The sequence below is a fragment of the Rhizobium cerradonense genome, from assembly GCF_030182455.1.
In the GTDB taxonomy this organism is placed as follows: domain Bacteria; phylum Pseudomonadota; class Alphaproteobacteria; order Rhizobiales; family Rhizobiaceae; genus Rhizobium.
The window spans coordinates 113047-169315 of sequence record NZ_JAQJCK010000003.1 but is presented as its reverse complement, the minus strand read 5'-3'; the positions used below and the strand labels follow the sequence as shown (position 1 = coordinate 169315).

The 56269-nt window shown below is 60.1% G+C and carries 54 protein-coding genes and 2 tRNA genes (1 of these 56 cut by a window edge); 25 read left to right on the top strand and 31 right to left on the bottom strand.

Translation table 11 applies throughout. The features are described from left to right. From PH547_RS08405 to PH547_RS08395, 3 genes are all read right to left on the bottom strand, one after another. Nucleotides 1-123: the 5' end (the start) of a carbon-nitrogen hydrolase family protein gene (locus PH547_RS08405; protein ID WP_245463936.1), read on the bottom strand. The gene continues 618 nt to the left of window position 1, outside the view; the window shows 123 of its 741 coding nt (coding positions 1-123); the start codon lies at nt 121-123; its stop codon lies beyond the left edge, outside the window. 81 nt (nt 124-204) lie between these two features. Next, nucleotides 205-777 carry a TMEM175 family protein gene (locus PH547_RS08400; RefSeq protein ID WP_104822372.1) on the bottom strand — a complete coding sequence of 191 codons (573 nt, stop codon included), beginning with the start codon at nt 775-777 and terminating at the stop codon, nt 205-207. A gap of 92 nt (nt 778-869) precedes the next feature. Further along, a complete protein-coding gene (locus PH547_RS08395; RefSeq protein ID WP_104822371.1) occupies nt 870-3188 on the bottom strand; it encodes a sensor domain-containing protein in 2319 nt (772 codons plus the stop codon). 245 nt (nt 3189-3433) lie between these two features. Between PH547_RS08395 and PH547_RS08390 the strand changes: the two genes are divergently transcribed. Next, the gene (locus PH547_RS08390; protein ID WP_104822370.1) at nt 3434-4807 is read left to right on the top strand and encodes a TIGR03808 family TAT-translocated repetitive protein; all 1374 of its coding nucleotides are present in this window, start codon (nt 3434-3436) and stop codon (nt 4805-4807) included. 5 nt (nt 4808-4812) lie between these two features. Here PH547_RS08390 and PH547_RS08385 read toward each other — a convergent pair whose 3' ends face one another. The 7 genes from PH547_RS08385 to PH547_RS08355 form a co-directional block, all read right to left on the bottom strand. Next, the gene (locus PH547_RS08385; protein WP_104822369.1) at nt 4813-5595 is read right to left on the bottom strand and encodes a crotonase/enoyl-CoA hydratase family protein; all 783 of its coding nucleotides are present in this window, start codon (nt 5593-5595) and stop codon (nt 4813-4815) included. Next, complete coding sequence (locus tag PH547_RS08380) at nt 5592-6461, bottom strand: hydroxymethylglutaryl-CoA lyase (RefSeq protein WP_104822368.1); 870 nt, start codon at nt 6459-6461, stop codon at nt 5592-5594. Before PH547_RS08380 ends, PH547_RS08385 begins: the two co-directional genes overlap by 4 nt. Further along, entirely contained in the window at nt 6458-8446 is a 1989-nt protein-coding gene (locus PH547_RS08375) for an acetyl/propionyl/methylcrotonyl-CoA carboxylase subunit alpha (RefSeq protein ID WP_104822367.1), read from the bottom strand. Before PH547_RS08375 ends, PH547_RS08380 begins: the two co-directional genes overlap by 4 nt. Nucleotides 8447-8455: 9 nt before the next feature. After that, entirely contained in the window at nt 8456-8839 is a 384-nt protein-coding gene (locus PH547_RS08370; protein ID WP_104822366.1) for a RidA family protein, read from the bottom strand. 10 nt (nt 8840-8849) lie between these two features. After that, nucleotides 8850-10457, bottom strand: a complete 1608-nt coding sequence (locus PH547_RS08365) for a carboxyl transferase domain-containing protein (protein ID WP_104822365.1) — start codon at nt 10455-10457, stop codon at nt 8850-8852. A 35-nt stretch (nt 10458-10492) separates the two neighbouring features. Next, the gene (locus PH547_RS08360) at nt 10493-11656 is read right to left on the bottom strand and encodes an isovaleryl-CoA dehydrogenase (RefSeq protein ID WP_104825019.1); all 1164 of its coding nucleotides are present in this window, start codon (nt 11654-11656) and stop codon (nt 10493-10495) included. Nucleotides 11657-11748: 92 nt separating this feature from the next. Then, the gene (locus PH547_RS08355; protein WP_285167984.1) at nt 11749-15222 is read right to left on the bottom strand and encodes an indolepyruvate ferredoxin oxidoreductase family protein; all 3474 of its coding nucleotides are present in this window, start codon (nt 15220-15222) and stop codon (nt 11749-11751) included. A 292-nt stretch (nt 15223-15514) separates the two neighbouring features. On the opposite strand from PH547_RS08355, the gene PH547_RS08350 reads away from it, so the two are divergent. After that, nucleotides 15515-16174, top strand: a complete 660-nt coding sequence (locus tag PH547_RS08350; protein ID WP_104822363.1) for a glutathione S-transferase family protein — start codon at nt 15515-15517, stop codon at nt 16172-16174. Between the two features lie 6 nt (nt 16175-16180). Here PH547_RS08350 and PH547_RS08345 read toward each other — a convergent pair whose 3' ends face one another. Further along, a complete protein-coding gene (locus PH547_RS08345; protein WP_104822362.1) occupies nt 16181-17077 on the bottom strand; it encodes a LysR substrate-binding domain-containing protein in 897 nt (298 codons plus the stop codon). A 147-nt stretch (nt 17078-17224) separates the two neighbouring features. On the opposite strand from PH547_RS08345, the gene PH547_RS08340 reads away from it, so the two are divergent. Continuing rightward, entirely contained in the window at nt 17225-17410 is a 186-nt protein-coding gene (locus tag PH547_RS08340; RefSeq protein WP_104822361.1) for a hypothetical protein, read from the top strand. Nucleotides 17411-17522: 112 nt separating this feature from the next. Continuing rightward, on the top strand, nt 17523-17885 hold the full coding sequence (locus tag PH547_RS08335; RefSeq protein WP_445944981.1) for an MmcQ/YjbR family DNA-binding protein: 363 nt from the start codon (nt 17523-17525) through the stop codon (nt 17883-17885). On the opposite strand, the gene PH547_RS08330 is transcribed toward PH547_RS08335, so the two are convergent. Together PH547_RS08330 and PH547_RS08325 are read right to left on the bottom strand one after the other, a co-directional pair. Continuing rightward, the gene (locus tag PH547_RS08330) at nt 17886-18506 is read right to left on the bottom strand and encodes a glutathione S-transferase family protein (RefSeq protein ID WP_104822360.1); all 621 of its coding nucleotides are present in this window, start codon (nt 18504-18506) and stop codon (nt 17886-17888) included. 139 nt (nt 18507-18645) lie between these two features. After that, nucleotides 18646-19002 carry a DUF4406 domain-containing protein gene (locus PH547_RS08325; RefSeq protein WP_104822359.1) on the bottom strand — a complete coding sequence of 119 codons (357 nt, stop codon included), beginning with the start codon at nt 19000-19002 and terminating at the stop codon, nt 18646-18648. A 122-nt stretch (nt 19003-19124) separates the two neighbouring features. Here PH547_RS08325 and PH547_RS08320 point away from each other — a divergent pair, with 122 nt between their 5' ends. Continuing rightward, a complete protein-coding gene (locus tag PH547_RS08320) occupies nt 19125-19886 on the top strand; it encodes a DeoR/GlpR family DNA-binding transcription regulator (RefSeq protein WP_104825017.1) in 762 nt (253 codons plus the stop codon). Nucleotides 19887-19932: 46 nt separating this feature from the next. Here the strand turns inward: PH547_RS08320 and PH547_RS08315 are convergent, their stop codons facing one another. Next, nucleotides 19933-20940, bottom strand: a complete 1008-nt coding sequence (locus PH547_RS08315; protein WP_285167981.1) for an asparaginase — start codon at nt 20938-20940, stop codon at nt 19933-19935. Between the two features lie 179 nt (nt 20941-21119). Between PH547_RS08315 and PH547_RS08310 the strand changes: the two genes are divergently transcribed. Beyond that, complete coding sequence (locus PH547_RS08310) at nt 21120-21410, top strand: type II toxin-antitoxin system RelE/ParE family toxin (RefSeq protein ID WP_104822357.1); 291 nt, start codon at nt 21120-21122, stop codon at nt 21408-21410. 2 nt (nt 21411-21412) lie between these two features. After that, on the top strand, nt 21413-21697 hold the full coding sequence (locus PH547_RS08305; protein ID WP_104822356.1) for an addiction module antidote protein: 285 nt from the start codon (nt 21413-21415) through the stop codon (nt 21695-21697). A 10-nt stretch (nt 21698-21707) separates the two neighbouring features. Here PH547_RS08305 and PH547_RS08300 read toward each other — a convergent pair whose 3' ends face one another. After that, nucleotides 21708-22331 (bottom strand): helix-turn-helix transcriptional regulator, encoded by a 624-nt coding sequence (locus PH547_RS08300; protein ID WP_104822355.1) that lies wholly within the window; start codon nt 22329-22331, stop codon nt 21708-21710. Nucleotides 22332-22432: 101 nt separating this feature from the next. Between PH547_RS08300 and PH547_RS08295 the strand changes: the two genes are divergently transcribed. Next, nucleotides 22433-23860: an MFS transporter gene (locus PH547_RS08295; protein ID WP_104822354.1), complete on the top strand. Its 1428-nt coding sequence runs from the start codon at nt 22433-22435 to the stop codon at nt 23858-23860. Here the strand turns inward: PH547_RS08295 and PH547_RS08290 are convergent. The 4 genes from PH547_RS08290 to PH547_RS08275 all read right to left on the bottom strand — a co-directional run bounded on the left by PH547_RS08290 (nt 23841) and on the right by PH547_RS08275 (nt 27965). Beyond that, nucleotides 23841-24839: an NAD(P)H-quinone oxidoreductase gene (locus PH547_RS08290; protein WP_104822353.1), complete on the bottom strand. Its 999-nt coding sequence runs from the start codon at nt 24837-24839 to the stop codon at nt 23841-23843. The two genes, PH547_RS08295 and PH547_RS08290, sit on opposite strands and share 20 nt — an antisense overlap. Before the next feature lie 79 nt (nt 24840-24918). Beyond that, nucleotides 24919-26724 (bottom strand): GGDEF domain-containing protein, encoded by a 1806-nt coding sequence (locus PH547_RS08285; protein WP_104822352.1) that lies wholly within the window; start codon nt 26722-26724, stop codon nt 24919-24921. Between the two features lie 209 nt (nt 26725-26933). After that, the gene (locus tag PH547_RS08280) at nt 26934-27185 is read right to left on the bottom strand and encodes a ribbon-helix-helix domain-containing protein (protein WP_104822351.1); all 252 of its coding nucleotides are present in this window, start codon (nt 27183-27185) and stop codon (nt 26934-26936) included. A 231-nt stretch (nt 27186-27416) separates the two neighbouring features. After that, complete coding sequence (locus tag PH547_RS08275; protein ID WP_104822350.1) at nt 27417-27965, bottom strand: HdeD family acid-resistance protein; 549 nt, start codon at nt 27963-27965, stop codon at nt 27417-27419. A gap of 144 nt (nt 27966-28109) precedes the next feature. Between PH547_RS08275 and betI the strand changes: the two genes are divergently transcribed. The 4 genes from betI (at nt 28110) to PH547_RS08255 (ending at nt 33562) form a co-directional block, all read left to right on the top strand. Next, nucleotides 28110-28721, top strand: coding sequence for a transcriptional regulator BetI (gene betI / locus PH547_RS08270; protein WP_104822349.1), 612 nt, complete (start codon nt 28110-28112; stop codon nt 28719-28721). Nucleotide 28722: 1 nt separating this feature from the next. After that, complete coding sequence (gene betB / locus PH547_RS08265; protein WP_104822348.1) at nt 28723-30192, top strand: betaine-aldehyde dehydrogenase; 1470 nt, start codon at nt 28723-28725, stop codon at nt 30190-30192. A gap of 163 nt (nt 30193-30355) precedes the next feature. Next, nucleotides 30356-32005: a choline dehydrogenase gene (gene betA / locus PH547_RS08260; RefSeq protein WP_104822347.1), complete on the top strand. Its 1650-nt coding sequence runs from the start codon at nt 30356-30358 to the stop codon at nt 32003-32005. 195 nt (nt 32006-32200) lie between these two features. Next, the gene (locus PH547_RS08255; RefSeq protein WP_104822346.1) at nt 32201-33562 is read left to right on the top strand and encodes a chloride channel protein; all 1362 of its coding nucleotides are present in this window, start codon (nt 32201-32203) and stop codon (nt 33560-33562) included. A 10-nt stretch (nt 33563-33572) separates the two neighbouring features. Here PH547_RS08255 and PH547_RS08250 read toward each other — a convergent pair whose 3' ends face one another. Then, nucleotides 33573-34019 (bottom strand): RrF2 family transcriptional regulator, encoded by a 447-nt coding sequence (locus PH547_RS08250; RefSeq protein WP_104822345.1) that lies wholly within the window; start codon nt 34017-34019, stop codon nt 33573-33575. 489 nt (nt 34020-34508) lie between these two features. On the opposite strand from PH547_RS08250, the gene PH547_RS08245 reads away from it, so the two are divergent. The 5 genes from PH547_RS08245 (at nt 34509) to PH547_RS08225 (ending at nt 39932) form a co-directional block, all read left to right on the top strand. Continuing rightward, nucleotides 34509-35246 (top strand): phosphoadenylyl-sulfate reductase, encoded by a 738-nt coding sequence (locus PH547_RS08245; RefSeq protein ID WP_104822344.1) that lies wholly within the window; start codon nt 34509-34511, stop codon nt 35244-35246. A gap of 130 nt (nt 35247-35376) precedes the next feature. Then, entirely contained in the window at nt 35377-36330 is a 954-nt protein-coding gene (gene cysD, locus PH547_RS08240; RefSeq protein WP_104822343.1) for a sulfate adenylyltransferase subunit CysD, read from the top strand. 1 nt (nt 36331) lies between these two features. Continuing rightward, nucleotides 36332-37816 (top strand): sulfate adenylyltransferase subunit CysN, encoded by a 1485-nt coding sequence (gene cysN, locus PH547_RS08235; RefSeq protein WP_104822342.1) that lies wholly within the window; start codon nt 36332-36334, stop codon nt 37814-37816. A 267-nt stretch (nt 37817-38083) separates the two neighbouring features. Further along, nucleotides 38084-38431 carry a hypothetical protein gene (locus tag PH547_RS08230; RefSeq protein ID WP_104825016.1) on the top strand — a complete coding sequence of 116 codons (348 nt, stop codon included), beginning with the start codon at nt 38084-38086 and terminating at the stop codon, nt 38429-38431. A 439-nt stretch (nt 38432-38870) separates the two neighbouring features. After that, on the top strand, nt 38871-39932 hold the full coding sequence (locus PH547_RS08225) for a porin (protein WP_104822340.1): 1062 nt from the start codon (nt 38871-38873) through the stop codon (nt 39930-39932). A 193-nt stretch (nt 39933-40125) separates the two neighbouring features. Here PH547_RS08225 and PH547_RS08220 read toward each other — a convergent pair whose 3' ends face one another. Further along, nucleotides 40126-40323 (bottom strand): hypothetical protein, encoded by a 198-nt coding sequence (locus tag PH547_RS08220; protein ID WP_104822339.1) that lies wholly within the window; start codon nt 40321-40323, stop codon nt 40126-40128. A 144-nt stretch (nt 40324-40467) separates the two neighbouring features. On the opposite strand from PH547_RS08220, the gene PH547_RS08215 reads away from it, so the two are divergent. Further along, a complete protein-coding gene (locus tag PH547_RS08215; protein WP_199773527.1) occupies nt 40468-41556 on the top strand; it encodes a 3-deoxy-7-phosphoheptulonate synthase in 1089 nt (362 codons plus the stop codon). Between the two features lie 107 nt (nt 41557-41663). On the opposite strand, the gene PH547_RS08210 is transcribed toward PH547_RS08215, so the two are convergent. Continuing rightward, nucleotides 41664-42455: a class I SAM-dependent methyltransferase gene (locus PH547_RS08210; protein WP_104825015.1), complete on the bottom strand. Its 792-nt coding sequence runs from the start codon at nt 42453-42455 to the stop codon at nt 41664-41666. Nucleotides 42456-42646: 191 nt separating this feature from the next. On the opposite strand from PH547_RS08210, the gene PH547_RS08205 reads away from it, so the two are divergent. Then, nucleotides 42647-43537 carry a LysR family transcriptional regulator gene (locus PH547_RS08205; RefSeq protein WP_104822337.1) on the top strand — a complete coding sequence of 297 codons (891 nt, stop codon included), beginning with the start codon at nt 42647-42649 and terminating at the stop codon, nt 43535-43537. On the opposite strand, the gene PH547_RS08200 is transcribed toward PH547_RS08205, so the two are convergent. The 6 genes from PH547_RS08200 to PH547_RS08175 form a co-directional block, all read right to left on the bottom strand. After that, nucleotides 43534-43932: a DUF6314 family protein gene (locus PH547_RS08200; RefSeq protein ID WP_283049511.1), complete on the bottom strand. Its 399-nt coding sequence runs from the start codon at nt 43930-43932 to the stop codon at nt 43534-43536. The two genes, PH547_RS08205 and PH547_RS08200, sit on opposite strands and share 4 nt — an antisense overlap. 31 nt (nt 43933-43963) lie before the next feature. Next, the gene (gene msrA, locus PH547_RS08195) at nt 43964-44497 is read right to left on the bottom strand and encodes a peptide-methionine (S)-S-oxide reductase MsrA (RefSeq protein WP_104822335.1); all 534 of its coding nucleotides are present in this window, start codon (nt 44495-44497) and stop codon (nt 43964-43966) included. Next, complete coding sequence (gene msrB / locus PH547_RS08190; RefSeq protein WP_104822334.1) at nt 44494-44943, bottom strand: peptide-methionine (R)-S-oxide reductase MsrB; 450 nt, start codon at nt 44941-44943, stop codon at nt 44494-44496. Before msrB ends, msrA begins: the two co-directional genes overlap by 4 nt. A gap of 188 nt (nt 44944-45131) precedes the next feature. Then, nucleotides 45132-45629: a GAF domain-containing protein gene (locus PH547_RS08185; RefSeq protein ID WP_104822333.1), complete on the bottom strand. Its 498-nt coding sequence runs from the start codon at nt 45627-45629 to the stop codon at nt 45132-45134. Nucleotides 45630-45673: 44 nt separating this feature from the next. Further along, nucleotides 45674-46393 carry a pentapeptide repeat-containing protein gene (locus PH547_RS08180; protein ID WP_445945001.1) on the bottom strand — a complete coding sequence of 240 codons (720 nt, stop codon included), beginning with the start codon at nt 46391-46393 and terminating at the stop codon, nt 45674-45676. A gap of 1236 nt (nt 46394-47629) precedes the next feature. Beyond that, nucleotides 47630-47706, bottom strand: a tRNA-Pro gene (locus tag PH547_RS08175). Nucleotides 47707-48009: 303 nt separating this feature from the next. Here PH547_RS08175 and PH547_RS08170 point away from each other — a divergent pair. Together PH547_RS08170 and PH547_RS08165 are read left to right on the top strand one after the other, a co-directional pair. Then, the gene (locus PH547_RS08170) at nt 48010-48408 is read left to right on the top strand and encodes a hypothetical protein (RefSeq protein ID WP_104822281.1); all 399 of its coding nucleotides are present in this window, start codon (nt 48010-48012) and stop codon (nt 48406-48408) included. 337 nt (nt 48409-48745) lie between these two features. Further along, nucleotides 48746-49840 carry a hypothetical protein gene (locus PH547_RS08165; RefSeq protein ID WP_285167975.1) on the top strand — a complete coding sequence of 365 codons (1095 nt, stop codon included), beginning with the start codon at nt 48746-48748 and terminating at the stop codon, nt 49838-49840. Nucleotides 49841-49966: 126 nt separating this feature from the next. Here the strand turns inward: PH547_RS08165 and PH547_RS08160 are convergent. Then, a tRNA-Gln gene (locus tag PH547_RS08160) sits at nt 49967-50041 on the bottom strand. A 159-nt stretch (nt 50042-50200) separates the two neighbouring features. Between PH547_RS08160 and PH547_RS08155 the strand changes: the two genes are divergently transcribed. Continuing rightward, nucleotides 50201-50500 (top strand): cupin domain-containing protein, encoded by a 300-nt coding sequence (locus tag PH547_RS08155; RefSeq protein ID WP_104822279.1) that lies wholly within the window; start codon nt 50201-50203, stop codon nt 50498-50500. Further along, nucleotides 50497-51405, top strand: coding sequence for an MBL fold metallo-hydrolase (locus PH547_RS08150; RefSeq protein WP_104822278.1), 909 nt, complete (start codon nt 50497-50499; stop codon nt 51403-51405). The genes PH547_RS08155 and PH547_RS08150 overlap by 4 nt, the downstream gene beginning before the upstream one ends. 6 nt (nt 51406-51411) lie before the next feature. Here PH547_RS08150 and PH547_RS08145 read toward each other — a convergent pair whose 3' ends face one another. Then, nucleotides 51412-52344: a DUF1499 domain-containing protein gene (locus tag PH547_RS08145; RefSeq protein WP_104825012.1), complete on the bottom strand. Its 933-nt coding sequence runs from the start codon at nt 52342-52344 to the stop codon at nt 51412-51414. 242 nt (nt 52345-52586) lie between these two features. On the opposite strand from PH547_RS08145, the gene PH547_RS08140 reads away from it, so the two are divergent. Further along, nucleotides 52587-53003 (top strand): hypothetical protein, encoded by a 417-nt coding sequence (locus tag PH547_RS08140; protein ID WP_199773523.1) that lies wholly within the window; start codon nt 52587-52589, stop codon nt 53001-53003. Between the two features lie 122 nt (nt 53004-53125). Continuing rightward, the gene (locus PH547_RS08135; protein WP_104822276.1) at nt 53126-53392 is read left to right on the top strand and encodes a hypothetical protein; all 267 of its coding nucleotides are present in this window, start codon (nt 53126-53128) and stop codon (nt 53390-53392) included. A 27-nt stretch (nt 53393-53419) separates the two neighbouring features. On the opposite strand, the gene ppdK is transcribed toward PH547_RS08135, so the two are convergent. Then, nucleotides 53420-56086, bottom strand: coding sequence for a pyruvate, phosphate dikinase (ppdK, locus tag PH547_RS08130; protein WP_285167973.1), 2667 nt, complete (start codon nt 56084-56086; stop codon nt 53420-53422). Nucleotides 56087-56269 lie beyond the last annotated feature (183 nt).

Genomic DNA, 56269 nt, shown 5'->3' with positions numbered 1-56269 from the left:
CTTGTCGTAGCTGTGTCCCTGAAGATAGCACTCCGGGAAAAGCGCGAGGTCGATGCCTTGCTCCTCCGCCCATGCCAGATCGCGTGCAAGCACATCGCCTGTCTTGTCGACGGCATCAAACATTGCCAAGCGTTGAAAGGCTGCGACACGCATAGCGAAGGACTAACACGCTTCCTGAGTCGCCCACAGCGCGAAGCTGCTCGTCTACTTCATCATCCGCTCGAACCGTCGATCCGGCACCAGCCATATGCAGGCGACGATGAAATAGATGCCGAGGGAGATAAACGGGTTGATGGCGGCAAGTATGATCGCGACGATGTAAAGGCTAACGGAAATTCCGGCTTTACGATCCGAACCGAGCGTGTGGGCAAAATCGGAATCCCTGCCATGCACACGGATCAGCATCTGGCCGAGGATGTAATAGGCAAAACCGCACATTAGCAAGACGAAGCCATAGACCATCACGGGCGTCATGGCGAAGTCGTTTTCGTCCATCCAGCCGGTGGCAAAGGGCATCAATGACAGCCAGAACAGCAGATGCAGATTGGCCCAAAGCACGCCGCCCCCGACGTGTTTCACCGCCTGGAACATATGATGGTGATTGTTCCAGTAGATGCCGACGTAGACGAAGCTCAGAACATAGGAAAGCAGCGTCGGGATCAGCGGTACGAGCGCCTGCACCCCCTCGCCATGCGGCACTTTCAATTCCAGCACCATGATGGTGATGATGATGGCGATCACGCCATCGGAAAAGGCTTCGATACGCCCCTTGCCCATAAATCCACTTCCCCTCTTCGCGCAAAGCCCAATACAGAATCAATTCAAGGGCCGGCTAATAGGAGGCAGAATTACAGCGGACAGGGATGGGTTCAAGCGAGGCGATCGTAGGCGTTCGTCAGAATCCTCGGGATTTCCGCCGCTCCGACCGGCCGCGAGAAATAGAAGCCCTGGGCGTCATGGCACTGACTCTGACGCAGGAACTCGAGTTGCTCGTCCGTTTCCACTCCTTCGGCGACGACCGCCAGACGCAGCAGCCGTGCAAGCGAGATGACGGTGGAGGCGATGGCGACGGTCGTCTCGTCGCGCGGCAACGCCTCAACGAAGGAGCGATCCATTTTGAGACGGTCGAAGGGAAAAGTCTTCAGCGCCGCCAAGCTGGAATAGCCGGTGCCGAAATCGTCGATGGAAAGACGCACGCCAAGCGCCTTCAGTGCCTGCATCACATGCAGGGCGCGCGGCACGTCATGCATCAGCGTGCTCTCCGTCAACTCAAGCTCCAGCCATTGCGCGCCGAGGCCGCTTGCTTCCAGAGCTTCGGTGACGTGCACGGCAAGCGCCGGATCGCTGAATTGCCGAGCCGAAACATTGACGGCGACCGTAACCGGCGGCAGGCCCATTTCCTGCCATTCCTTGGCCTGTCGACAGGCCTCGTTCAGCACGAACAAGCCGAGCGGGATGATCAGCCCGGATTCTTCCGCCAGCGGGATGAACTGACCGGGCGGCAGCATGCCGTGGCGCGGATGACGCCAGCGCACCAACGCCTCCAGGCCGACCACCCGGCCGCTCGCGACATCGACCTGCGGCTGGTATTCCAGAAAGAACTGCTTGGCGCCGATCGCCTTGCGTAATTCTTCCTGCTCGCTCAGCGGCATGACGCCCGCCGCGTCCGATCTCTGAATATGATATTGCAGCCGGTTACGGCCATGCTCCTTGGCCTTGTACATGGCCGCGTCGGCGCAGGCGATCAGCTCCTCCGGCGTCTCCCCATCGGCTGGAAAGGCTGCGACGCCGATACTGCTCGTCACGGCAACCTCGATCTCCCCGATCAGCACCGGCTGCGTGATCGCCTTCTGCAGTTCACGCAGCCGCCGCGTGATGCCAGTGTCGTGGCGCGACTGATGGACGATGACCAGCAGGAATTCGTCGCCGCCGAGGCGCACCACCATATCGGAAGCCCTGAGGCTATCGACCATGCGCGCCGTCAACTCCTTCAACAGCTCATCGCCGGCGCTGTGGCCGCGGCTGTCATTGACCTGCTTGAAATTGTCGAGATCGACATAAGCGACCGTCACCTTGCGGCCGTTTCGGCGCGCCTTGAACAGGATTTTCGCCATGTTCTCCTTGAGAAAGGCGCGGTTCGGCAGACCCGTCAGGTCGTCATGATGGGCCATGAAATAGATGCGGTCTTCGGCGCGCTTGCGCTCGATGGCGATGCCAGCGATGTGGGTCGCCATGGCAACCAGCTCCAGCTCGCGTTCGGTCGGCTCGCGCACGGTGCCGGAATAAAGCGCGAAAGTGCCAAGCACATTGCCCTGCGAGGTCATGATCGGCGTCGACCAGCATGAGCGTAGGCCGAATTGCGCGGCCAGAACACAAAAGTCCTCCCAGAGCGGATCCGTCTGGGTGTCGTTGACGAAGACTGGCTTGCCGCGCCAGGCGGCCGTGCCGCAGGAGCCGACTTTCGGGCCGATGGCGACGCCATCGATCAGACGGCTATAGGCAGCGGGCAGATTGGGTGCCGCTCCATGGGAGAGATGGATGCCTTCCGGATCCAGCAGCAGCACCGATCCTTTGATATCGGTAAGTTGATCCTCGACCATCAACACCACCGCCTCGAGGATCATCTCCAGCGGCTCGCTCTTGGCGATCATCTCCAATAGCTCGGCCTGGCTGCGGCGCAGATGCTCCTGGCGCTTGCGCTCGGTGATATCGCGTGAAATGCAGATCAGGCCGATCACCTCGCCGCGGTCATTGCGCAGCGGTAACTTCGAGGTCAACCGATAGACCGGCTTGCCGCCGGTCGCAGAGGGAATGACGTCCTCCATATCGAGCCGCGGCTTGCCGGTAGCGATGATTTCCTGCTCGATACGGAAATATTTCGTCGCCCGCTCCAGCGGCACCAGATCGAAATCAGTCTTTCCGGTGATCGCGCTCGCTCTTTCCAAGCCGAGACTTTTTGCCGTGGCGGCATTCGCGAAGACAAAGCGGCTTTCCCGATCCTTGACGAAGAGAAAGTCCGGCAGCTCATGCACGATCGCCTTGAGGCGCAATTGCTCGATGCCATCGGCGACGTGGTGCGCGTTCGCCGCCATCAGCGCCTGCGTAGCTGCCAACAGGCGCTCCGTCTCGACATCAAGCGAACGACCACGCTCGCCTGTCCGCGCATGCTGAAAAGCCGGCTTATTCATGAGGCGCATTCTCCCAACCCGGCCGCAACCACGGCCTCCTCAAATGTCACAACCGAAACGCGATCATTATAGTTCGCGCTTCCTTCAAGCCTCTTAAGCAGATGGGTGAACGAAAGAATAAAAGGGCGAAATGGCCGAAAAATAAGGGGCCCATCTTGGCAAGATCAGGCTTCTTTCCGTGCCAAATCGAGACAGATGCGCGTGGCACGCTTTCTGCTTCCGGAAGGCTCAATCCAGGAGTTCACATGGTCCAGCGTCGCGCGTTCCTCGCCTATATCGCCGCCTCGGCTGCAACCGACCTATTTGCTTCGCACGCCTTTGCTGCGCCGCTCGCCAAGATCGCGGGTGCCGAGATGCGTGGACCGATCGATGCCATCGCCTATAGGGCGACGCCGGGCACCAGCGATATCAGAAGCGGCAAGCTCCAGGCGATGATTGATAACGCCGCGCGCAACAACGCGCCGGTCTTCCTGCCGCCAGGCAACTACGATGTCTCGAACCTTTCGCTGCCCGACAATACCCGCATCACCGGCATTCCCGGCGCTTCGCGGCTCGTCTATGGCGGCGAAGGCCATCTGATGAGCGCCGACAAGGCCAGGCGCATCGAACTTTCCGGTCTCGTTGTTGATGGCGGCAATCGCTGGCTTGCCGACTATGCCGGCGGATTGCTGCAATTTACCGGCGTTGATCAGGTGCTGATCGACAATTGCGAAATCGCCGGCAGCCGCAAACATGCGCTGCAACTGGAGCGCTGCGGCGGGCGGATCGAACGCAGCCGCATATCGGGCGCCGCAGAAGCCGGCCTCTATTCCGTCCAGTCGACCGGACTGACGGTCACCGGCAATACTGTCGAGGATTGCGGTAATGGCGGCATTCTCATCCATCGTTGGGACAAGGGCGCAGACGGCAGCATCGTCACCGGCAATCGCATCGCCCGCATCGGCGCCAATGATGGCGGCACCGGCCAGAACGGCAACGGCATCAATATCTTTCGCGCCGACGATGTCCTGGTCTCCGGAAACCACATCGCCGATTGCGCCTTCACTGCTGTCCGCGCCAATTCGGCATCGAACGTGCAAATCACAGGCAATCAATGCCTGCGCTCCGGCGAAACGGCGATCTTCTGCGAATTCGAGTTCGAAGGCGCCGTGGTCAGCAACAATCTCGTCGACGGCGCGGCAAACGGTATCGCGATTGCCAATTTCGACAAGGGCGGGCGGCTCGCTAGTGTCACCGGCAATATCATCCGCAACCTGTCGCTGACCGGACCCTACCCTCAGGAAAGCGGCTTCGGCATCGGAATCTCGGCCGAAGCCGATACGCTAATTGCCTCGAACCTCATCGAAAGCGCCCCGCTCTGGGGCCTGAAACTCGGCTGGGGTCCCTATCTCCGCAACATCGTCGCTAATGGCAATATCATCCGCCAAGCACCCATCGGCTGCGCCGTCTCCGTTGCCGACGGCGCGGGTGCGGCTGTCATTTCCGACAATCTGTTCCAACAAGTGGAAAAAGGCGCTGTCATCGGCTTTCGCTGGGACAAACCGGCTTCCGGTGACTTGACGGTAACAGGGCGCGAAGATTTTCCACAACTGACAATAGAGAAAAACAGGTTGACGTAGACGTCCTATCTCCAGCTTGGCTCCCGCCGCTCGAAGAATGCCGCTACCCCTTCCCTTGCTTCCTCCGTCTCCCACGTGTCGGCCAGTTGCGTGATGACATGGTCGATGAGCTCGTCGGTGATCGGCATGCCGAGGGAACGGGCCAATGCCTTGGCGCGCGCAGCCGCCTGTGGCGAGGCGGCGAGGAGATGACGGATTTCAGATTCGATGGCTTCGTCGAGTGCATCCTCTGGGACGACGCGGGACAAGAGGCCGGCGGCGTGGGCTTGCCAGGCGTCGATGACTTTGCCGGAAAGAAAAAGCGGACGGGCCTTGGCCTCGCCAATGCGGGCAACGACATAGGGGCTGATGGTGGCGGGGATGATGCCGAGGCGAACTTCCGTCAGGCCGAAGCGGGCAGTCGCGGCCGCAACGACCAGATCGCAGATGCTGAGGATGCCGACGCCGCCGCCGAAGGCATTGCCGTGCACACGGGCGATCAGCGGCTTCGGCAATTCGTTCAGGGCCTTGAACATCATCGCGAGCCGCCGGGCTTCAACGATGCGGCCGGCACGAGTGGCTTCGAACTGCGCCCGCATCCAACCGAGATCGCCACCGGCGCAGAAGCTCGCGCCCTCGCCCGTAAGCACCACGACGCGCACGCTCGCATCCCTGCCAAGATCGTAAGCAGCCTCGGTCAGGGCATCGATCATTTCAACCGACAGGGCGTTGTGTTTTTCCGGGCGCGCCAAAGTCAGGCGGGCGACGCCACGTTCCTCGATGGCGATATGGATGGTTTGCGATGTCATGCGGCGCTCCTGAGGCTACGGGCAAAGGCGGCGGCGTTGGCAAGTTTCTCGTCATCGAGGCCAGTCTCGAAGCCATGCAATGCCAGATAGTGGTGAACTGACACGGTATCGACATTCCCTTTGGCGCCGGGCGCGAAAGGACAGCCGCCGAGACCGCCGGCGGCGGCATCGAACACACGCAGGCCCCGATCCAGGGCTACGCCGATATTGTCCAGCGCCCGGCCCGATGTATCGTGAAAATGGCCGGCCAGCATCGCGGCGGGAAGATCGGCAAGCACGGCTTCCAGCATTCTGTCCACTGCCTCCGGTTCGCCCCTGCCGATCGTATCGCCGAGGCTGATCTCGTAGCAGCCGAGCTCCCGCAATTGCCGAGCGACGCTTGCTGCATTCGCCGGCGGCACCGCGCCCTCATAAGGGCATTCAACGACGCAACTGACGTAGCCGCGCAGCGGAATACCGCGGTCGCGGCTTGCGGCCGCCACCGGCCGGAAACGCTCTATGCTTTCGGCGATGGAGCAATTGATATTGCGCATCGAAAAGCTTTCGGAGGCCGATGCGAAGATCGCCACCTCATCGGCGCCGGCGGCAAGCGCCGCCTCGAACCCCTGCATATTCGGCGTCAACACCGCATAGCGGACACCAGGCTTCCGTTTGATGCCTGCCATGACCCCGGCAGCATCGGCGAGCTGCGGCACCCATTTCGGACTGACGAAGCTGGTGACCTCGATACGCTCGAAACCGCAGTCGGAAAGCAGATCCACCAATTCGATCTTGGTGTCCGTGTCGATCAGCCGTTTCTCGTTCTGCAGGCCGTCTCGTGGTGCCATTTCGACGATGGTGACATGGTTGGAAGGACGCTCGGTCATTGCGCATCCTCCGGCCGGAGCGACAGCAGGACGGCGCTTTCGCTGGTCTGATCGCCTTCGCCGACATGCAGGCTTTCCACCACACCGTCGCGCGTCGCCGTCAGCGTCAGCTCCATCTTCATGGCCTCCATGACGATCAGCGCCTCACCCTTCGCCACCATATCGCCTTCCTGAACCCGAACAATCTTGATGAGGCCGGGCATAGGCGCAACCAGCCGGTCGCCACCGGCGGCCTCTTCCTCGGCGCCATCCAAGGGGTCAGGCCGATGGAAATGATGGGTGCGGCCATCGAGGAACAGCGTCATGTCATGCGGCGTTTGGAAAAAGTCGGCACGCAATTGCTGCCCGTCGATCTCCACACGGCAGCCGTCATCATTGCGGTTGATGATGCGAACGGCGACAGCGTTATCATCGAAATGCACCGAGAAGAGATCTTGTCCTTTCGCAATCACGCGGCAGTTCGTATGGCCGCCACTGTGATGCAGCGTAACAGGCCGGCTCACCTCGCCCCAAAGCTGCCAGGCGCCAAGCGCTTGCCAGGGGTCGCGCGCAAAGGACCGCGCCAAGGCTCCCGCCTCGAAGATGGCAGCGATGGCAAGCGCGATATCGTCTGGTATCGGTGCTGCGGTCAGCGTCTCTGCCTCGCGGTCGATCAGGCCCGTATCCGGATGGCCCGCAACGAAATCCGGCTGTTGGCTCAAGCGGACCAAGAAATCGAGATTGCTTGTTGTTCCGGCGATCTGCGTATCCTGCAGCGCTCGCGCCAGCTTGGCGAGGGCGGCTTGGCGAGTTGGGGCGTGGACAGTGAGCTTGGCGATCAAAGGATCGTAATGCGGGGTGATGCTATCGCCCTGGCGCACGCCGGTGTCGATGCGGACATCGCCGTCGGGAAATCTGAGATGGGAGAGCGTGCCGGTCGCCGGCAGAAAACCCCGCAACGGGTCTTCGGCATAAAGCCGCGCCTCGAAAGCCCAGCCCTCGATGGCAAGCTCGGCTTGGCTCTTCGGCAAGGGTTCGCCGCCGGCAATCCGCAATTGCCATTCGACCAGATCGACCCCGGCGATCGCCTCGGTGACGGGATGCTCGACCTGCAGGCGGGTGTTCATTTCCATGAAGAAGAAACGATCCGGCGACAGGCCTTCGGAGACATCGGCAATGAACTCGACCGTGCCGGCGCCGCGATAGTCGATGGCCCGCGCCGCGCGGACGGCAGCTTCGCCCATGGCGCTGCGCATCTCTTCCGTCATGCCGGGCGCAGGCGCCTCCTCGATCACCTTCTGGTGCCGCCGCTGCAGAGAGCAATCGCGCTCGAAGAGATGGACGACGTTGCCATGGCTGTCGCCGAAGACCTGCATCTCGATGTGACGGGGCTGGGTCAGATATTTTTCGATCAGCACCGCATCATCACCGAAGGCCGATTTCGCCTCGCGTCTCGCCGCTTCCAACGCAGACGCGAAATCCTCCGGCCGATCGACACGCCGCATACCCTTGCCGCCGCCGCCGGCCCGTGCCTTGATCAGCACGGGAAAGCCGATCTCCGCTGCCCGCTCCGCGAGGAACACCGCGTCCTGCTTATCACCGTGATAGCCGGGAACGACAGGCACGCCGGCGCGCTCCATCAACGCCTTGGCCGCATCCTTCAGGCCCATGGCGCGGATTGAGGCTGGGAATGGGCCAATGAAAACCAGTCCGGCCGCTTCGACGGCCTCTGCGAAATCGGCATTTTCCGAGAGAAAGCCGTAGCCGGGGTGAACGGCCTCGGCGCCGAATCGCCGTGCGGCAGCGATGATCCGCTCCTTCGAAAGATAGCTTTCGCTCGCCGTTGCCGGGCCGATATGGACCACCTCATCGGCCAGTGCCACATGCAGTGCGGCGATATCGGCGTCGGAATAAACGGCGACCGTGCGAATGCCCATCCGCCTTGCCGTACGGACGATCCGGCAGGCGATTTCTCCGCGATTGGCGATCAATATCTTCGAAAACATCGGCAAACCCTATTGCGCGGCGACGACCTCGACTTCGAGCAGCCATGCGGTGTCGAAAATGCCCGATATCACCACCGTCATCGCCGGGGTGAGCGGGCCCAAATACTCACTGCGGATCTCGCGGTTCTCGATCGTATGGTGGCGGTCGGCGAGATAGGTGGTGACCTTGACGATATCGGCCTTGCTCATGCCGGCCGCCTTGAGCTGAGCGTCAACATTGAGCCAGACCTGACGCGCCTGCGCCGGAAAGCCGTCGGGAAGCGCATCGTCCGCGGTTGTCGGAATCTGGCCGCTGACAAACAGCAATCTCTCGAAATTTTCGAGTTTCACGGCCTGGGCATAGCCGCCACGTGGCTGAGGTGCATTCTTGGCATTGATGATGTCGCGTTTCATCTCAATCTCCTCACATCCTGAACAGGCCGAAGCGAGTGTCTTCGATGGGCGCATTGAGCGCGGCCGAGAGCGACAGCGCCAGCACATCGCGGCTCTTGCGTGGGTCGATGATGCCGTCGTCCCAGAGACGCGCCGAGGCATAGAGCGGGTGGCTCTGGGTCTCGAACATCTTGAGCGTCGGCTGTTTGAAGGCTGCCTCTTCCTCCTTCGTCCAAGGCTTGCCGGCGCGCGCCAGGGCCTCGCCACGTACCGTCGCCAGCACGCCGGCCGCCTGCTCTCCGCCCATGACGGAGATACGGCTGTTGGGCCAGGTCCAGAGAAAGCGCGGAGAATAGGCACGGCCGGCCATGCCGTAGTTGCCGGCGCCGAAAGAACCGCCGATTAGCATGGTGATCTTCGGCACCCTCGTCGTCGCCACAGCCGTCACCAGCTTGGCTCCGTGCTTGGCGATGCCTTCCGTCTCGTATTTCCGGCCGACCATGAAGCCGGTGATATTCTGCAGGAAGACCAGCGGGATTTTCCGCTGCGAGCAAAGTTCAACGAAATGCGCACCCTTCAGCGCCGATTCCGAAAACAGCACGCCGTTGTTGGCGATGATGCCGACGGGAATGCCGTGGATATGGGCAAAGCCGCAGACCAGTGTCGCGCCATAGCGCGCCTTGAATTCGTCAAAGCGCGAGCCGTCGACGATGCGCGCGATGACTTCGCGAACATCGTAGGGCGTGCGCAGATCGGAGGGCACGATGCCGAGCATGTCTTCCGGATCGTAGAGCGGCGGCTCCGGCTCCCGCAGCTCCACAGTTGTCGGTTTGTGGCGATTGAGATTGGCAACGGCCTGCCGCGCCAAGGCCAGCGCATGGGCATCGTCGCGCGCCAGATGATCGGCGACGCCGGAAAGACGCGTATGCACATCGCCGCCGCCAAGATCTTCGGCCGAAACCACCTCACCGGTCGCGGCTTTGACCAGCGGCGGCCCGGCAAGAAAGATCGTCCCCTGCCCCTCGACGATGATGGTCTCGTCGGACATGGCCGGCACATAGGCGCCGCCGGCGGTGCATGAACCCATGACCACAGCGATCTGCGGAATGCCGGCCGCCGACATATTAGCTTGATTGTAGAAGATGCGGCCGAAGTGATCGCGATCGGGAAAGACTTCGTCCTGATTCGGCAGGTTGGCTCCGCCGGAATCGACCAGATAGAGGCAGGGCAGATTATTTTCCGCCGCAATCTCCTGCGCCCGCAAATGCTTCTTCACCGTGATCGGATAGTAGGTGCCGCCCTTTACGGTGGCGTCGTTGCAGACGATCATGCAATCGCGGCCCACCACGCGGCCGATGCCGGCGATCAACCCCGCACCCGGCGCTTCATCGCCATACATGCCATGCGCAGCCGTCGTACCGATTTCGAGAAAGGGCGTCGCCGGATCGATCAATCCTGCCACCCGGTCACGCGGCAGCATCTTGCCGCGGCTGACATGGCGCTCGCGCGCCTGCGCACCGCCGCCCTCCGCCGCCCGCAAGACCGCCGCCTTTGCCACGCCGATCGCCTCCAGCATCGCGGCGCGATTGTCCCTGAAACGGTCCGAATGGGCGGTTATTTCTGACTTCAGGACGGTCATGCTGCATCACCAAAATTGGGGGCGAAATTTCAAAATCAGAGGGTCTCGGCAAAGAGTTCCCGCCCGATCAGCATACGGCGGATTTCGGAGGTGCCGGCGCCGATTTCGTAGAGCTTGGCATCGCGCAGAAGCCGGCCGGCGGGATAGTCGTTGGTATAGCCATTGCCGCCGAGGGCCTGAATGCATTCGAGCGCCATAGCGGTCGCCTTTTCAGCAGCATAGAGAATGCAGCCCGCAGCGTCCTTGCGGTTCGTTTCGCCGCGATCGCAGGCGGCGGCGACCGCATAAACATAGGCGCGGGCGGCATTCATGGTCACATACATGTCGGCAAGCTTGCCCTGCATGAGCTGGAATTCGCCGATCGGCTGGCCGAATTGCCTGCGTTCATGCAGATAGGGCAGCACCACGTCCATGCAGGCGGCCATGATGCCGAGCGGGCCACCCGACAGGACGACGCGCTCGTAGTCGAGGCCGGACATCAGTACCCGGACGCCGCCATCGATCTGACCTAGCACATTTTCCGCCGGCACCTGGCAATCGATAAAAACCAGCTCCGAGGTGCTGGAGCCGCGCATGCCGAGCTTGTCGAGTTTCTGGCCCACGGAGAACCCCTCGAAACCCTTCTCGACCAGGAAAGCGGTGATGCCGCGCGGGCCGGCGTCCGGCGCGGTCTTGGCATAGACGACCAGCACGTCGGCATCCGGACCGTTGGTGATCCACATCTTGCTGCCGTTCAGCACATAGCGGTCGCCGCGCTTTTCGGCGTGAAGCTTCATCGAAACGACATCGGAACCCGAGCCGGGCTCCGACATGGCAAGCGCGCCGATATGTTCGCCGGAGATCAATTTAGGCAAGTAACGCGCCTTCTGCTCGTCGGTGCCGTTGCGGTTGATTTGGTTGACGCAGAGATTGGAATGGGCTCCGTAGCTCAGACCGACGGAGGCCGAGGCGCGGCTGATTTCTTCCATGGCGACCGCATGCGCTACATAGCCGAGGCCGGCGCCGCCATAGGCTTCGTCGGCGGTGATGCCGAGCAGCCCGAGATCCCCCATTTCCCGCCACAGCTCCATCGGAAAACCATTGTTGCGGTCGAACTCGTCAGCGAGCGGTGCGATGCGCTGACCGGCAAAGCGGCGCACGCTATCACGCAGCGCCTCGATCTCCTCCCCGAGCGCAAAGTTCAATCCTCCAGCATACATTGCCTTCTCCTCCCGCTTTTCCCGATGCATGATCCCGGAATGGCTATGCGCCATTGAGGATCATACTCTCCTCGCGCCCCTCTTTGAGACCATCATGCCGCATCGGCAGGAACCTGATGCTTCTCCTCCGCTATTTCATAGGTCTTCAGCTTCTCGGCGATCCGCGCCATGACCTTGCGGGCCGCCGCCTCCTTGACCGGTCCGAAGCCTCTGATTTCATCAAACAACGACAGGATGGCAAGGGCCTCCGTTTCATTACCCGCGCGCAGGCCGTTGAGAACGCGGCCGGCAATCGCCTCGTATTCGCCGATCAACCGACGTTCCAGCCGGCGCTCCCGCATATAGCCGAAGGGATCGAAGACCGTACCGCGCAACCGCTTCATCGGCGCGAGCCTGCGTAGCAGCGGCAATATCCAGGGGCCGAATTCCCGCTTCTTCGGTCGGCCGTTCGGATCCTTGCCGGCCAGCATCGGCGGCGCGAGATTGAAGGCCAGCTTGAAATCGCCTTCCATCTCGTCGCGTAAATGCGCCTCGAAGGCCGGATCGGTCAGCAGCCGCGCCACCTCATATTCGTCCTTATAGGCCAGCACCCGCGCATAGGTCGTGGCGACGGCGAAGGGCACCTTGTCCGAAAGCCGTTCCCTGGCAGCCGCGGCGATTGCACGCTGGACGAACGCGCCATAGCGATCGGCAAGTGCGGCGTTCTGATAGGCAGTCAGATGCCCCTTGCGGTGGGCAATCAACTCGTCGAGGCTCATCTCTGCAAGTGTCTTGTCGGCATCCGGCTCCGTCATCATCTCCTTTACGGCCTGCGGATCATGCGCCAGCAGACGGCCCCAGTGGAAGGCCGAGAGGCTGGCTTTCACGGCGACGCCGTTGAGCTCGATCGCCTTCTCGATGGCTTCCAGCGACAGCGGCAGCAAGCCGCGCTGCCAGGCAAAGCCAGTGAGAAGAATATTGGTCGACATGGCATCACCGGTGACCTCGCTTGCCACATGACCAAAATCGAGGAAGACGGATTTGTCACTGACGGTCTTGGCGATGGTGTGCTGAATCGAGCCGATCTTGAAATCGAAATCGCGGTTGCGAACGAAATCAGCGACCGGCATGAGGCCGGTATTGACGATGGCCGTCGTGCGGTTCGAGGCACACAGCGTAATCGCATCCTTGGACGCGCCGACCACTTCGTCGGCAGCGAGCAGCAGGTCGGCGCCGCCGTTGACGATGCGCGACGAGGTGACGTCGGCTTCGCTATAACCAATGCGCAGATGGCTCATCACCGCGCCGCCCTTCTGCGCGAGACCGGCCATGTCGAGGATCATCGGCACCTTGCCGTCGAGATGAGCCGCCATGCCGAGGATGGCACCGATCGTCAGGATACCGGTACCGCCGACGCCGGCGATCGCGATGTTCCAGGGATGCTCGCCGATCACCGGGACCTCCGGCATCGGCACCTTGGCATTCGCGTATTCCAACGCCTTGCGTTTGCGGCGCTTGCCGCCATGGACGGTCACAAAAGACGGGCAGAAGCCTTTGACACAGGAGAAGTCCTTGTTGCAGCTCGATTGGTTGATCTGCCGTTTGCGGCCGAACTCCGTCTCCAGCGGCTCGACCGAGATGCAGTTGGATTGCACCGAGCAATCGCCGCAGCCTTCGCAGACAGCCGGATTGATGAAGACCCGCTTGGCCGGGTCCTCCATCAGGCCACGGCTCCGGCGGCGGCGTTTTTCCGCCGCGCAGGTCTGGACATAGACGATCGCCGAGCAGCCTTCGGTTTCGCGCAGCGTCAGCATCACCTGATCGATATTATCGCGATGCAGCACCTTGACGCCGGGAGCCAGATCCGATGCCGCATAGGCCGAAGGATTTTCCGCGAGCAGATAGATCGGCGAAACGCCCTCGCCATGCAACTGACGGGTCAGGAGTTGAGGCGTCAGATAACCGTCGATCGGCTGACCGCCGGTCATGGCAACGGCGTCGTTGTAGAGCAGCTTGTAGGTAACATTGACCTTGGCGGCGACCGATTGGCGGATGGCGAGAATGCCGGAATGGAAATAGGTGCCGTCACCGAGATTGACGAACATGTGCTTCTCGTCGGTGTAACGGGCAATCGCCGTCCAGGGCACGCCCTCGCCGCCCATCTGCGTGAAGGTCTGGGTGTTTCGGTCCATCCAGGTGACCATGTAGTGGCAGCCGATGCCCGCCATGGCGCGACTGCCTTCCGGCACGCGGGTGGATGTGTTGTGCGGGCAGCCGGAACAGAAGAACGGCGTACGCTGCAAGGGCGCGACATGCGTGCGGCTGATCTGGCCGCGTTCGGCAAGATAGGCGAGCTTGGCGGCGATCTGGTCGTGCAGCGAAGGATCGAGATCCAGCTTGACGATGCGCCCGGCAATAGCCCGTGCCACCGCACCAACCGTCAGCGCCGCCGACAGGCTGAGATAGGGCTTGTCGTGCTCATCGAACTTGCCGACGATGCGCGGACGGACATCGGCGCGCCAATTGAAGAGCTGCTGCTTGATCTGATTTTCGATGATCTCGCGCCGCTCCTCGACAACCAGCACCTCGTCCAACCCTTCGGAAAAATGCCGGACCGCTTCCGGCTCCAACGGCCACGGCATACGGACTTTCAAAATACGCAGGCCGATTGCGGCCATTTCCTTCGGGCCGATTTCGAGTTCGCGCAGTGCCTGCAGCACGTCCTCATAGGCCTTGCCGGAGGAGATGATGCCGAAGCGGGCGTTGGGCACGTCATGGGTGATTTCATCGACGCGATTGGCGCGGGCAAAGGCGATAGCGGCATAGGCCTTGTAGGTCTGCAGACGATCGTCCTGCATCAGCGGCGTATCGGGCCAACGCAGGTTCAGGCCGCCGGGCGGCAGATCGAAATCGGTCGGCAGCACGAATTGCCGCTTCTCGCCTGAGAGATCGACCGCGGCTGTCGTCTCAATCGTGTCGGCAATGAATTTCATGCCCACCCAGCAGCCGGAATAGCGCGACATGGCGATGCCGAGCAGGCCATATTCGAGGAATTCGTGGATCGAGGATGGATAGATGACCGGGATGACCGCCGACATGAAATCATGGTCGGTCTGGTGCGGGATCGTGGAGGATTTGGCGGAATGATCGTCGCCCGCGAAACAGAGGACGCCGCCATGTTTCGACGTGCCGGCGGCATTGCCATGTTTCAGCACATCACCGGAGCGGTCGACGCCAGGACCCTTGCCGTACCATATGCCGAGCACGCCATCCTTGCGCACGCCGGGGGACAGACCGACTTGTTGCGTGCCCCAGATGGCGGTGGCCGCAAGGTCTTCGTTGATGCCGGGCTGGAAGGTGACGTCATGCGCGTCGAGATAGGTCTTGGCTTTCAGAAGCTGCTGATCGTAGCCGCCGAGCGGCGACCCGCGATAGCCGGATATGAAGGCTGCGGTGTTGAGGCCGGCGGCGCGGTCGCGGCGCATCTGGGTCATCGGTAGACGCACGAGGGTCTGCAGTCCGGTCATGAAGACGCGGCCTTCATCTGCTGTATATTTGTCGTCAAGCGATACGCTCGTCGCTAGCATCTGCTCTCCTCCCGAGATCGCAGTCACCGATTGCGTAAAATATCCTCGCCGAATGCCTCCTACCGCACTGGCGAAAATCCAGTCTAACAGTAGCATGCGCCATTGCTAATTTCCGAACGAAGGCAGTGCGCGGCCGGCATGATTCGCAAAGATTGAAGGGCTTTACGGATATTTTCGTGCTTGATCCCTGCGCACTCATCAAAAGCTTTCATTGCAGATATAAACCCGCGCCTCTTCCGTTTACCGAACGCCGCCAATAACCTCGCTTCGACTCGATTTTCGGAGACCGACTATGCTGACAATTTACGGCGTCTATCGCTCACGCGCATCGCGCAACTACTGGATGGCGGAGGAGCTTGGCATTCCCTTTCAATCCGTGCCCGTGATCCAGGCCAGCCGGCTCGGTAATCCCTTAAACCCAGAAGCGCCGGTCAATACGATGTCGGCGGAATTCTTGGCCGTCAATCCGATGGGCATGATCCCCGCCATCAAGGACGGCGATCTCGTCATGCATGAATCGCTCGCCATCAATCTCTATCTCGCCCGCAAGTATGGCGGACCGCTGTCGGGGCAGACGGTGGAGGAAGAGGGTCTGCTCGGCATGTGGACCATGTGGGCGGCAACGGAGGTAGAGCCTCATTCCGTGGCCCTCGTGCGCATATATGACCGCGCACAGGAGAACACCGATGCAGGCAAGGCTGGAATCGCGGTTGCCTGCCGGTCGCTGAAGCGGCCACTCGGCGTGCTGGAAAAGCACCTGACGAACCGGGAATACCTCCTGGGCGATCGCTTCACCGTCGCCGATCTCAATCTCGCAGAGGTGCTGCGCTATGCGCAGACCGAACAGGCTTTGTTCGATAGCCATCCGAACGTAAAGATTTGGATCGAGCGCTGCCAGTCGCGAGCCGCCTATAAGGCAATGCAGGCAACACGCGGCAAGGAGCCGATCTGAGGCCGCTCAACGGAAGAGCTGCATGCTCTCATCCATCTCTTCTCTGATCCAGCTCTTGAAGGCGGTGACTTTTTTCGCCTCGCGCACGCCTTCCGCCGTGATGAAATAGTGGCCGATACCGGTTTTGGCGCGGATACCGAAGGGATCCACGAGGCACTTCTGTTGCAACGCATAGGCGGCCAGCGTTTGCCAGGCAAGCATTACGCCCTGGCCCGACATGGCGGCATCGAGGCAGAGCGACGCATCGTTGAAGATATGTCGCTCTTCCATGCATTTGCCGGAGAGGCCTGCCTCCTTGAGCCAGACATCCCAGGTGAACATGGCATGCCCGTCAATGACGGCGGGCACATTTAACAGATCCGCAGGCTGCTTGAGTTTGGCGGCGATCTGCGGTGTGACGACCGGAAAGATTTCCTGCGCCAATAGCAGTTCGGATTTCACGCCCGGCCAGTGCCCATTGCCGACCCGGATGCCGATATCGACATCCGATGTTGCCGGATTGACGAGTTGCGTGGTGGCGTCGATGCGGAGCCTGATATCCGGATGGCGCTTGGCGAAGCGATCAAGCCGATGCACCAGCCAGCGGGCGGCGAGGACCGGCGCAACCGAGATGGTGAGGATATTGTCGTCGCGATGCTGTGCGGCGGTGACCGCCGCCGAGAGCGCCTGAAAGCCTTCGCCGAGCCGCGCCAGAACCGAGATACCCGCCTCCGTCACCGTCATCCCTTTCGGCGTGCGCTCGAAAACCGGTCGCCCCAATTGCGCCTCGGCCTTGATCACCTGCTGGCTGACGGCGCCGATGGTCACGCCAAGCTCATCGGCGGCCGCCTGCAACGACCCGAGCCGTCCCACGGCCTCTAGCGCCCGGAGACCATTCAGATGAACGCTGTTGAGATTCTTCATATAGAATATCTATATCAGCATGCCGGCATTCTCAATTGAAAAGCTGCCCGATGCGCGCGATCATCGCGGCATAAAACCCGAACCGCCACCGTCCCGCCGACTAACCGCCTCAGGGCGCATCATCGCGGAAGAACGAGGAGGCATGGCATGTCGATACTGAAGCTTTTCTTGAATCATCTGCTGCACGACGACAGCGAGCGGCAGGACGACCCGTTGCAGCATCCGGCTCTGGCGGCCATGTCGCTGGAGGAACTGGCCGATCTGCCGTTGACGCCGGAGAATTTGGGGCGGAAGGCGGAGGGGCAAGATCTGAGATTGAAAGAATGCGTATAATGCAGGAACAAGTCATCTCACGGCGCTGAACGATCCCAACCAGCTCTTCGGCGCCCGCCTCCGATCATGTATGTTTCCTCAACGATATCCGATCGGAACGGGATAGCGCAGTATGGCTATAGGCATCGATATTGACGCGATCTTCCAGCGCCTCCAACGCGCTGTAGCGGAAGCCCGCCTACCCGAGGTCGAGATCAGCACCCACTATGGTATGCCGGCGCTGAAGGTGGGCGGCAAGGCTTTCGTTTCCATCAAGAATGACGAGACGATCGTGCTGGCGGTGCCGATCGACCGCAAGGAGCAGCTAATCGAGATGGCGCCGGAGATCTATTTCCAGACGGATCACTATGTCGGCTGGCCGTCGCTGCCATTGCGCATCGCCGCCATCGGCGACGACGAACTGCAACTGCGGCTGATCGAGGCCTGGCGGTTTCGGGCACCAAAGAAATTGCGGGCTGCTTTCGTCGCCGAGTGATCAAACCCGCTCGGCGGCGATGGCCCTTTGCACGGCCGGGCGCTCCAGCATACGCGCGTGATGGGCGCTGACCTTCTCAAAGCTGGCCCGATCGACGCCATCGCCCGGCAACCAACTTGCCAGCGTGAAGAGATAGCCGTCGGCGACGGTGTACTGCTCGCCCATCACCCACGGCCCTTCCAGCATCTTCTCCTCGATCAGCGCGAAACACTCGCCCATGTTTTGCGGCACCTTGGCCTTCATCGCTTCGATTGCCGCGGCATCGTCGGTCCAGCGATAGCCGCGCCCTTTGTGAGCGTGGTTTACATGGACGGTCGAGGCGAGATAGCTGTTGAAGGCCTGCATGCGGGCAAAATCGAAGGGATCGTCGAGTGGCGCCAACCGGGCAGCCGGCGCGATCTGGGCAACATAGGCAAGGATCGCCACGTTTTCCGTGACGACGCCCTTGTCGGTCACCAGAGCCGGAACACGTCCCTTGGGATTGATTGCCAGATAATCCGGCGAACGCTGCTCTCCAACGGCAAAATTGAGGCGCCGCGCCTCGTAGGCGAGGCCCGACTCCTCGAGTGCTATAAGGCTGGCGAGCGCACAACTACCCGGTGAGAAATACAAATTCAGCATATCCGTTTCCTCCTCGATTTCACTCGACGTTAGCTGCGACCGTGGCAATACGGAAGTGGCCAGCACTGATATCGATCATGAAAGCTTTTGATGGATGCCGTCTGCGCATCGCCCTTGTGGGAGGCACGCCGCCAGTCCGTTAGCCGCAGCCCGGCACATCCTCCAGCCGATACCAGACCGGGATACCGCGTTCGCCGGCGATGCGCACGTCATTGTCGGCTCCCTTGGACTCGCCTGGGAGCCTGAGAACGCCCTCGCACAATTGCAGCAGCCGACCAGCGGTCGGGTGGAATATTTCTTCATAGAGATCGTCGCCGATACTTTTGCCGCCCGCAGCGTGCCAGACCGGCAAGGCGACCCATTCGCCGATCATAGGCACATGCCCCGCCTTGAACAGTGCATAGGACGGCTCCTCCAGCCGCTTGAGATTCTCGGCCATCTTCCGTGGATCGTCTCCGGTTCCCGAACGATATGGCCCAGCAATCAAGATCAACATGTCATATCTCCTCTTTTCCCGCACCATGCAGGAATTTGCACGAATATGCGCTAAATTTCTTGATTGTCGACTCATTTCTGATAAATTCACGTCATTCCATGAATTATCGTGCGGAATCAGGCATGCTTACAGTCCAGCGAAAGACTCTCATTCTCGATATCCTGCGCCGCGACGGCCAGGTAATTGCCAAGACAATTGCCGATGATTTGGGTCTGTCCGAAGACACGATCCGCAGGGACCTGAGGGAAATGGCGGCGGAAAAGCTGCTGAAGCGCGTGCATGGCGGCGCGTTGCCGCTCACACCGGAATTGCCGGATTTCTCAACGCGACGGGGCGTGTCGCCGGATGCGAAGCGGCAGCTCGGCGCCTATGCGGCGAGGATGGTCCGACCAGGACGGACGGTGTTTCTCGATGGTGGAACGACGACGGCGGAAATCGCCCGCCATCTTCCCCGGAATTTTGCCTTCACCGTCGTCACGCATAGCCCGACGATCGCGGGCGAGCTGGAACATCATCCGACAGCCGACGTGATCCTGATCGGCGGCAAACTCTACAAACACTCAATGGTGGCGACGGGCGCGGCGGCGATTGCGGCAATCTCACTGGTGCGCCCGGACATTTTCTTCCTCGGTGTCACCGCTATTCACCCCGTTCACGGCCTTTCTACCGGCGATTTCGAGGAGGCCGCCATCAAACGGCATATCGCGCAATGCTCGGCGGAAACCTATGTGATGGTGACCCAGGAGAAATTGGATGCCGCCTCTCCCTGCCATATCCTGCCCATCACGGCGGTTTCGGGCATGGTCGTGCCGTCAGATATCAGTGAGGCGAGCCTGGCGCCCTATCGCAGCGCACAGGTTCCGATTTTCACCGTCGGCGACTGACGCAGATGCGCTATGCACATCCAAGTTGGAGTCTTCTACCGGCGTTTTATGCCGCCAGTGCGGCCGCGGCTCTGATGTCGCCGACTTGGATGCCGTTCCAGTTGCTGAGCGCCCTATTGGCCATTCCCATCAGACCGGCATGGACGTCACTGTCTTTTTCAAAGAAGCGGGCGAGCGCGGCTGCAACCATGGTTTCTGCTGCGCGGGCACTGCCATCATCGCATTTGACCGCAATCGCGACGCCCTGTTCAGGAATTGCTGCACAGAATACGCCTTCGGCGCCGGTCTTGGCGAAGATGCGGCTGGGGGCGACCTGCATCAGCTTGGTGCAGGCGCGGCCGGTGCCGGCAACATAGAAGGGTTCAGCCATGCAGGCTTCGAACAGGCGGCGCGAGGCCTTGGCGCGCAGCGGCTCCAGGCCGTTGCCCGTCGCCATCTTGGCGAAGCCATGCGCCAAGCTTCTGAGCGGCACGGCGTAGTTCGGGATCGAGCAGCCGTCGGTGCCGCAATTGTCGTAACCAAGCGGCGTTCCCGTCAGGCTTTGCATCGTCTCGCGGATCTGCCGCTGCAGCGGATGGTCGTAGCCGACATAGCCTTTGGGATCGATATGTTGATGGCAGCAGGCGCAGATGAAGCCGGAGTGTTTACCCGAGCAGTTGTTGTGCAGCGCCGACGGCTTTCCGACCGTGCGCGCCTGGTGGATGATCGCCTTCTGCTCGAAAGACCAATGTGCGCCGCATTCCAGCGCGCTGACGTCCCGCCCGGCGCGGGCGAGCATGGAGGCAGCCAGCGCCACATGCGCGTCTTCGCCGCTATGCGAGGAGCAGGCCAGCGCCAATTCCGTGTTGCCAAAGCCATAGGCATCCGCCGCACCGCTTTCTACCAGTGGCAAAGCCTGCATCGCCTTGCAGGCAGAACGCGGAAACACACCACTCTCAATGTCGCCGAGCGACAGCACCAACGTCCCATCGCCATCGACGACGGCAACCGAACCGCGATGACGGCTCTCGACGAGATTTCCACGGGTGATTTCGACGCAGACGGGATTGGACATGATCGGAAGCGCTCTTTGATTTGCGGTATACGCTACTGATAGCCGCTGCGCAGAGGATTGCCAACCGGCTCAGGAATCGATGACCGTTGGCCGCCACCTCCTTCATATCATCTGGGTTCAATACCGATAGCTTTGTGTATTATAATTGACAGTGAAATTCTGTGTATTATAGTACACAAATGATCGAAATCCGTCAGACCGCTGAGTTCGCTGAGTGGCTTGGCAAAATCAAAGATATCAACGCGGTTGCTCGTATCCAGGTGAGGATTCGTCGCCTCTCGCTTGGAAATCCCGGCGATGTAAAGCCTGTCGGCGAAGGCATCAGCGAACTTCGCATCGATTACGGCCCGGGATACCGGCTTTACTATCATAAACGCGGCCAGGAACTCGTTCTGCTCCTATGCGGTGGCGACAAGAGCACTCAGAACGCCGATATTGCAAAGGCTAAAGCACTCGCGAAGGAGGCTTGATCATGGCACTCGAAACCAAACCTTGGGATCCGACGGAACATCTGGACAGTCCTGAAGCCATTGCAGCCTATGTCGAAGCGGCATTCGAGGACGGCGACCCTGCACTTATTGCCGCAGTCATCGGTGACGTCGCCCGTGCCCGCGGCATGACGCAGCTCGCAAAGGAAGCCGGGGTCAGCCGCGAAACGATCTACAAGGCCTTCAGCGAAGGCGGTAATCCGACACTGGAAACGCTATCAGGCGTCATTCGCGCTCTCGGTTTGAAATTGACTGTACGGGCAGCATAGCCGTTTCACTTCAGAGCGCTCGAATCCGGTAGGCACAGCGCCGCGCGCCGAGGAGGATGTGCTCTTCCCGCTCCACGCTTGCCCCAAGTGTCGCACGGAAGGTCTCGAGTTCCGAGCGGCAGAAGCCGACGCATGCGGTCGCGGCAGCGCAGATGGGACAATGGTTCTCCACCAGCACCAGCGAACCGTCCTCTTCCGGCCAATAATCCGCCATATAGCCCTCGCGCGTGCGGATGGCCGCAAGCATCGCGACGCGCGATGGTAGATCGGCGGAGACGTCGATCTCGCTGCGGTAGCGCTTTAAGGTCTCCGCCTCGCGGGCGGAAATGACCGCATCGACCGCACCCTGCCCCAACTGCTTGGCCATGGTCGTCAGCAGTGTCGCGGTCAGATCGGCATGGCCGTCTGGAAACTGGCGGCTGCCGGCGGCCGTCAGGTGCCAGAACTGCCGCGGCCGGCCCCTGCCGGATGCTGATTCCGTCACTGGCTCGACCAAGCCCTCCTCTCCCATCTTCGTCAGTTGCTGGCGTGCCGCTTCCGACGATATGCCGAGCGCATTACCGATCGTCGATGCGAGCTGTGGGCCGTCGGTTTTCAACAGGATCGAGATACGATTGACGGGCGATTGGCGCATTTTTCCAAGTTTTTTCTTGTTTTAATTTCGAGACTGTGTGATTTTCCAATTTATAACTTGGAAAATAATTATTCGCTAGGGAAAATGCCGAGGATCATCCGATGTCGAGCATCCAAAATGCAGATTCATCCCGCTCTACCTCTCTCTTCACCCTCTTCTCACCTGAGTTTCTGGCACCAACCCTGATGCTCGGCGGCGGCGTCGCCCTCTATGCCGTCGAATCCTATATCACTGCGACGATCGCGCCTTCCGTCGTTCGCGATATCGGCGGCCTGGAGCTGTTTTCCTGGATGACGACGCTTTTCGTCGCCGCCGGCGTGCTCGGCTCGATCACCGTTGCGACACGGCCGAGAGGCATAGGCCTGCGCGCGGTCTATGTCGCTGCGGCGCTGATATTCGGAGTGGGAAACCTGATCTGCGCCGCCGCGCCGGCGATGCCTGTCGTGCTGGCCGGACGCGCCGTACAAGGCTTCGGCGTCGGCATGCTCGCGGCCCTCGCCTATGCCTTTGTCCGCTTCGTCTACCCCGAGCCGCTGTGGCGCAAGGCCTCCACACTCTATGCCGCACTATGGGGCGTGGCGACGGTGCTTGGGCCAACGCTCGGCGGATTGTTTTCCGCCGGCAGCGCATGGCGCGAAGCCTTCATTATCCTCGTACCGGTGGCAGGCATCATGGCTTTTTCGGCGCGATGGCTGCTGCCGCGCGTCGAGGACGACCGCGCGGAGGGAAAACCGCCATTGATCCAGATCGCGCTTCTGCTCACCGCGGTCCTGCTGATGAGCCTTGCCGGCACGAGCGATCACGGATCGACGAAGATCCTGCTGATCGGCCTCGCTGTCACCTTCATCGCGGCGATGCTGGTCCTCGAGCGCAAGAGCAAAACGAGGCTCCTGCCGAAGGACGCCGTCATGCTCGCAAGGCCGATCTCCCGGCTTTATCTGATGATGTTCGCGATGATGATGGTACTGACAAGCGACATCTATATCCCTTACTTCCTGCAGAGCATGCACGGTGTCGCGCCGCTGGCGTCAGGCTATCTCGTCGCGCTCGTGGCGCTCGGCTGGACCGCGGCCGCCTTCATCAGCGCCTCGTTTTCGGGGAAGCAAGCCGCCCGTGCCATCATCGTCGGCAGCGTGCTCGAAACCGCCGCCACCGCTTCACTGATCGCCTTTGTAGCCCGAGACAATCCGACTGGAGAGCTCGTTTGGCTTGCTCCCACCGTTGTCGCCATGTTTCTGATGGGTTTCGGCGTCGGTCTTGGCTGGGCGCATCTGATCGCAGGGATCATCCGCCTTGTCGGCGGTGCCGAGCAGGACAAGGCTTCGGCGGCCATTTCGATGGTGCAGTCGCTCGGCGGCGCGTTCGGCGCTTCGCTGGCGGGCGTGATCGTCAACAGCGCCGGACTTGCCGACCCCGGCGGCATCGCCGGTAGCGTGTCTGCCGCCACCTGGCTTTATGCGTCTATGGCGCTGCCGGGCCTCGTTGCCGTCACCGTCTCGTTCACCCTCATCAGGCCAGCTTCAGCATGATCTTGCCGATGTGATTGCTGGTCTCCATCAGCTTGTGCGCCTCGACGACGTCTTCGAAGGCAAAGGTTCGGTAAATGACGGGCGCGACGGTCCCTTCATCAAGCAGCGGCCAGACCTGGGAGTGGAGATCGTCGCGGATGGCGCGCTTTTCTTCCGCCGTGCGCGGGCGCATGGTCGAACCGGTGACCGTCAGGCGCTTGACCATGATTGGCTGCAGATTGGCCTTCTCGACCACCGCGCCGCCAAGGAAGGCGATGATCGACAGGCAGCCATCCTTGGCGAGGCAAGCCAGATTCTTCTCGAAATAGGCAGCGCCGATCATGTCGAGGATGGCATCGACCCCATGGCCGGTTTCCGCCTTGATGACCTCGGCAAAGTCTTCCTCTTTATAGTTGATGGCCCGCTTCGCGCCGAGCTTCTCGCAGGCTTCGCATTTCTCCTTCGAGCCGGCGGTGGCGTAGACCGTGGCGCCGAAAGCGTGCGCGAGCTGGATCGCCGTCGTGCCGATTCCGCTGGAGCCGCCGTGGATCAGGACGCTTTCGCCTTCGGTAAGGCCGACCATCTGGAAAAGATTGGCCCAGACGGTGAAGAACGTCTCGGGCAGCGCCGCCGCGCGAACGGCGTCGTAGCCATTTGGAAAGCGCAACGCCTGGCCGGCCGGGAGAACGCAATATTCGGCATAGGCGCCGCCATTGGCGAGGCCGCATACCTTGTTGCCGATGGCGAATTCCGTGACGCCACGTGCGACATCGACGACTTCGCCGGCGATTTCCAGGCCAAGGATAGGGCTTGCGTCCTTCGGCGGCGGATAAATGCCCTGGCGCTGGGCAACATCCGGCCTGTTGACGCCGGCCGCCTCGACGCGAACGAGGATCTCGCCGTCCTTGAGCACCGGCAGAGGCCTGCGGGCAATCGTCATGACCTCGGGAGCACCGAAGGATGGCAAATCCACAAAACGCATTTCAGACGGCAAGTGCATGGCTCGTTCTCCTCTCCCAGCAAAGCAGTGGAGATAGTTTAGCGCATGCTGCCTGAAAAGAAGCCGGTATGGGAGGGCGTCAATTCGTCTCGCCCAGACTCAAATATGCCACGCCGATTTTGTCTTCCTTCGCCTTTGCCTTGATGCCGGCAATCGAGGTGCTGACGCGGCTGATATCATCGATGACCAGCCCTTCGGGCAATGCCAGGATGCCTATGGAGCAACGCATTAGCGGGAACAACGCCTCCGCGCCGCTGCGGTCGTGCCCGCGGATGCGGCCGGCGGCGCGGTCTTCCGCCGAATAGAATTCCAGGACGTCGGCGTGGAAATCGGTAAGCAGCCGATCCAGAACCTCGCGCAGTTCGTCAACATTCCAACCCGTCACGCCGATGAAGAAATCGTCGCCGCCGACATGGCCCAGGAAATGGCGCTCGGCGAAAAAGTAGCGCCGCATCAGCGCCGCAAACAGCGAAATGGCATGGTCGCCGAGATGGAAGCCGTAGGCATCGTTGAACGGCTTGAAATTGTCGAAATCGCAATAGCAGAAGTGCCTGATCTCGTCGCCGTCGCGACCGGCATTCTGCATGAAATTATGAATGGCGCGATTGCCCGGCAGGCCGGTCAGCGGATTCTGATCCTGGGCAATTTTGAGCTGCTTCTCATTGATGACCTTGATCAGCGACGCGGCCGAGACAATGCCGGCATAATGCGTACCCTCGGTGACGATCAGGCAGTTGCTGCTTTCCATATTGGCAAAGATCGTCATCAGGGTATCGGCGTCGGAATCCAGACCGACGATCGGTGCCATCTCGACGAAATGCGAGATCGAACGTTCATAGACTTTGTTCTTCAGCAGGTCGCGGCCGAAGGGCTGATAGATATATTCCTTGAGCCGGTATTCGTGAATGATGCCGCGCGGCTCGCCGTTGGCATTGACGACCGGAAAATAGGCTCGCCGTGGATTTCGGCGGAAGAGTTCGAAAACGCTGTCGATGCTGTCATTCTCGCGGATGGTCGGCAACACTTCGATCTGTTTGCGGATGAGAATTTCGTCCAGCGATTGGCTGTTGCGGACCATTTTGCCGAGATCCTGTAGATGCGGGAAGCTGGGTTTCAGCTCGTTGATCAGCGTCGTCGGCCGGGCAATGAACCAGCCCTGGACGAGATCGACACCGAATTCGCGGCAAACCAGGAACTCCGCTTCGGTCTCGATGCCTTCGGCGATGACGCGCGTGCCAAGGACATGTGCGATATGGACGAGGTTTCTGAGAATGTGACGCTTGCGGGCGTTGCGATCGATATTGGCGACGAAGTGCCGATCGATCTTGAGATAGTCGACGGGATAGTCCGATAACAGCTTCATCTCGCCGTGACCGACCCCGAAATCGTCGATCGCAAGCTTGAAGCCGGCGTCGCGCATTTTGGCGACCAGATCGCAAAATTCCGGCACGCTGGTATTGTCGAAGCGCTCGGAGAATTCGAAGCAGACAGAGGACGGCGCGATGCCGGCCTTCTTCATGTGCTGCAGCAAACCGTCGACCAGCATTTCGCCCTGCGGGATCAGCCGGACATCGAGATTGAGGAAGAGGGTTGCGGTTCTGGCATTGGCAAGGGTCGCAAATTTCGCCAGTGCCCGGCTCGTCACCATCTGTTCCAGGCCCAGGAGCTGGCCGGTGCGCTCGGCCTCGTCAAGGATTTCGATCGGGCTGTCGAAGCCGATGCGCTCCTGCCCGCGCATCAAGGATTCATAGCCGAAAACCGCGCCTGTGCCTGTCTCGACGATCGGCTGGAAAGCATTTTCGATAACGAGCTTGGCGAGCGTAACAATCTGGTCACTAGCATACCGGCGCAATGCACCCGGCTCGATGGCGGCAGTCAGGGACATGCCCCTCTCCACTTAAGAATTTTAGATCTAAGTTTTGCGTAAAACTTTGGATTTCGTCGGATTTTCGGCTCAAGATGCGTCACAACGGTCAACGAAACCTTTCCCCCATATGAAAGTTTCGTGAATGGTAAAAGGGTGTTAACCCATGGCCAAGCCGCCTCGATCCAGGGGCGGCCGGTCATCTCCTGGCGGATGTTGTGGTTCTCCGCTCAGTTATGCCGGCGTCGTTCCGCCTCGTAATCAGCGAACATGTCGGCAACGCAGCGGCTGCTCTTCGCGACGCTATCGGGATCATTGGCTGCGTGGGGCACATCGCAGATCTCGCCACGCTTGCGCGCCGCATCCCACATGCGCAGAGCCTCGCGCACGACCTCGCTACTCGAAGCATACGTTCCGGTGTCAACAGCCGCGCGGATGCCGGCAGCCTGAAGCGGAGAGATGGAAACCGTTACCATCGGCATGATATTTCTCCCTTTTTAGTTCTTTAGAAAAACTCTTTGCTGGAGATATATTCCAATGCATATTGTCGGAGCTTCGAAGGCACATCTCAATAGATATGCATGCTCAGATAACTGCGCCTGCCGTAACGTCAGCTAAGCGCCACTCCGCTCCTCCACGGAAGCCTTCAAAGAGTAACGCCGCTCACACTTCTTGTCAAAAGTAGTAGTTCGTTACCCTCTCGTCACCCGCCGCTACTGCCTAAGAGCGAAGCCGAAGGCCATCAACGTCCAACCTTGAAATATAAGGTCGACCGCGAGGAACAGGCCGAGAACCCAGAGGCTGTTGAGCGGCCAGCCAACAGCGATGGCAATGCCGGCGAGTGCCGTCACCACCCCGCCGATGACAATCCATATCCAACCCGGTTCCGGCTTCACCTTGCGGCCGACCCAAACGCGAAAGGTGCCGGCTATGAGCAACGCGACGGCAAGAAACAGCGTCAGCGCTTCGGAGGCGAGCAAGGGATTGGCGAAGGCAAGAAGACCAGCGAGCGTATAGAGCAGGCCGCTGAGCACCCAGAACAGAATATGCTCCCATCCTCGGACCTGAAAGGCGTGCGCCAGGTGAATGACGCCTCCGATCAGCATCAGCATGCCGACGTAATAGACCGATACGACAGTCGCGATGAAAAGATTGCCAAATGCGATCCCGCCGCAAATGAGCAGAAACACACCCAGCGCAACGAACCATCCCCATTTGCCGCGCACAGCGGATGGCGGAACTTCCTCCAGAACATTGACCATGACTGCACCTCCTCGTTCCCGGGGGTATGATACAGGATGTATCTCGGAAAGCAGCAGATTCTGTTGTCGGTCAAATCGGCTCTAATTTTTTGTTGATTGATCAGTCAATCAAAAATATAATCACCGCCAGCTCAGGGGTGATATATGCCGAAAGTCGGGATGGAACCGGTGCGCCGCAAGGCGCTTGTGGATGCGGCGATGCGCGTGATCGGCGATCACGGCTCGCTGACCGTCACCATGTCCGAAATCGCCAAGCAGGCAGGAGTATCTCCCGCCCTCGCCCATCACTATTTCGGCAGCAAAGAACAGCTTTTGATCGAGACCGTCAGGAGTCACTTACAGCGCCTGCGCGACAGCGTGGTGACAGCGCTGAGCTCGGCAAAGACGCCCCGAGACAAACTGTCCGCCATCATCCGCGTCAGTTTCCAGGCCGATCAATTCGCGCCGGAGACGATTGCCGCCTGGCTCGCCTTCTATGCCGAGGCTCAGCGTTCCGAGGAGACGCGCCGCTTCCTCGTCATCTACGCAAGGCGGCTGCGCTCCAACCTGCTTGCCAACCTCAAGGCGCTGTGTTCGGGCGAAGACGCAGAACGCATCGCCGAGGGCGCTGCTGCGATGATCGATGGTCTCTATATCCGTCAAAGTCTGAGATCGGCGCCGATCAGCATCGAAGCGTCGATTGCGCTTACCGAAGATTACATCAACGCTCTGCTTGCGCCGCTTTCCCAAAAGGCCGCCCTTCAAAAGGACCGATAAAATGACCCTCAAAGCCCAGCCGAAAGCCTCGCATTTCATCGATGGGGAATATGTCGAGGACACCGACGGCACCGCCATTGAAAGCATCTATCCCGCGACCGGTGAAGTTATTGCCCGGCTACATGCGGCAACTCCCGCCATCGTCGAAAAAGCGATCGCCAGCGCCAAACGCGCGCAGCCGGAATGGGCGGCGATGAGCCCGACGGCGCGTGGTCGCATCCTGAAACGCGCCGCCGAGATCATGCGCGAGCGCAACCGCGAGCTTTCCGAACTGGAAACGCTCGACACCGGCAAGCCGATCCAGGAGACGATCGTCGCGGACCCGACCTCGGGCGCCGACAGTTTCGAATTCTTCGGCGGCGTGGCCGCTGCCGGCCTCAACGGTTCCTACATCCCGCTCGGCGGCGATTTCGCCTATACCAAGCGTGTGCCGCTCGGCGTCTGCGTCGGCATCGGCGCCTGGAACTATCCGCAGCAGATCGCCTGCTGGAAGGGCGCGCCGGCGCTGGTCGCCGGCAACGCCATGGTGTTCAAGCCCTCCGAAAACACGCCGCTCGGCGCGCTGAAGATTGCCGAGATCCTGATTGAGGCCGGCCTGCCGAAGGGGCTCTATAACGTTATCCAGGGCGACCGCGAAACCGGGCCTCTACTGATCAACCATCCCGACGTTGCCAAGGTGTCGCTGACAGGCTCCGTGCCGACCGGCCGCAAGGTCGCCGCATCGGCTGCGGGAAGCCTGAAGCACGTCACCATGGAGCTCGGTGGCAAGTCGCCTCTGATCGTCTTTGACGACGCCGATCTCGACAGCGCCATCGGCGGGGCCATGCTCGGCAATTTCTATTCGACCGGCCAGGTCTGCTCGAACGGCACGCGCGTCTTCGTCAGCCGGAAGATCAAGTCCGAATTCCTGAAGCGCCTGAAGGCCCGCACCGAGGCCATGGTGATCGGCGACCCCATGGACGAGGCAACGCAAATCGGCCCGATGGTGTCCTGGGCGCAGCGCGAGAAGGTGCTGTCCTATATCGAGAAGGGCAAGGCGGAAGGCGCGACGCTGGTCGCCGGCGGCGGCATTCCCAACAATGTCGCCGGCGAAGGCTATTACGTACAGCCGACCGTTTTCGCAGATGTCACCGACGACATGACGATCGCCCGCGAAGAGATTTTCGGCCCGGTGATGTGCGTGCTGGATTTCGATGACGAGGCAGAGGTGATCGCTCGCGCCAACGCCACCGAATTCGGCCTTTCCGGCGGCGTCTTTACCGCCGATCTCACTCGCGCGCACCGCATCGTCGACCAGCTCGAAGCCGGCACGCTATGGATCAACACCTACAACCTTGCCCCGGTGGAAATCCCCTTCGGCGGCTCCAAGCAATCCGGCTTCGGCCGCGAAAACTCGCTGGCGGCGCTGGAGCATTATTCCGAGCTGAAGACGGTCTATGTCGGCATGGGGCCGGTGCAGGCGCCTTATTAACGCAACATCGCGGCTCAACCCCGCCCTTCGAGGCCGCCTGCGGCGGCACCTTAGGGTGAGGTCGAGAACAACCAATCGCAAACGCAGACGATGATCCGCCTCGTCCTGAGGTGCTCGCCAAAGGCGAGCCTCGAAGGATCGGGGCGGCCACACGGAGACAAAAATGCAGGCAGATTTCGTCATCATCGGCTCAGGTTCCGCCGGCTCCGCCATGGCCTATCGGCTGTCGGAAGACGGTAAGCATTCGGTCATCGTATTGGAATTTGGCGGCAGCGATGTTGGACCCTTCATCCAGATGCCGGCGGCGCTTGCCTGGCCGATGAGCATGAGCCGCTACAATTGGGGTTATCTCTCCGAGCCGGAGCCGCAGCTCAACAACCGGCGCATCACGGCGCCGCGCGGCAAGGTCATTGGTGGCTCGTCCTCGATCAACGGCATGGTCTATGTCCGCGGTCACGCGGAGGATTTCAACCGCTGGGAGGAGCTTGGCGCTAATGGCTGGGCCTATGCCGATGTGCTCCCCTATTTCAAGCGGATGGAACATTCGCATGGCGGCGAAGAGGGCTGGCGCGGGACCGACGGCCCCTTGCATGTGCGGCGCGGCGATGCCCGCAATCCGCTGTTCCATGCCTTCATCGAAGCCGGCAAGCAGGCGGGCTTCGAGGCGACCGAAGATTATAACGGCGGCAAGCAGGAAGGCTTCGGCCTGATGGAACAGACCACCTGGGCCGGCCGGCGCTGGTCGGCGGCGACCGCCTATCTGAAGCCGGCGCTGAAGCGGCCGAATGTCCAACTGATCCGTTGCCTCGCCCGCAGGGTGGTGATCGAAAACGGCCGTGCGACAGGCGTTGAAATCGAACGCAGTGGCAAGATCGAGATCGTCAAGGCGAACCGCGAGGTCATCGTCTCGGCCTCCTCCTTCAACTCACCGAAGCTGCTGATGCTCTCCGGCATCGGCCCTGCGGCGCATCTACAGGAGATGGGCATCGAGGTGAAAGTGAACCGGCCGGGCGTCGGCGCCAATCTGCAGGACCACATGGAATTCTATTTCCAGCAGACCAGCCTGAAGCCGGTTTCGCTCTATTCCTGGCTGCCCTGGTACATGCAGGGCATCGCCGGCGCGCAGTGGATGTTCTTCAAATCCGGCCTCGGCACTTCCAACCAGTTCGAAGCCTGTGCCTTCGTGCGATCTGCGCCGGGGGTCAAGCAGCCCGATATCCAATATCACTTCCTGCCGGTCGCCATCAGCTATGACGGCAAGGCGGCGGCGAAGAGCCACGGATTCCAGGCGCATGTCGGCTATAACCTGTCGAAATCGCGGGGTGCCGTGACGTTGCGCTCCTCTGACCCCAAGGCCGATCCCGTCATCCGCTTCAACTATATGAGCCATCCGGAGGATTGGGAAAAATTCCGCCATTGCGTGCGCCTCACACGCGAAATCTTCGGGCAAGAGGCCTTCAACGAATATCGCGGCCCGGAAATCCAGCCAGGCCCAGACGTCCAGACCGATGACCAGATCGACGCCTTTTTGCGCCACCATCTGGAGAGCGCCTATCACCCTTGCGGCACCTGCAAGATGGGCTCGAAGGACGACCCCATGGCCGTGGTCGACCCGGACACCCGCGTCATCGGCGTCGATGGCCTGCGCGTCGCCGACAGCTCGATCTTTCCGCACATCACCTACGGCAATCTCAACGGTCCTTCGATCATGACCGGCGAAAAAGCTGCCGACCATATTCTCGGCAAGCCAAGGCTGGCGCGATCGAATCAGGAGCCGTGGATCAACCCGCGATGGGCGGTGAGCGATCGGTAACCGTCGATGGGCTTCAGTGATAATCCTCTTCCCGCTGATGCCGGACGGCAAGGACGGTCACCGTCGTGTCAGTCAATGCGGGTCTGAGGTGAACGACCGTAACACAGTTTGACTATCGCGATCTTTATCCTGCGGTTAAACGTTCGGACCTAAAGTGCAGCGTCACGATTTGATAGTCCGTCCGGCTCGAAATCCATGCCCCCTATCTACCGCAAATCCAAACTCCTCCGCCGTTCTCGTGTTTTCTGGGGTTCGATCCATCTCTGGCGGCCGCGGCTGGTGTTTTGGACTGGGGCTCTGGCGATCGGAGTAATCAGCGTCGGTTTCGCCAAGCTGGCCGACCTGGCGCAGCGCGCCTTTGCCGGAGTGATAAGTTCCGGAGAATGGACCTCTCTGTTGCCGCTCGTCATGACGCCGCTCGGCTTCGTGCTCTCAGCCTGGCTTGCGGCGACACTGTTTCCGAATTCTCAAGGCAGCGGCATTCCGCAGGCGATCGCGGCGCGGCATCTGCATCATGACGAAGACCGCACGAAGCTGCTGTCGCTTCGGCTTGCCTTTGGAAAGATCGTGCTGACCATTCTCGGGCTGTTCTGCGGCGCCTCGATCGGCCGCGAGGGACCGACGGTGCAGGTGGGCGCCTCCTTCATGCTGGCGGTTGCCCGCTTCGGCGGCATGGCGCAGGCCAAAGGCTTGATCTTGGCGGGTTCGGCCGCCGGCATTGCCGCCGCCTTCAACACACCGCTCGCCGGCATCGTCTTCGCCATCGAAGAGATGAGCAGGACCTATGAATCGCGTGCCAATGGTCTGGTACTCACTGCAGTTATCCTCTCCGGCCTTGCCGCCCTCGGTCTCTCCGGCAGCTATAATTATTTCGGCACAGCCAATGCCGCTCCGGCCGCACTTGCGGATTGGGCGCTCGTCCTGATCTGCGGCATCGGCGGCGGCGCGCTTGGGGCAGCTTTCAGCGGTTTTGCGCTATATGCCGGCATACGCGTTCGCCGGTGGGCACAACCGCAGCCTCTCAAGCGCATGCTGATGCTTGCCGGTTGCTGTGGCCTGGTGGTTGCCGCGATCGGCGTCACGTCCGGCGGCAGCACGTTCGGCACCGGCTATGACCAAGCGCGCGGCGCTGTGGAAGGACATGCCCTGCCCCTGCTGTTCTTCGTCGAAAAACTGCTGGCAAGTTTCCTGTCGATGATATCAGGCATTCCAGGCGGCATTTTCGCGCCGTCGCTCGCCGTCGGCGCCGGTTTCGGCAGTACGATCGGCACTCTCATTGGCAGCAGCATCGCATTGGCGGCGATCCTTGGCATGGCGGGCTATTTCGCAGGCGTGGTGCAGGCGCCAATGACGGCCTTCGTCATCATCCTGGAAATGACAGGCGACCATCAGGCCGTCATTCCGATCATGGCGGTGTCGATGATCGGTTATGTCACCTCGCGCCTCCTATCGCGCGAACCGCTCTATCATGGGCTCTCGCGCGTTTTCATCGCCGCGGCGATCCGGGCGCGTCGGACAATCGAGAAAGAAGCTGGCGAAGAGCACGCCGCCGGCTGAAAAGCCCCACTCAGGCCAGCAGCCGCGTGACCTCGGCGTTTTCCGGCAACGCCACCGCATCGGCGATAGTTGTCGAGAACAGGACCTTGCGGGTGGCGTCAGCGACCCTGGCGAAAACATGGCGGATTTCGCAGGTCTGTTCGCCATCGCAATCGTCGCAGCGACGATAGGCGGTGATGGAAAGACAGGGTAGCGGCGCGATCGGCCCGTCGATGATGCGCAGGATCTCGCCGAAGGTGATTTCATTCGCCGGCTTGCGCAGGAGATAACCACCCTGCTTGCCGCGGCGGCTGATGACGATGCCCTGATGTTTCAGGTCGAGAAGGATCTGTTCCAGAAATTTCTTCGGGATTTTCTGCTGCGCGGCAATATCGGAAATCATCATCGGCTCGCCCGCCTCGGTCTGAGCCAGAGCAGACAGCGCCCGCAACGCATATTTTGCTTTTTGAGTGATCATTTCGAACCGTCTACACACACATACGATGCGCTCACCCGATACATCCGGCCACATCGTTTCGGAACTTTCAACACTTTCACCAAGCTTCCATACGCATCAATATGTAGACCGCGAATAGCTTGGCATCGCTGGCAACCCAGCCTTGTTTTCATTCTGTCATTTTATGTCAGCAGTTTAGGACAAAATTCGGCCTTCCGCATCTTTTTGACCATCACTTCCGATTTCCGTTTGACAAGCCGCGTGTAACCCTACTATTTCTATAGACATTAAAGCAAGCACTTAGATATGACTAGTCTTATCGGTGCTGCCACGCCGGCCTTCCGCAGAGGGCAAAACGTCTTGGTTAACAGCCGAGGCGGTCGGTTTTCCGCATGGACGTGGCTTCATGGAGATATTTGCTCTCTATTCCCTTGCTTTCGAAATCCATTTTTCTGTCCGCTCCGCTGACAAGCTGCGATACTCCGGGGCAATATCAGGACAGGACTCCCTATGACTGCCATCACTCTTATCGAAGAAGCCGGAACGCTGAACAGCCGGTTGGCGTCGCTTGATCTCGCCGGCCGTCTGTCTCTGGTCGCCGGCCTCGGCGGCCGTGCCGTCTTTACGACCTCCCTCGGAATCGAAGATCAGGTCATCACGGCGGAGATCGGCAATCACCGCCTGCCGATCGAAGTTGCAACGCTGCAGACCGGCCGCCTTTTTCCCGAAACGCTGGCGTTGATCGACGAAACCGAAAGCCAATACGACATCCGCATCAGCCGCTACGAGCCGGAGCAGGCCGATATCGATGCCTATGCGGAAAAGTATGGCCTCAACGGTTTCTATGAGAGCGTCGAAGCCCGGCATGCCTGTTGTGGCGTGCGCAAGCTCAAGCCGCTTGCGCGAGCACTTTCCGGCGCCACGATCTGGGTCACCGGCCTGCGCCGCGGCCAGTCGGCCAATCGCGCCGATACGGCTTTTGCCGAATACGATCCCGAGCGCAATCTCATCAAGGTCAACCCGCTTGCCGATTGGGACATCGATGCGATCCGCGCCTATGTCGCCGACAACAGCGTGCCGGTGAACCCGTTGCACCAACGCGGCTATCCCTCTATTGGCTGTGAACCCTGCACTCGCGCCATCAAGCCGGGCGAGCCCGAGCGGGCCGGTCGCTGGTGGTGGGAAAACGATGAGAAACGCGAATGCGGCCTGCATGTTCAGGAGGAAGCCGCAGTCGCTGCACAGTGACGTATCCCGCCGGTTCCCGGCATCGGTATGAGGCGCAGCTCAACCTGCCGCCAGCCTACCGGGAACCAAACATATCCTATTCTTCCGGCCAGCCTCCCGGTCGGGACTATCTGAAGTTCTGGAGTTAGAAATGCCCGATAGCCGTCCGGATACGGAACTGTCCAATCCGCAGAGCACCAAGCCGCCGCTCGATCCGCATTTGAAGGCGCTGGAAAACGAGTCGATTCATATCTTCCGCGAAGTGGCGGCCGAATTCGAGCGTCCAGTGATGCTGTATTCGATCGGCAAGGATTCCTCCGTGCTGCTGCATCTGGCCCGCAAGGCCTTCTATCCCGGCCGCGTGCCCTTCCCGCTGCTGCATGTGAACACCGGCTGGAAATTCGCCGAGATGATCACCTTCCGCGACGAGATCGTGAAGAAATACGATCTCGATCTGATCGAGCACATCAATCCGCGCGGCAAGGCCGAAAACATCACACCCTTTACCCACGGCTCGGCACGTTATACCGACATCATGAAGACCGAAGCGCTGCGCCAGGCGCTCGATGCCGGTCAGTACGACGCCGCTTTCGGCGGTGCGCGCCGCGACGAAGAGGCTTCGCGCGCCAAGGAACGCATCTATTCCTTCCGCACGCCGGACCATCGCTGGGATCCGCGCAACCAGCGCCCGGAACTCTGGAACATCTATAACGGCCAGATCCGCAAGGGTGAGAGCGTCCGCGTCTTCCCGCTGTCGAACTGGACCGAGGTCGACATCTGGCGCTACATCCAGGCCGAAGACATTCCGATCGTGCCGCTCTATTTCGCCGAGAAGCGCCCTATCGTCGAGCGCGACGGCATGATGATCATGGCCGCCGATCCGCGGCTTGAACTGCTGCCGGGCGAGGTCAAGCGCGAGGAAGTCATCCGTTTCCGTACGCTCGGCTGCTTCCCGCTGACGGGCGCGATCCGCTCCACTGCCACCACACTCGAAGATGTTATTGCCGAGCTGGAAATCGCCACGGTTTCCGAACGACAGGGCCGCGCCATCGACCGCGACCAATCCGGCTCCATGGAAAAGAAGAAGCGTGAAGGATATTTCTGAGATGACTGCAGCCGCAACCGCAAACGTCGTCACCCTGCCTGCCGCCGAGCCTGCCAAGGCAGTGCGCGATACGCGTCCGCTTCGCCTGATCACATGCGGCAGCGTCGATGACGGCAAATCCACGCTGATCGGTCGTCTGCTCTGGGACACCAAGGCCGTGAAGGAAGACCAGGCCGCCACGCTGCAGCGCGATTCCACCGGCAAGCAGAACGATCTCGGCCTGCCCGACTTCGCACTTCTGCTCGATGGCCTTCAGGCCGAGCGCGAACAGGGCATCACCATCGATGTCGCCTATCGCTATTTCTCGACCGACAAGCGCTCCTTCATCGTCGCCGACACGCCCGGCCACGAGCAATACACCCGCAACATGGCGACCGGCGCCTCCACCGCCGACCTCGCCGTGCTACTGGTCGATGCGCGCATGGGCATCCTCGAACAGACGCGCCGCCATGCGACCATCGCTTCGCTGCTCGGCATCAAGCAGTTCGTGCTCGCCATCAACAAGATCGACCTGACGAACTACGACCGTGCCGGTTTCGAGAAGATTTCGCATGATTTCCGCGAATTCGCTCTGTCGCTCGGCGTCAAGCAGATCACCGCCATTCCGATGTCGGCGCTGAAGGGTGAAAATGTCGTTTATTCCGGCCAGGCCGCGATGCCCTGGTACACCGGTCCGACGCTGGTCGAGACACTGGAACTCGCCACCGTGCGTTCGGCTCAGGCGGTCGGTTTCCGCCTTTCCGTCCAGCGCGTATCGCGCCCGGGCGAAAGCTTCCGCGGCTATCAGGGCACCGTTGCCGGCGGCTCGGTGAAGCCGGGCGACAGCGTCATGATCCTACCGTCGGGCATGGTCGCCAATGTCTCCAAGATCGTTACCTTCGATCTCGTCCGCAACGCCGCCGTCGCAGGAGACGCGATTACGCTGGTGCTCGACCGCCAGGTGGACGTGTCGCGCGGTGACATGATCGTCGCCATCGACAGCCAGCCGCAATCCGGCCTTGCCTTCGACGCTCAGATCGTCGCGCTGCAGCCGGAGGGCATCGAGCCGGGCAAGCGCTATTGGCTGAAGAGCGGCAGCCGCCGCCAGCGCGTGCAGGTGCAACCCATCGCTCAGCTCGAGCTGAAGACCGGCGCCTGGGCACCGGCACAGTCGCTGTGGATGAATGCCATCGGAAAGGTCCGCCTTTCCTTCGACGAGGCTGCGGTCTTCGACCCCTACGAACAGAACCGCTCGACCGGATCTTTCATCCTGATCGATCCGGACAGCAACAACACGGTCGCCGGCGGTATGATCACCGGTAAGCGCACCGATATCGGCGGCATCCACAAGGATGGCCAACGCGTCCTCCTGTCGCTGCCGGCCGATCTTGCCGACCAGATCATGGCGAGCGAACTCTTCGCCAGTCGCCGCGACGAAACCGAAGTTCGCCGCGTCACCGCCGCGCAAGCTGCGGAGATCTGGGCAAACGCCGCCAGCGATATTTGATCGAAATTAAATTCGTGATGGAAAAGGGGCCGAGTGGCCCCTTTTTTGTGAGAAATGTCGAAAGTTTCTCCATGTGTTGGCGCATTCTCCGCTTAAGAAAGTATGAACGGCAAACGCTTCCGTCTTTCGTCGCGCACAACAATATATTTCTCGAACACACAAAATGTGTGCACCCCAAGATGGCGATCAGAACCCCTGGGAAACGCCAGAGACTGGAGTTTCGCTCCACCATTGTTGTACAATAGGCCCATGATATCTGGTCGGTTTTTGAAAATTATCGCTTGGGGCTACATCGCGGCACTGGTTGCCGTGACCTTTGCGCATCTCAATTGGCAGGCCGAATTTGGCAACCCCTTCAACATGTATCGTGCCGGCGCACTCTGCGTCGCGGGCATGCTGGCGCGACTTGCCTATCCGCAGTCCCCCTCCTTCACCTGCCTGCTGATGATCGGCAGCGTCTCGGTGCTCTGCTTCTCGCATTTCCTGGCAAACGGAAGTTATGGCTCTTCGATGGATATCATCGTCGCCATGACCGGAGCTCTCTGGGGCATCGCGATCGGCGCCATGCTGAGCAGGCTGATATCGCCGACTTCGAAGCGCACCGCGCTCTATTAATTACGTCCTTAATTACCCCGGCGCATTTCGACTTTCATCGCGCGTACAATCCAACTCCCGATGTCGCGGAAGGCGTGGCTTGAGCGCGGCTTTGATCTTCTGCGCGGAATTGCTGGGCGCGCACCCTTCCCCTGCACCTTGTCCGGCGTCGTTTCCCATTCTTTCTACTTCGAAATGATTATTACGCAGGCAATATTATGCCAGCCTTACTATTTGTATTTGCAGATGTTGCTTTCATGCAACTTAAAATGAAAAATCACGAAAACGTCATTCTGAGAAAAATATATCATATTACTTTACAGGAATTCGGTCTTAATAGCGGACAGAAGCGGGTGGGGCCCGTTTCTCCCGAGTCGGGGTTTTTAACAGGGATAGGGTGAGGCACGTCGATTTCTCGGCGCGATGGCCTGTGCCCAATCTATATTGGATTGGAGTTTTTATGAATATCAAGAGCCTTCTTCTCGGCTCCGCTGCTGCGCTTGCAGCAGTTTCCGGCGCTCACGCGGCTGACGCTGTTGTTGCTGCTGAACCGGAGCCGCTCGAATACGTCCGCATCTGCGACGCATACGGCGCTGGCTACTTCTTCATTCCGGGCACCGAAACCTGCCTCAAGATCGGCGGCATGGTCCGCACCGAAGGCAAGTGGTACAACGCCTACAACCCGGCTGACCGTTTTGGTACGCTGTGGCACACCCGCGCTCAGCTGAGCGTCGATACCGCGACCGACACCGAGTTTGGTCCGTTGAAGACCAACACCATCTACCGTTGGGATTGGCAGGAAGGCGGCTCCACGAGCACGAAGCTTCTGTTCGCTAACATCAGCCTCGCTGGCTTCACCATCGGTAAGCTCGACTCGCAGTACAACCTGTACATGGGTTACGCTGGCAACGTCATCAACGACGACGTCGTCTATGACGGCCCGTACGAACTCAACCAGTTGACCTACAACTACGACGCCGGCAACGGCTTCACGGCGGTCATCTCGCTCGAAGATTCCAACTCCGGCGCTGGCGCAACCGGCGTCAACGGCGAAGACAGCTCGGATCACTACGCTCCGGACGTCGTTGCCGGTGCTGGCTACAAGGCTGGCAACTTCGGCTTCAAGGTCGTCGGTGGTTATGACTCCATCGTCGAAGAAGGCGCCATCAAGGCTCGCGCCGATGCCGACTTCGGCGTCTTCAAGGCGTTCATCATGGGCGGCTGGAACACCGACGGCGACAAGCTGAACAAGTACGCCAGCGCGAACGGCGCAGGCCCGGCCAAGGGCATCGGCTGGGGCGACTGGGCTGTTTGGGGCGGCGTCACCGTTCCGTTCAACGACAAGCTGCAGGCTAACGCTCAGGTTGCCTACACCGACTCGAAGATCTTCGCAGCAACCGCCAACCTTCGTTGGAACCCGGTTAAGAACCTCCTGGTTCAGCCGGAAGTTTCCTACACCAACTGGGACTCCATCAACCAGGACCAGTGGGCTGGCGTTCTGCGCTTCCAGCGTAGCTTCTAAGACCTCATTTCTGAGATCTGATCTGACTTGACCCCTGATCGGATGGGGACCGGGCCGACTTCCAGCGAAGCCGGGCCGGTCCTTCCGAGACGGGTTCCGCTCACATTCCTTAATCGCTACCAACCGGATGCATGACATCCGGAGGTAGAATTTTGTGTTCTATATATTATATATAATGTTATTCTTACACTAGCTAAGCTAACCCTTCAATGCCAAGACCGATGGCATTGTTTTGGGAAACTGCCAGCAGAAGGCCGAAGAGCGGCAGCCGGTTCGAAAGCCATGTCGCCAGAGCGAAGAAGCCGCCGCACACGCCAAAGGTTGTGATGATGCGCTTCGAACCTATCAACATCATCGACAAGCCGCTTTTTTTGTCGTAGAGAGGCCGCATGTCATTCACCTGCGCAAATGCCTCGCGATTTTATTCGTACCGCTGCTCTCAGCGGAGGCGGGCCCGTGCGTAGGTAAAATCGACGCAACGACATAGACCCGAACAGCCGCTAGTCCTACCTGGCGGCTTTTTTGTCGGCACGGTATGACCCAAAAAGGAACCGATACCGTGTTGAATTCCACTGATGATTTGCGAATTGTCGAGATCACTGCCCTCACCCCACCCTCCCGTATTTTAGAGGAGATTCCCAGGGATGAGGCCGTCACCACGACGGTGACGGAAGCGCGCAGCGCCGTTCACCGCATCCTGCACAATGACGATGATCGGTTGATCGTCGTGATCGGCCCCTGCTCCATCCACGATCCTGTCGCTGCACGGGACTATGCCACACGCCTGAAGGAACAGCGCGATCGGTTCGCCGACGATCTCGAAATCATCATGCGGGTCTATTTCGAGAAGCCTCGCACGACGGTCGGCTGGAAGGGCCTCATCAACGACCCTCATCTCGACGGAAGCTACCGCATCGAAGAGGGATTGCGCATTGCGAGAAGCCTTTTGATCGATGTCAACGAAATCGGGCTGCCCGCCGGCTGCGAGTTCCTTGATACGATCACGCCGCAATACATCGCCGACTTGGTGAGCTGGGGCGCGATCGGCGCGAGGACGACCGAGAGCCAGGTGCATCGCCAGCTCGCGTCAGGTCTTTCGTGCCCAGTCGGCTTCAAGAACGGCACGAATGGCGACGTAAGGATAGCGCTCGATGCGATCGTGGCGGCCTCGCAGCCGCATCATTTCCCGGCTGTGACCAAGGAAGGCCTTGCGGCGATTGCCTCGACGCGCGGCAACGAGGATTGCCACATCATTCTGCGCGGCGGCAAGCAGCCCAATTTTGACGCGGCCAGTGTGCAGGCAGTATCGGCTCAGGCACTCCAGGCTGGACTTGATGCGCAGATCATCATCGATGCCAGCCATGCCAATAGCAGCAAGAACCCCGAGAATCAGCCGCTGGTCGTCAGCTCGGTCGCGGAGCAGATCTCTGCCGGCAACCGGCACATCAAGGGCATGATGATGGAGAGCAACATCGTCGGCGGCCGCCAGGATCTCGTTCCCGGCAAAGCGCTGGTCTATGGCCAAAGCATCACCGACGGCTGCATTGATTGGCCGACCTCCGTCCGCACATTGGAGGAACTGGCCCGAGCCGCACAAACAAGGCGGCGGATGCCTCGCCAATAGCATTTTCTGATCGGGGATCGTTCGCCAGCCTTGGGAACGGTCCCATCCACCGTTAAGCGTGTCCTCGCCGAATGGCGAGGACAAAAGATTTCCCCTTTTAATCCAGTTCAGGATCGCCCGCCACCGACGATCAGCTTCAGCGACCCCTCGAATTCCGGCTGGGTGCGCAGATGCCTATATTTGGCATCCCATGTACCGTCCTTAAGATCGCGTCCGAGTTCGGCGACGAAGCGCTCGCCGATCGAAGCGTCGACGAAGCTCCAGGCCGAGTTGGCGAGCCGGGCGCCCGGCTCCAGCAGGCGTTCCGGACGTCCGTAATAGGCCTCCCCGAAACCATCAGTGCAATGGAGCGGGATCGGCACGGGAATGACCTCAGCGTTGCCGCCCAATCCTTCGCTGATGGTTGCCATTTGCGGATAGCGGCGCGCCTCTACCGCGATCACTTCGGGTGCGTAATCGACGAGCCAGAAGCGATCGAGCTCGTCGGGATCGGCGGTCAGGATCAGAACGGGACCGCGTGTCACCCGCCGCATCTCGCCAAGTCCGGCCACCAGATCGGACCACTGATGCACGGTGAATGTCGCCATGCAGGCATCGAAACTGTCGTCTGCAAAGGGAAGCTTCTCGGCGGTAGCATCGATGGCGGCGGGCAGATGCGCGGGCCGCTGCGCCCGCATGGACGCAGACGGCTCAACGGCTGTCACCGCGCGATCAACGGGCTCATAAGAGCCGGCGCCGGCACCGAGATTGAGGACGCTGCGGGCATCGCCCAATGCGGCGCGGATAAACGCCGCAATATGTGGATCCGGCTGGCGGTATCTTGCGTAATTCGTGCCGATGACGCCGTAATTTGCGTCACCGGCGCTGCCGTCCTGATGTCGGTTGGCCATGGTCTTCATCCTCGCTTTCTGGCTGTATTCAGCAGCTTCGTTGTTGGTTCGGCACGGCCTTGCGGTTGCCGAAAATGCTCTTGCTTTTCCGAACTTCATTATTCCCTCAACGGGAAATTTAGATTGTAAGCAGGACAAAACATTATGGTGCGCGAGAAGAAAAACGATATGATCGAACAAAAGTTGTTCGGAAATCTCACATGCCCCGCCGCATACCCTCCCTCAACGCATTACGCGCCTTCGAAGCCGCCGGCCGGCATGGGCGGATGACGCTCGCGGCCGATGAGCTGAACGTGACGCATAGCGCCGTCAGCCGTCAGATCCAGCATCTCGAGGATGTGTTGGGCGTGCCACTGTTCGAAGGGCCGAAGAACAAGCTGCGATTGACCGAGGCGGGTTCGACTTTGTTGTCTGGCTTGGTCTCCGCCTTCGATCAGATCGACATGTCGGTGCGGTCGGTTGCGGATATGGAAGACGGATCGCTCGACGTCTCCTGCCCCGGCACCTTCACCATGCGTTGGCTGATCCCGCGGCTTTACCGGTTTCAGGCGGAGTATCCCAATATCGAGGTTCGCCTGACGGCATCGTCCCGCCCCGTCGATTTTATGCGAGACGGATTCGACGTTGCGATCCGGGTCGGTGCCGCACCCTGGCCGCAGGGCGCGGAGGTGATCGCGCTTTTTCCCGAGCAGACAGGCCCGGTTATCTCCCCTTCCCTCGAAAGAACCGTCGCGGAGAATTTTGCCGGCGTTCCGCAGCTTCACACCAGAACCCGCCTTCGCGCCTGGGGCGACTGGCTGTCGCGCTCGGGCGCGCCGGTCGAGGTCGGAACGCGGGTGGAATATGAACATTTCTATTTCATGCTGGAGGCTGCAAGCGCCGGCCTTGGCGTCGGCGTCGCGCCTTGGCCCTATGTGACCGATGACATCCGCTTCGGCCGCCTCGCCGCCCCATTGGGTTTTATCGACAGCGGCCATCATTACGTGGCGCTGCGGCGCGCCCGGCGGAATCGAAAATCGGTCCTGTTCTGCGAATGGCTGCAGAAGGAAGCGCAGGCATTTTTAGCCTCGCATCCCGCACTGCCGAGCTAGGCGCGCCGATAATGAGCGAGGCTCAGATAGTGTTTTCGGGGGCCTTGCACGTGCCACATTTCTGCCCATGCATCCGGCCCGCGAAAGAAAAGGCGACCGCGATATAGATCCGCGCCGCAATGATGAACGACGCGCTGCGAGGCGCCATGTCCGATGCGGATGAATTCGGTGAGGTCGGGGAAGCAGACGGCGACATGTCCAGCCTCGCCACGCAGGCGATAGGTACGGCTGCTCCTGAGCGTCGCATAGTCCATCGTCGTGTCGCCATGTTCTTCGAACTGGTGAGGCGTGACGAACGCCTGACCTTCGAAGAGGATAAGGGAGGCGTTGAGGCGGTCGATGACCTTCCGCCTCACGTCCCATGTGCCGAGATAGTGTCCCAGCCCTTCATCCATGACCGCCTCCGGCGGCCAACGTGTCCGTCATTCAGGACGCCGCGCGCTGGGTAGTGTCAGTGCCGGATTGCCTGATCGGCAATTTCCAGCCGGGGCGGACGAAATGGCAGGTGTAGCCGTTCGGAATACGCTCCAGATAGTCCTGGTGCTCCGGCTCGGCCTCCCAGAAATCGCTTGCCGGCGTGACCTCGGTGACGACCTTGCCCGGCCAGAGACCAGAAGCGTCGACATCGGCGATCGTATCCAAGGCGACCCGCTTCTGCTCGTCGCTGGTATAGAAAATAGCCGAGCGATAGCTCATGCCGACATCGTTGCCCTGGCGGTTGCGCGTGGACGGATCATGGATCTGGAAGAAGAATTCCAGCAGGTCGCGGTAACTGATCTTCTCGGGGTCGAAGACGATCTCGATCGCTTCCGCATGGGTGCCGTGGTTGCGATAGGTCGCATTGCGGACGTCGCCGCCGGTATAGCCGACACGCGTCGAGATGACGCCGTTATAGCGGCGGATGAGGTCCTGCATGCCCCAGAAACAACCGCCGGCGAGAACTGCACGTTCCGTAGTCATCGGATATCCTCCACTTGGTCGAGATAGGCACCATAACCCTCGGCCTCCATCCTGTCGCGATGCACGAAACGAAGGGAGGCGGAATTGATGCAATAGCGCAGGCCGCCGCGATCCTCCGGTCCATCCGGGAAGACATGGCCCAAATGGCTATCGCCATGGATGGAGCGCACTTCGGTGCGCAGCATACCGTGCGAAAGGTCGGTCAGCTCATTGATGTTGGCAGTTTCGATCGGCTTGGTGAAGCTCGGCCAGCCGCAGCCGGAATCGAACTTGTCGGAAGAGGCAAACAGCGGCTCGCCCGATACGATGTCGACATAGATGCCGGGCTGCTTGTTGTTGAGATATTCGCCCGTGCCCGGACGCTCGGTACCGCTTTGCTGCGTCACGCGGTACTGCTCGGGAGACAGCTTCGCTATAGCCTCGGAAGTCTTGCGGTAGTTCTGCATTCCTGTTCTCCTTGCCCTCAGACGCATATTTCGAACTCTACCAGGCACTACGAGAGAACCCTGGATATCGTTACAGACATCGAACTCGATGAGCGTCGCGGGAGTGGTTGCGACGCAGATATAGGTATGGGGCAAGCGATTTGCCATATCGCACACGGCGGCGTGATGTGCCGCCCATCTGGCGGCGATCAGTGATCCCAGTCGCAGGCAGCGGCATAGATCGTCGCCAGCGCCTCGATGCCGGCCTGATCGTCGGTATCGAAGCGGCCGGCGAGCGGGCTATCCAGATCGATGACACCGAAAACATAGCCATCGCGCAACAGCGGCACCACCAGCTCCGAACGGGAGGCGGCATCGCAGGCGATATGGCCTGGGAAAGCATGCACGTCCTCGACAAGAATCGACCGCTCCTCCTCGACCGCCGTCCCGCACACGCCGCGGCCGACCGCGATGCGGACGCAGGCCGGCTTGCCCTGGAACGGCCCGAGCACGAGCTCGTCATCCGACTGCAGGAAATAGAAGCCGGCCCAGTTGAGGTCCGGCAGCATCTGGTAAATCAGCGCTGACGTATTGGCGGCGTTGGCGATCGGATCGGTCTCGCCTTCGAGCAGCGCCTGCAACTGAATGGCAAGTTCACGATAGAATTCGGGTTTGCTGTCGTGTTGGATCGTCTTTTCCGCAAACATCGGATTGCTGCCTTTCGGTTATGTCGTTGCCGGCCGGATCGTACTCAGTCCTTGTCGTCAGGCGGACAGGGCCAGCTTTCCGGCGTTTTTAGCCCTGCGGGCAACTTGGTCGCCTTATCGCCGCAGGCAAGATTGATTTGCTGCTGTTCCAGGCCGGTGGCGGTCGAGAGATCGAGCCCTTCGATACGGGTCAGAAACATGAAGGCGCCGCTAAAGGCGACCGGGCCTTTGATCGTCGCGCCGCTCAGAGCAGCGCGGGAAAGATTGGCCAGAGAAAAATTCGTCCCCGTCAGCACCGCCTTGTCGAAATCGGCACGGCCAAGCTCGGCCTTCTGGAAATCCGCGTTGGTAAGCTGCGCGCCGCCGAATTCGGCCCGCTGCAGCTCGGCACTGGCAAATCTGGCGCCGTTGGCCATGATGTTGCTGAAATCGGATCGGTATGCTTCGATCCTCGAGAAATTCGCCGCATCGGCCCGCGCATTCTTCAACCAAGTGCGCACCAGCGTCGCCTTCTCCAGATTTGCCAATGTGAGATTGGCATTGCTGAGATCGGTGCCGTCGAAATGAGCGCCGACGAGGTTGGCTTTTTGAAGATCACTACCCTGCAGCATGATATTGTTTTTGCTGCATTCGCTCCAATCGAGACCAGGCGAAGCCACATCGCCGCAATCACCGGCCCGTGCCGAATTGTGGGTGCCGGATGCGAGCAGCATCGTCACGGCCAGCGCCAGCCCGGACAGAGCGGCAGCAACCGGCCTGTTCATCGCGGCAACCCAATTCAAAGCCGCGCCGCCGGCATTTCGTCCCCGCCAAGACTGCATCCCTAACCCTCGCTTCGCTTCACCACGCGGGCGCCCCTCCTCAGCATCGAGTCAGCCGTCCCGCTCCAATTCTGTATATAGTGTTTCCTGCAACGAAAAAGCGACCACGCCGCAAAAGCATATCACACGGCGAGCCCTACCGGCAGTTTGTTGCAGCGATAGAAGGCAGCGAGCGGAGGAAAAACAGAACCGGAAAATCCGAGACCAATGCCGCGCCCGAGCGCAAGGCACTGGCGGGGCCGACGGGAGCAAAGCACGCAGCAAAAGAAAAGTGGCCTAGCCAAGGGAAACGGCCAGGCCACCATGGGTGCAGATTGGAGGTCAATCTAATCTAGCAGGCTAATAGTAAGATAGACTTAGTTTTTGTCAATAAGGATGTTGTGGAGGCTTTAGCGGAGTTGATTGGCGCGGCGGAATCGAAAATTACTCCTGCGAATAGAAGCCCTTATCCGCTCGAGATCCATTGGCTTCGCCCATCAGCACAGTGATCTAGGGACACAACAGCGCCTCGCAGTGCTTGTGATCCAGCGATGCAGCCCGATGATCGTCGGTTTAATACCAGCGTCCGCGACCGTACCAGCCGCCACCCAGCACAAGAAGTATCACGACTATTATGAGAAGTGTGGTGAGATCCATGTACATCTCCTCGGGAGTACCCTTACCATCTCGTTCGCGCCTACGGGCGTCGCTCATCTTGGGACTCTGGACTTTCAACGGAGAAAGAGCGGAGTTAGTTCCAGTCAATGGCCGCCATGGGGAAAATGCGTTGATCGACACGACCTCAAAGTGGTCATCGCCCGTCGCAAGATTCCTTCGCCCTCCCCGTCCACCTCCGCAAATCCCAATTTGTGGATACAGACAAAAATTGGGCCGCCTGTCGGGGACGATGTGGCGGCCCAGCTGTGGCTACGGGTGCAGCCACGTAGGCGGAAAGTCGCCTAACAATTAGATATTATCAATTAAATTTTTTAATTTCAACCAAACTTTTGAATTAATTAAATTAGCTTTTCGTTGAGTCCGATCCCAAATACTCCGCCCATCCGTCGTCAGCACCGGTTGCAACACCATGGGCAGCAGCAACGGGCGAACATTGGGCAGCCTTGATAAACCGGAGGCGCGGAAGAAATCGGCACCGAAGCCCAAAAACGAAAAAAGCCCGCGAATGCGGGCTTTTCAAGCTGGTCGGAGTGGAGTGATTCGAACACTCGACCCCCACGTCCCGAACGTGGTGCGCTACCAGACTGCGCTACACTCCGTGACCAGCGGCGCTTCTATAGACCAGCCATTTTTGATGCACAAGCACCAAAATCAAAAAAACCATTCGATTTTTGACGAAAAGATTACAGAGGCAATTGCTTAGAAAATCGGCAGGAAAATGAGTGTCGAACCGGCCGAAGTGCGTAAGACGCAACACATTTGCCAAAATCCCACTTCTGCGTGCGGATTGGAATTTTCTTTTGCCGGCTTTGGCGCTAAAGCCTTAGCGGGACAGGCGGAAATGTCGTGGGACAGCGGCGTTTGCGCAACCGAATGCGAGACAGAAGCTCAAGGACGTTACGATGAATATCCGCATGATCACCGCGGCGGGGCTGTTGCTGGCCCTGGCAAGCTGCACAACTACAACCACAGCGCTCCCGTCGATTGCGAGCAACCCGGTTCAGGACCGCTGGGAAGGCCAGTCGGCCGGCCGCTTCTTCGCCTCCTACGGCCCGCCGCTCTCCGATCGCGACGAAGGCGGCAACCGCGTCTATACGTGGCGCGGCGGCTACAAGACGGTCACCGTCGCCGGCAAGAAGGGCGAAAAGAAGGGCGGCAAGCGGTTTTATAGCTGCAAAGCCGATATCGTCACCAACCAGAGCTATGTCATCCGCTCGGTCCACATCCTCGGCGACCAGCCCGGCACCAACGGCTCCTCCTATTGCGCCGAACTGCTGGCGCCGCCGGAAAAGGCGAGCTGAGTTTCTCGGATTATCGGGGACGAACTATCGCAGGCGGCTCGAAAGAGTCGCCTGTTTTTGTTTTGGGGTGTGCTCGGCGCTTGGCGGGGCGGTCGATTCTTGTCGGCGAGATCACGAAGAGGGACTGCCAAGGCGCTTAAATCGGCATTACTGCCTGCATCACCACGCAGAACCTGCTTCGCCACAATAGGACCGACCGCGGCTCACTTCTTTTAGCGCGTTAGGTCGATTTGGTTGCTCTTGAGCGGCTGCTAAAGAATCGCTTGCAAACAAATTAAGCGGTACTCTGGCGAGCAAACGAATCAATGAATTTAGGACCAGGCAAGGACCAAATTGCATGCAGTATCACTTCTGGCGTGCTTTTGCCGAAGCACTAGATTTTGAGGTAGCCTCCAAAGCGCGTTTGGACGGTCGCTCTGGACTAGAGCACGAATTTTTCACAGTTGGCATCGATGAAAACCGCAAACGGCTGTTGCTGATCTCTAAGGAAATGGATCCCAAGCTCGCGGCGCTCGTCCATAGCGATATGGCCCTAGCAAATCCCGAGTATAACGTTCTTACTGCCCGACCTGTTACCCTCGACACCTATCATATTGCGAGTGTCGTTTCCGGTCTCATCGGCGGAACTGAACTCGATCTGACTGCATTCCAAACCGCAGCAGAGTCATTCACTAATGCGCTAAAAGCCAATCCACTGCCCCAAGGTAATGATGTTGGATCTACATTAACAAATGCTCAGAAAATACTGGATTTAGCTGGTGTATCTTCGTTTATTATGCCTGTTTTGCGTGGATCTATAATATCCGGATTAGGTGTATCCGAACAGTTAGTTCTTTTTATCCGCCAGATGGCAGCGATTGATCTCAATCGCGTCTTTGTAAAGAATGAAAGCAACAATCAAACGATTTCGTTTGCACCTATGCTTGAGGTCGACAGCCAAGCGGCTGATAGAGGCCGAGGTCTGTGCCCGGTTCCACTTTTTGAGCTGGACCAACGCGATTGGGACTTATTTTCAACCAACATTAGGAAAGACGACATTAAGGAACGTCTTGGCTCGCTTGGACTGTCGCAATATTTCTCCCCCCCGCTCGACCACGCCGCTCTTGGTCTCATCGATCGGGGTATTGCCGAACTAAAGACCCTCGCGAACGTTGCTGAGCTATCCGAACGAATTGGCCATCCCATCGGTAAAATGGAAATTGTGAAGGGTCCATCTGACGTTCGGAATATTGTTGACCAGCTACATGATAGAAATCTGATAGTTGAAGGTGAAATGGGTTTTACAATCACTGAGGCCGGTCAAGAAATGAGGGCAACTGTTAAATTCCGCCCGCGTGAGGGCCTGCTGTTCAAGTTAATTGACCGCATGAGTATAAAATTGGACACACGCGGGTGGTTCAAAGTCGATGTTGGTGGGGGCAAGGACAAATAGCCAACCGAATGGATGCGGATATCAGATACTTAAAAGCCGCCTCTGAACGGAATTATGGACCGAAAAAGCGTTTCGATTTCGGAACTTTCCATTACGTTGTCGCGTGATTTTATTCACAAATCGCGTTGGCTGGGGCGCCTGGATTCGAACCAGGGGATGGCGGTACCAAAAACCGCTGCCTTACCGCTTGGCTACGCCCCAACAATGCGACATGGCGACTGTTCGCGCCAAATCGGCGTCTGATTAGCAAAGGTCGCTTCCGGTCACAATCACTAAGTTATGCCTGAACGCATATTTCTGTGTGCTTTCGGCAGGGCTATGATAGGGCTTGCTGTTCCAAAATCCACTTTAGGAGATCTGATGAGCCAGTTTCGCGCCCGCCCTCCGGCCGTCCCGTCGGTGTTAGTCGACGACGCCGTGGTGCGCATTATCCGCTGGGATTTCGAGCCGGGCGCCGATACCGGCCATCATGTCCATGGCCTCGGCTATGTCGTGGTGCCGATGACGGATTGCCAGTTTCTGATCGAGGAAGGGGCCGAAAGCCGCCGTGTCGATCTTGCCAAGGGCGCGGCCTACCGGCGTGACGCCGGCGTCGAGCATAATGTGGTCAATGCTGGGTCCGAACCGATGTCCTTCATTGAAATTGAATACAAGAGATGAGCGTTCCCGAATTCGATCTTGCCTTTGAGCCAGCCTATGGCCGCGCGGTGCCCATTGCGCCCGGCGTGGAGCGGATGACGGTCAACAATCCCAGCGCTTTCACCTTTCACGGCACCAACAGCTATATCGTCGGCGGCTCGTCCGTGGCGGTGATCGACCCCGGCCCGGAGAATGACGCGCATTTCGCGGCCCTGATGGCGGCGCTGAAGGGGCGCGAGGTGACGCATATTTTCGTCAGCCATACCCACCGCGACCACTCGCCGCTTGCCAAGCGGCTGAAAGAGGCGACGGGCGCGTTGACGGTTGGCGAAGGGCCGCACCGCGCCGCGCGGCCGCTGCATGAGGGCGAGGTCAATCCCTTCGCCGAAAGCTCGGATACGGATTTTCGGCCGGATATTGCGCTTGGCGACGGCGAAAGCGTCTCCGGAGACGGCTGGGAATTGACCGCATTGCTGACGCCCGGCCATACGGCCAATCACGCCTGCTTTGCGCTGGAAGGCAGCGGCATTGTCTTTTCCGCCGATCATGTCATGGCCTGGGCGACGACGATCGTCGCGCCGCCGGATGGTTCCATGGCCGATTACATGGCGTCGCTCGACCGGCTGCTTGCCCGCGACGACCGCCTCTTCTTTCCCGGCCATGGTGGGTCGGTGAAGGAACCCGCCTCCTTCATGCGCGGTCTCAGGACCCATCGGCGCATGCGCGAACGCGCCGTATTGGAGCGGATCAGGGCCGGCGACCGCCTGATCCCCGACATGGTGAAGGCCATTTATCGCGAAACCGACCCACGCCTGCATGGCGCGGCTGCACTCTCGGTGCTGGCGCATCTGGAGGATCTCGTCGGCAAAGGTCAGGTCGAAACGGACGGGCCGCCGGCGCTGTTCGGGACCTATAGGCTGGCCTGAGCGGCTTCAGCTTCCGGCAATGCCCAGGAGTTCAGCGTCCAGCGCCTTCAGATAGCTTTCGGCTATGTTGGCGCTGATGCCGAGATCGTCCTGGCCATAGCGCGAGGCAACGCGCACATCGACCAGCGTCGTCTCCGCCTCTTCACGCAGGCGGATCAGCACATCGAAATTCAGGCCGAGAATGCGGGTGCGGGTCTCGCCCTGCAGGACGACGTCGGAATTCTGGCGGATCAGATCGGCCACGCTGTCGCGATAAGGCCGCGGCGTCGGCACGGGGACGACATCGGGCATGTCGGTGACGGCGCTGTCGTCCGGTGTCTGGCTCTGGTTCTGCCGGCGTGCAGGGCGCTTCGGCTTTTCATGGCTGTTCGGATCGACAACATCGGCGCCTTCGGCCTTGACGATGGTGATATGATTGTCCTTCGCGACCTTGCGCACAGCCTCGAGCACGCGGTCGGCAGCGCCTTCGTAGCGACGCCCGGTCAGCACCGGATAGGCGGCATATTGGGCCTCGCGGTCCTGCGGCGTCACAAAATGCCTCGGCGGCAGCCAGATCTGCTTGGCCTGCGGCGGCGCCAGCCATTCCGGCGCATCGACGAGATCGGTAGAGACATCGTAGATTGCTGGCCGTGTCCAATAACGCTCCACGCCGATGCCGACGATCGCCAGCGGCAGAGCGGCGTAGATCAGCGCCTTAAAAGCCGAAACGCCCCCGATGGCAGCAAACCGCCAGAGCTGCGTCAGGCCGATGATGGCAAGCAGCACCGCCAGCCCGGCAAAGCCGGCGGAAATCAGCAGCAGCAGGACGAAATAGGGCGTTTCCAGCGGCCCGAATCGATGGCCAACCAAAATCACCCCGCACAGCACCAGCGCAAAGGACGCAATCAGGCGCGAGGCGCGCGCGGCATGCGAAACGGGACGGTCGAAGCGAATGGTCATGAAGAACTCGTCGGCACGTCGGATCGGAAGGCGGATGCTACCCAATTCCGAAGGTCGACCTCATGTTTAGAACAAGAAATGGCGAAAATAAATCGGATGTCGGAACGCATGATTAACGCGCGACCGTAAGCCGGCTGCCCGGACCGTCGGCCCAAAATGTGAGTACTTGCTTAAATTCTGAAAAAGAGCCATGCTTTTCGGGGTTTACTTAGGCCATGAAAGGACTTGAGGAGATGGAAACGATGCAATCGCCGGACATCGCCGCCAAGCCGTTGCCTGCGGCGGCCGGCACGGTCGCCAATGCTGCCGATCCTACCCTGCCGCTCGAACTTGTGGAGCTGGAATTATCGCTCGAAGGTTTTTCCGGTGGCGAAGCGGCCTTTTGCGAAGCCGTGCGCGATGCGGCCCGGGCTGCACATGGCGAATTCCTCTTCGATCTCCCCGCCACGGGATTGATATCGGATTGCCGCCGGATTGCGGTCCTGCGGATTCCCGAGGATAGCGAGGCCATGCGCGTCATCTTCGCAGTGCTCGACGAAGACGATGCGGAAATCCGCCTGCTGCAGCCGGATGAGGAAACCGAACCCCTGCTCCGCTTCGCCGATGCCTTCGTCGATCTGCTGCAACGCCTGCCGCAAAGGCCGCGTGACGACGCTTGAACGACTCACACCCTGGCATGCCATTCAACCGTTCGTGATGAGCGGGCAGCAATACGACTTTCGCACCCCACTGAGGGAGACTATAGTTCCCGCGTGCATATTTGTGCCGAGGATATCGAGTCATGCGTATTTTTCCCGCACTTTCCCTCATCGTCATCGCTACGGTGCTGTCGGCCTGTCAGACGGCAGAGGAGATTCGCGCGGCCGATGAAGCGAGATGCAGCAGCTACGGCTTCCGCCGCGGCACCGAGAATTTCGCCAATTGCCTGATGAATCAGGATCTGAGCCGGCGCGCGGATCAGCGTGCTTTCATGGAAAGCAATGATGATTTCTTCTGGGGGCCGTCCATCGTGGTCGGACCGGGATATTATCATCGCCGTTGGCATTGATCGTTTCGCCTCTCCCGTGACGAAAGCTCAAGCCTTGCCTCTGATGGCCGCCTGCGCCGCCGCAAGCCTTGCGATCGGCACGCGGAAGGGCGAGCAGGACACGTAATCCAGCCCGATTTCCTCGCAAAAGTGGATCGAAGCCGGATCGCCGCCATGTTCGCCGCAGATGCCGAGCTTCATATCGTTGCGCGTGCGACGGCCGCGCTCGGCAGCGATGCGAATCAGTTCTCCCACGCCGTCGAAATCGAGTGAGATGAAGGGATCATGCTCTATGATCCCCTTGCGCTGATAGGTGGGGATGAAGGCGGCGGCATCGTCGCGCGACATGCCGAAGGTGGTCTGCGTGAGGTCATTCGTGCCAAACGAGAAGAATTCGGCCGCTTCCGCGATGATGTGCGCGCGGAGGGCCGCGCGCGGCAGCTCGATCATCGTGCCAACGAGATAATCGATCTTCATCTTGGCTTCCGTCATGACCGCGCGGGCCACCTCTTCGATACGTGCCTTGACGTAATCGAGCTCCGAGCGCAGGCCGACCAGCGGCACCATGATCTCCGGCACGACCGCGGCACCCGTTTCCTTTGCGGCAGAGACCGCCGCCTCGAAGATGGCGCGGGCCTGCATCTCGACGATTTCAGGATAGGAAATCGCCAGGCGGCAACCGCGATGGCCGAGCATCGGATTGAACTCATGCAGCGCATCGACGCGCTGGCGCAATATGGCCGGCTCCATGCCCATGATGCCGGCGACCTCCGCGATCTCCTCGTCCGTCTTCGGCAGGAACTCGTGCAATGGCGGGTCCAGCAGGCGGATGGTCACCGGCAAGCCGTGCATGATGGTGAACATGCCGGTGAAATCGAGCCGCTGCATCGGCAAGAGCTTGGCGAGCGCGGCGCGGCGGCCCTCCTCGCCTTCCGCAAGGATCATCTCGCGCATGACATGGATGCGGTCGCCCTCGAAGAACATGTGTTCGGTGCGGCAAAGGCCGATGCCTTCGGCACCGAAGGAACGAGCGGCGCGGGCGTCCGCCGGTGTGTCCGCATTTGTGCGCACCGTCATGCGGCGCGAGCGGTCGGCCCACTCCATGATACGCCCGAAATCGCCTGACAGTTCCGGCTGGATCATCGCCACCTCGCCCTTCAGCACCTGACCGGTGGAACCATCGATGGTGACAATGTCGCCCTTTTTCAGGGTGACGCCGATGCCGATCAGCTTTTCGTTGCGCATGTCGATGCGCATGGTGCCGGCGCCGACCACGCAGGGAATGCCCATGCCACGGGCAACCACCGCCGCGTGGCTGGTCATGCCGCCGCGCGTGGTGAGAATCCCCTCGGCGGCATGCATGCCGTGAATATCCTCCGGGCTGGTCTCGATGCGCACGAGAATGACCTTGCGGCCCTCCTCTTCTGCGACAATCGCCTCCTCGGCGGTGAAGACAACCTCGCCGGTCGCGGCCCCCGGCGAAGCCGGCAAGCCGGAGCCGATGATCTCCCGATGCACGCGCGGATCGATCGTTGGGTGAAGGAGCTGATCAAGGGTCGAGGGCTCGATGCGCGAAACGGCCTCATCCTCGGTGATCAGACCTTCGTCGACCATATCGACAGCGACCTTCATTGCGGCCTTGGTGGTGCGCTTGCCGGCGCGGGTCTGCAGCATCCAGAGCTTGCCGCGCTCAATGGTGAATTCCAGATCCTGCATGTCACGGTAATGCGCTTCGAGCTCGGCGCAGATGCGACGGAATTCGGCAAAGGCTTCCGGCATCAGCTTTTCCATCGACGGCCGGTCGTAGCCGGAGGCGATACGGGCCGCCTCGGTGATGCTCTGCGGGGTGCGAATACCGGCAACGACATCCTCGCCCTGCGCATTGACCAGGAATTCGCCGTAGAGCTCCTTTTCACCCGTCGAGGGATTGCGGGTGAAGGCAACACCAGTGGCGGAGGAATTGCCGAGATTGCCGAAGACCATGGCCTGGATATTGACCGCCGTGCCCCAAGCTTCGGGGATATTATGCAAATGACGATAGGTGATCGCACGCGGGTTCATCCAACTGGAAAACACCGCGCCGACGGCACCCCAGAGCTGCACCTCGGGCTCCTGCGGGAAAGCCTCGTCCAGTTCCTCTTCTATGACGGCCTTATAAAGCGAGACAACATGCTGCCACTCTACGGCAGAAAGATCGGTATCGAACTCATGGCCGAGGCGAGCCTTCTCATCCTCCAGGATTTCCTCGAAAATCTCGTTGTCGAGACCCATGACGACATCGGCATACATCTGGATGAAGCGCCGATAGCTGTCCCAGGCGAAGCGGGCGTCGCCGGCATCATGGCCGAGCGCCTGCACCGTGTCGTCGTTGAGGCCGAGATTGAGGACGGTATCCATCATGCCAGGCATGGAGGCGCGACCGCCGGAGCGCACGGAAACGAGCAGCGGGCGAACGGTATCGCCGAACTTGCGCCCGGTGATCGCCTCCATCTGCTTCAGCCCCTGCATCACCTGCAGCTTCAGGTCTTCCGGAACGTTGCGGCCGTTTTTGTAATAGAAAGCGCAGACTTCGCTGATGATCGTCAAGCCGGGGGGAACCGGCAGGCCAAGGCTGCACATTTCGGCAAGATTGGCGCCCTTCCCCCCGAGCCGCTCATAGTCCTTGGCGCGCCCCTCGGCCTTCCCGTCGCCGAATGTATAAACCCACTTCGTCATTTTCCCCCGTCCAACTCCTAAGGTTGAACTTAATTCATTGAGGTGGAAATGAAAATCGACAAATGCGGCGAAATGTTGCGTTGCACAATAAATATAAAATCGCAGTGTTAAAAATCGTGTCCACTATAGCAGGCGTGTAAAGCGTCACTTGACGCATGACGCATGCCCAACTAGTTAGAATCA

What these genes read in the sequence shown, in the direction of transcription:
- PH547_RS08400 (WP_104822372.1), bottom strand. Translation starts at nt 777, where the DNA reads ATGGGCAAGGGGCGTATCGAAGCCTTTTCCGATGGCGTGATCGCCATC.
- PH547_RS08395 (WP_104822371.1), bottom strand. Translation starts at nt 3,188, where the DNA reads ATGAATAAGCCGGCTTTTCAGCATGCGCGGACAGGCGAGCGTGGTCGT.
- PH547_RS08390 (WP_104822370.1), top strand. Translation starts at nt 3,434, where the DNA reads ATGGTCCAGCGTCGCGCGTTCCTCGCCTATATCGCCGCCTCGGCTGCA.
- PH547_RS08385 (WP_104822369.1), bottom strand. Translation starts at nt 5,595, where the DNA reads ATGACATCGCAAACCATCCATATCGCCATCGAGGAACGTGGCGTCGCC.
- PH547_RS08380 (WP_104822368.1), bottom strand. Translation starts at nt 6,461, where the DNA reads ATGACCGAGCGTCCTTCCAACCATGTCACCATCGTCGAAATGGCACCA.
- PH547_RS08375 (WP_104822367.1), bottom strand. Translation starts at nt 8,446, where the DNA reads ATGTTTTCGAAGATATTGATCGCCAATCGCGGAGAAATCGCCTGCCGG.
- PH547_RS08370 (WP_104822366.1), bottom strand. Translation starts at nt 8,839, where the DNA reads ATGAAACGCGACATCATCAATGCCAAGAATGCACCTCAGCCACGTGGC.
- PH547_RS08365 (WP_104822365.1), bottom strand. Translation starts at nt 10,457, where the DNA reads ATGACCGTCCTGAAGTCAGAAATAACCGCCCATTCGGACCGTTTCAGG.
- PH547_RS08360 (WP_104825019.1), bottom strand. Translation starts at nt 11,656, where the DNA reads ATGTATGCTGGAGGATTGAACTTTGCGCTCGGGGAGGAGATCGAGGCG.
- PH547_RS08355 (WP_285167984.1), bottom strand. Translation starts at nt 15,222, where the DNA reads ATGCTAGCGACGAGCGTATCGCTTGACGACAAATATACAGCAGATGAA.
- PH547_RS08350 (WP_104822363.1), top strand. Translation starts at nt 15,515, where the DNA reads ATGCTGACAATTTACGGCGTCTATCGCTCACGCGCATCGCGCAACTAC.
- PH547_RS08345 (WP_104822362.1), bottom strand. Translation starts at nt 17,077, where the DNA reads ATGAAGAATCTCAACAGCGTTCATCTGAATGGTCTCCGGGCGCTAGAG.
- PH547_RS08340 (WP_104822361.1), top strand. Translation starts at nt 17,225, where the DNA reads ATGTCGATACTGAAGCTTTTCTTGAATCATCTGCTGCACGACGACAGC.
- PH547_RS08335 (WP_445944981.1), top strand. Translation starts at nt 17,523, where the DNA reads ATGGCTATAGGCATCGATATTGACGCGATCTTCCAGCGCCTCCAACGC.
- PH547_RS08330 (WP_104822360.1), bottom strand. Translation starts at nt 18,506, where the DNA reads ATGCTGAATTTGTATTTCTCACCGGGTAGTTGTGCGCTCGCCAGCCTT.
- PH547_RS08325 (WP_104822359.1), bottom strand. Translation starts at nt 19,002, where the DNA reads ATGTTGATCTTGATTGCTGGGCCATATCGTTCGGGAACCGGAGACGAT.
- PH547_RS08320 (WP_104825017.1), top strand. Translation starts at nt 19,125, where the DNA reads ATGCTTACAGTCCAGCGAAAGACTCTCATTCTCGATATCCTGCGCCGC.
- PH547_RS08315 (WP_285167981.1), bottom strand. Translation starts at nt 20,940, where the DNA reads ATGTCCAATCCCGTCTGCGTCGAAATCACCCGTGGAAATCTCGTCGAG.
- PH547_RS08310 (WP_104822357.1), top strand. Translation starts at nt 21,120, where the DNA reads ATGATCGAAATCCGTCAGACCGCTGAGTTCGCTGAGTGGCTTGGCAAA.
- PH547_RS08305 (WP_104822356.1), top strand. Translation starts at nt 21,413, where the DNA reads ATGGCACTCGAAACCAAACCTTGGGATCCGACGGAACATCTGGACAGT.
- PH547_RS08300 (WP_104822355.1), bottom strand. Translation starts at nt 22,331, where the DNA reads ATGCGCCAATCGCCCGTCAATCGTATCTCGATCCTGTTGAAAACCGAC.
- PH547_RS08295 (WP_104822354.1), top strand. Translation starts at nt 22,433, where the DNA reads ATGTCGAGCATCCAAAATGCAGATTCATCCCGCTCTACCTCTCTCTTC.
- PH547_RS08290 (WP_104822353.1), bottom strand. Translation starts at nt 24,839, where the DNA reads ATGCACTTGCCGTCTGAAATGCGTTTTGTGGATTTGCCATCCTTCGGT.
- PH547_RS08285 (WP_104822352.1), bottom strand. Translation starts at nt 26,724, where the DNA reads ATGTCCCTGACTGCCGCCATCGAGCCGGGTGCATTGCGCCGGTATGCT.
- PH547_RS08280 (WP_104822351.1), bottom strand. Translation starts at nt 27,185, where the DNA reads ATGCCGATGGTAACGGTTTCCATCTCTCCGCTTCAGGCTGCCGGCATC.
- PH547_RS08275 (WP_104822350.1), bottom strand. Translation starts at nt 27,965, where the DNA reads ATGGTCAATGTTCTGGAGGAAGTTCCGCCATCCGCTGTGCGCGGCAAA.
- betI (WP_104822349.1), top strand. Translation starts at nt 28,110, where the DNA reads ATGCCGAAAGTCGGGATGGAACCGGTGCGCCGCAAGGCGCTTGTGGAT.
- betB (WP_104822348.1), top strand. Translation starts at nt 28,723, where the DNA reads ATGACCCTCAAAGCCCAGCCGAAAGCCTCGCATTTCATCGATGGGGAA.
- betA (WP_104822347.1), top strand. Translation starts at nt 30,356, where the DNA reads ATGCAGGCAGATTTCGTCATCATCGGCTCAGGTTCCGCCGGCTCCGCC.
- PH547_RS08255 (WP_104822346.1), top strand. Translation starts at nt 32,201, where the DNA reads ATGCCCCCTATCTACCGCAAATCCAAACTCCTCCGCCGTTCTCGTGTT.
- PH547_RS08250 (WP_104822345.1), bottom strand. Translation starts at nt 34,019, where the DNA reads ATGATCACTCAAAAAGCAAAATATGCGTTGCGGGCGCTGTCTGCTCTG.
- PH547_RS08245 (WP_104822344.1), top strand. Translation starts at nt 34,509, where the DNA reads ATGACTGCCATCACTCTTATCGAAGAAGCCGGAACGCTGAACAGCCGG.
- cysD (WP_104822343.1), top strand. Translation starts at nt 35,377, where the DNA reads ATGCCCGATAGCCGTCCGGATACGGAACTGTCCAATCCGCAGAGCACC.
- cysN (WP_104822342.1), top strand. Translation starts at nt 36,332, where the DNA reads ATGACTGCAGCCGCAACCGCAAACGTCGTCACCCTGCCTGCCGCCGAG.
- PH547_RS08225 (WP_104822340.1), top strand. Translation starts at nt 38,871, where the DNA reads ATGAATATCAAGAGCCTTCTTCTCGGCTCCGCTGCTGCGCTTGCAGCA.
- PH547_RS08220 (WP_104822339.1), bottom strand. Translation starts at nt 40,323, where the DNA reads ATGCGGCCTCTCTACGACAAAAAAAGCGGCTTGTCGATGATGTTGATA.
- PH547_RS08215 (WP_199773527.1), top strand. Translation starts at nt 40,468, where the DNA reads ATGACCCAAAAAGGAACCGATACCGTGTTGAATTCCACTGATGATTTG.
- PH547_RS08210 (WP_104825015.1), bottom strand. Translation starts at nt 42,455, where the DNA reads ATGAAGACCATGGCCAACCGACATCAGGACGGCAGCGCCGGTGACGCA.
- PH547_RS08205 (WP_104822337.1), top strand. Translation starts at nt 42,647, where the DNA reads ATGCCCCGCCGCATACCCTCCCTCAACGCATTACGCGCCTTCGAAGCC.
- PH547_RS08200 (WP_283049511.1), bottom strand. Translation starts at nt 43,932, where the DNA reads ATGGATGAAGGGCTGGGACACTATCTCGGCACATGGGACGTGAGGCGG.
- msrA (WP_104822335.1), bottom strand. Translation starts at nt 44,497, where the DNA reads ATGACTACGGAACGTGCAGTTCTCGCCGGCGGTTGTTTCTGGGGCATG.
- msrB (WP_104822334.1), bottom strand. Translation starts at nt 44,943, where the DNA reads ATGCAGAACTACCGCAAGACTTCCGAGGCTATAGCGAAGCTGTCTCCC.
- PH547_RS08185 (WP_104822333.1), bottom strand. Translation starts at nt 45,629, where the DNA reads ATGTTTGCGGAAAAGACGATCCAACACGACAGCAAACCCGAATTCTAT.
- PH547_RS08180 (WP_445945001.1), bottom strand. Translation starts at nt 46,393, where the DNA reads ATGAACAGGCCGGTTGCTGCCGCTCTGTCCGGGCTGGCGCTGGCCGTG.
- PH547_RS08170 (WP_104822281.1), top strand. Translation starts at nt 48,010, where the DNA reads ATGAATATCCGCATGATCACCGCGGCGGGGCTGTTGCTGGCCCTGGCA.
- PH547_RS08165 (WP_285167975.1), top strand. Translation starts at nt 48,746, where the DNA reads ATGCAGTATCACTTCTGGCGTGCTTTTGCCGAAGCACTAGATTTTGAG.
- PH547_RS08155 (WP_104822279.1), top strand. Translation starts at nt 50,201, where the DNA reads ATGAGCCAGTTTCGCGCCCGCCCTCCGGCCGTCCCGTCGGTGTTAGTC.
- PH547_RS08150 (WP_104822278.1), top strand. Translation starts at nt 50,497, where the DNA reads ATGAGCGTTCCCGAATTCGATCTTGCCTTTGAGCCAGCCTATGGCCGC.
- PH547_RS08145 (WP_104825012.1), bottom strand. Translation starts at nt 52,344, where the DNA reads ATGACCATTCGCTTCGACCGTCCCGTTTCGCATGCCGCGCGCGCCTCG.
- PH547_RS08140 (WP_199773523.1), top strand. Translation starts at nt 52,587, where the DNA reads ATGCAATCGCCGGACATCGCCGCCAAGCCGTTGCCTGCGGCGGCCGGC.
- PH547_RS08135 (WP_104822276.1), top strand. Translation starts at nt 53,126, where the DNA reads ATGCGTATTTTTCCCGCACTTTCCCTCATCGTCATCGCTACGGTGCTG.
- ppdK (WP_285167973.1), bottom strand. Translation starts at nt 56,086, where the DNA reads ATGACGAAGTGGGTTTATACATTCGGCGACGGGAAGGCCGAGGGGCGC.